At 65.7% G+C, this 57,671-nt stretch carries 51 protein-coding genes (1 of these 51 only partly in view); 5 read left to right on the plus strand and 46 right to left on the minus strand.

Annotated elements, in window-relative coordinates; all coding sequences use genetic code 11:
* Window positions 1-76, minus strand: partial view of a histidine--tRNA ligase gene (gene hisS / locus LKE06_RS23715; protein ID WP_228001579.1) — the 5' portion only. The gene continues 1,202 nt to the left of window position 1, outside the view; only the first 76 of its 1,278 coding nucleotides appear in the window; the start codon lies at window positions 74-76; its stop codon lies beyond the left edge, outside the window.
* Window positions 77-576: 500 nt separating this feature from the next.
* On the opposite strand from hisS, the gene LKE06_RS23720 reads away from it, so the two are divergent.
* Both LKE06_RS23720 and LKE06_RS23725 read left to right on the plus strand, forming a co-directional pair.
* On the plus strand, window positions 577-1,449 hold the full coding sequence (locus LKE06_RS23720; protein WP_228001580.1) for a peptidylprolyl isomerase: 873 nt from the start codon (window positions 577-579) through the stop codon (window positions 1,447-1,449).
* Window positions 1,450-1,860: 411 nt separating this feature from the next.
* A complete protein-coding gene (locus LKE06_RS23725) occupies window positions 1,861-2,415 on the plus strand; it encodes a hypothetical protein (protein WP_228001581.1) in 555 nt (184 codons plus the stop codon).
* A gap of 96 nt (window positions 2,416-2,511) precedes the next feature.
* Here LKE06_RS23725 and LKE06_RS23730 read toward each other — a convergent pair whose 3' ends face one another.
* From LKE06_RS23730 to LKE06_RS23850, 25 genes are all read right to left on the minus strand, one after another.
* The gene (locus tag LKE06_RS23730; protein ID WP_228001582.1) at window positions 2,512-2,898 is read right to left on the minus strand and encodes a DUF4913 domain-containing protein; all 387 of its coding nucleotides are present in this window, start codon (window positions 2,896-2,898) and stop codon (window positions 2,512-2,514) included.
* A complete protein-coding gene (locus LKE06_RS23735; RefSeq protein ID WP_228001583.1) occupies window positions 2,895-4,718 on the minus strand; it encodes a type IV secretory system conjugative DNA transfer family protein in 1,824 nt (607 codons plus the stop codon). The genes LKE06_RS23730 and LKE06_RS23735 overlap by 4 nt, the downstream gene beginning before the upstream one ends.
* Before the next feature lie 45 nt (window positions 4,719-4,763).
* Window positions 4,764-5,450 (minus strand): hypothetical protein, encoded by a 687-nt coding sequence (locus tag LKE06_RS23740; RefSeq protein WP_228001584.1) that lies wholly within the window; start codon window positions 5,448-5,450, stop codon window positions 4,764-4,766.
* Window positions 5,447-7,171, minus strand: coding sequence for a peptidoglycan DD-metalloendopeptidase family protein (locus tag LKE06_RS23745; protein ID WP_372477424.1), 1,725 nt, complete (start codon window positions 7,169-7,171; stop codon window positions 5,447-5,449). The genes LKE06_RS23740 and LKE06_RS23745 overlap by 4 nt, the downstream gene beginning before the upstream one ends.
* Window positions 7,172-7,259: 88 nt before the next feature.
* The gene (locus LKE06_RS23750) at window positions 7,260-7,568 is read right to left on the minus strand and encodes a transposase (RefSeq protein ID WP_228001586.1); all 309 of its coding nucleotides are present in this window, start codon (window positions 7,566-7,568) and stop codon (window positions 7,260-7,262) included.
* 61 nt (window positions 7,569-7,629) lie between these two features.
* Window positions 7,630-9,852: a putative type IV secretion/conjugal transfer ATPase gene (locus LKE06_RS23755; RefSeq protein ID WP_228001587.1), complete on the minus strand. Its 2,223-nt coding sequence runs from the start codon at window positions 9,850-9,852 to the stop codon at window positions 7,630-7,632.
* Between the two features lie 7 nt (window positions 9,853-9,859).
* Window positions 9,860-11,356, minus strand: a complete 1,497-nt coding sequence (locus LKE06_RS23760; RefSeq protein ID WP_228001588.1) for an SCO6880 family protein — start codon at window positions 11,354-11,356, stop codon at window positions 9,860-9,862.
* Window positions 11,353-12,819, minus strand: coding sequence for a hypothetical protein (locus tag LKE06_RS23765; RefSeq protein ID WP_228001589.1), 1,467 nt, complete (start codon window positions 12,817-12,819; stop codon window positions 11,353-11,355). Before LKE06_RS23765 ends, LKE06_RS23760 begins: the two co-directional genes overlap by 4 nt.
* 151 nt (window positions 12,820-12,970) lie before the next feature.
* A complete protein-coding gene (locus LKE06_RS23770; protein ID WP_228001590.1) occupies window positions 12,971-13,789 on the minus strand; it encodes a DUF8175 domain-containg protein in 819 nt (272 codons plus the stop codon).
* Entirely contained in the window at window positions 13,786-14,442 is a 657-nt protein-coding gene (locus LKE06_RS23775) for a DUF8175 domain-containg protein (RefSeq protein ID WP_228001591.1), read from the minus strand. Before LKE06_RS23775 ends, LKE06_RS23770 begins: the two co-directional genes overlap by 4 nt.
* A 44-nt stretch (window positions 14,443-14,486) precedes the next feature.
* Window positions 14,487-14,762, minus strand: a complete 276-nt coding sequence (locus LKE06_RS23780; RefSeq protein WP_228001592.1) for a hypothetical protein — start codon at window positions 14,760-14,762, stop codon at window positions 14,487-14,489.
* Between the two features lie 8 nt (window positions 14,763-14,770).
* Entirely contained in the window at window positions 14,771-15,067 is a 297-nt protein-coding gene (locus tag LKE06_RS23785; protein WP_014351788.1) for a hypothetical protein, read from the minus strand.
* A gap of 61 nt (window positions 15,068-15,128) precedes the next feature.
* On the minus strand, window positions 15,129-15,770 hold the full coding sequence (locus LKE06_RS23790; RefSeq protein WP_228001593.1) for a DUF6668 family protein: 642 nt from the start codon (window positions 15,768-15,770) through the stop codon (window positions 15,129-15,131).
* Window positions 15,767-16,651, minus strand: coding sequence for a MinD/ParA family ATP-binding protein (locus tag LKE06_RS23795; protein WP_228001594.1), 885 nt, complete (start codon window positions 16,649-16,651; stop codon window positions 15,767-15,769). Before LKE06_RS23795 ends, LKE06_RS23790 begins: the two co-directional genes overlap by 4 nt.
* A gap of 15 nt (window positions 16,652-16,666) precedes the next feature.
* On the minus strand, window positions 16,667-17,698 hold the full coding sequence (locus tag LKE06_RS23800) for a DUF8176 domain-containing protein (protein WP_228001595.1): 1,032 nt from the start codon (window positions 17,696-17,698) through the stop codon (window positions 16,667-16,669).
* 54 nt (window positions 17,699-17,752) lie between these two features.
* Window positions 17,753-19,390: a cutinase family protein gene (locus LKE06_RS23805; protein ID WP_228001596.1), complete on the minus strand. Its 1,638-nt coding sequence runs from the start codon at window positions 19,388-19,390 to the stop codon at window positions 17,753-17,755.
* 377 nt (window positions 19,391-19,767) lie between these two features.
* On the minus strand, window positions 19,768-22,275 hold the full coding sequence (locus LKE06_RS23810; RefSeq protein WP_305082813.1) for a RelA/SpoT family protein: 2,508 nt from the start codon (window positions 22,273-22,275) through the stop codon (window positions 19,768-19,770).
* Between the two features lie 228 nt (window positions 22,276-22,503).
* On the minus strand, window positions 22,504-23,130 hold the full coding sequence (locus tag LKE06_RS23815; RefSeq protein WP_228001597.1) for an NUDIX hydrolase: 627 nt from the start codon (window positions 23,128-23,130) through the stop codon (window positions 22,504-22,506).
* Window positions 23,131-23,231: 101 nt separating this feature from the next.
* Window positions 23,232-24,821: an ATP-binding cassette domain-containing protein gene (locus tag LKE06_RS23820; protein WP_228001598.1), complete on the minus strand. Its 1,590-nt coding sequence runs from the start codon at window positions 24,819-24,821 to the stop codon at window positions 23,232-23,234.
* Window positions 24,822-25,023: 202 nt separating this feature from the next.
* Entirely contained in the window at window positions 25,024-25,596 is a 573-nt protein-coding gene (locus tag LKE06_RS23825; RefSeq protein ID WP_228001599.1) for an adenine phosphoribosyltransferase, read from the minus strand.
* A 37-nt stretch (window positions 25,597-25,633) separates the two neighbouring features.
* Window positions 25,634-27,355 carry an ABC transporter substrate-binding protein gene (locus LKE06_RS23830; RefSeq protein ID WP_228001600.1) on the minus strand — a complete coding sequence of 574 codons (1,722 nt, stop codon included), beginning with the start codon at window positions 27,353-27,355 and terminating at the stop codon, window positions 25,634-25,636.
* A gap of 26 nt (window positions 27,356-27,381) precedes the next feature.
* Window positions 27,382-28,554: a protein translocase subunit SecF gene (secF, locus tag LKE06_RS23835; RefSeq protein ID WP_228001705.1), complete on the minus strand. Its 1,173-nt coding sequence runs from the start codon at window positions 28,552-28,554 to the stop codon at window positions 27,382-27,384.
* 50 nt (window positions 28,555-28,604) lie between these two features.
* Entirely contained in the window at window positions 28,605-30,290 is a 1,686-nt protein-coding gene (gene secD / locus LKE06_RS23840; RefSeq protein WP_228001601.1) for a protein translocase subunit SecD, read from the minus strand.
* Window positions 30,291-30,417: 127 nt separating this feature from the next.
* Window positions 30,418-30,780 carry a preprotein translocase subunit YajC gene (gene yajC, locus LKE06_RS23845; protein ID WP_228001602.1) on the minus strand — a complete coding sequence of 121 codons (363 nt, stop codon included), beginning with the start codon at window positions 30,778-30,780 and terminating at the stop codon, window positions 30,418-30,420.
* 153 nt (window positions 30,781-30,933) lie between these two features.
* A complete protein-coding gene (locus LKE06_RS23850) occupies window positions 30,934-32,421 on the minus strand; it encodes a flavin-containing monooxygenase (RefSeq protein WP_228001603.1) in 1,488 nt (495 codons plus the stop codon).
* 29 nt (window positions 32,422-32,450) lie between these two features.
* Here LKE06_RS23850 and LKE06_RS23855 point away from each other — a divergent pair, with 29 nt between their 5' ends.
* Complete coding sequence (locus LKE06_RS23855) at window positions 32,451-33,122, plus strand: TetR/AcrR family transcriptional regulator (RefSeq protein WP_228001604.1); 672 nt, start codon at window positions 32,451-32,453, stop codon at window positions 33,120-33,122.
* 22 nt (window positions 33,123-33,144) lie between these two features.
* Here the strand turns inward: LKE06_RS23855 and ruvB are convergent, their stop codons facing one another.
* The 4 genes from ruvB to LKE06_RS23875 all read right to left on the minus strand — a co-directional run bounded on the left by ruvB (window position 33,145) and on the right by LKE06_RS23875 (window position 36,616).
* Window positions 33,145-34,239 (minus strand): Holliday junction branch migration DNA helicase RuvB, encoded by a 1,095-nt coding sequence (gene ruvB, locus LKE06_RS23860; protein ID WP_228001605.1) that lies wholly within the window; start codon window positions 34,237-34,239, stop codon window positions 33,145-33,147.
* Window positions 34,240-34,245: 6 nt separating this feature from the next.
* Window positions 34,246-34,851 (minus strand): Holliday junction branch migration protein RuvA, encoded by a 606-nt coding sequence (ruvA, locus tag LKE06_RS23865; RefSeq protein WP_228001606.1) that lies wholly within the window; start codon window positions 34,849-34,851, stop codon window positions 34,246-34,248.
* A complete protein-coding gene (gene ruvC / locus LKE06_RS23870) occupies window positions 34,848-35,417 on the minus strand; it encodes a crossover junction endodeoxyribonuclease RuvC (protein ID WP_228001706.1) in 570 nt (189 codons plus the stop codon). Before ruvC ends, ruvA begins: the two co-directional genes overlap by 4 nt.
* Before the next feature lie 197 nt (window positions 35,418-35,614).
* A complete protein-coding gene (locus tag LKE06_RS23875; RefSeq protein ID WP_228001607.1) occupies window positions 35,615-36,616 on the minus strand; it encodes a GlxA family transcriptional regulator in 1,002 nt (333 codons plus the stop codon).
* Window positions 36,617-36,686: 70 nt separating this feature from the next.
* On the opposite strand from LKE06_RS23875, the gene LKE06_RS23880 reads away from it, so the two are divergent.
* Window positions 36,687-37,643, plus strand: a complete 957-nt coding sequence (locus LKE06_RS23880) for an NADP-dependent oxidoreductase (RefSeq protein WP_228001608.1) — start codon at window positions 36,687-36,689, stop codon at window positions 37,641-37,643.
* Window positions 37,644-37,860: 217 nt separating this feature from the next.
* Here the strand turns inward: LKE06_RS23880 and LKE06_RS23885 are convergent, their stop codons facing one another.
* The 3 genes from LKE06_RS23885 to LKE06_RS23895 form a co-directional block, all read right to left on the minus strand.
* Window positions 37,861-38,616 carry a YebC/PmpR family DNA-binding transcriptional regulator gene (locus tag LKE06_RS23885; RefSeq protein ID WP_228001609.1) on the minus strand — a complete coding sequence of 252 codons (756 nt, stop codon included), beginning with the start codon at window positions 38,614-38,616 and terminating at the stop codon, window positions 37,861-37,863.
* Between the two features lie 186 nt (window positions 38,617-38,802).
* Window positions 38,803-39,453 (minus strand): pyridoxal 5'-phosphate synthase glutaminase subunit PdxT, encoded by a 651-nt coding sequence (gene pdxT, locus LKE06_RS23890; protein ID WP_308188423.1) that lies wholly within the window; start codon window positions 39,451-39,453, stop codon window positions 38,803-38,805.
* A 253-nt stretch (window positions 39,454-39,706) separates the two neighbouring features.
* Window positions 39,707-40,528, minus strand: coding sequence for an acyl-CoA thioesterase (locus LKE06_RS23895; RefSeq protein ID WP_228001610.1), 822 nt, complete (start codon window positions 40,526-40,528; stop codon window positions 39,707-39,709).
* A 74-nt stretch (window positions 40,529-40,602) separates the two neighbouring features.
* On the opposite strand from LKE06_RS23895, the gene LKE06_RS23900 reads away from it, so the two are divergent.
* Window positions 40,603-41,223, plus strand: coding sequence for a nucleoside/nucleotide kinase family protein (locus LKE06_RS23900; protein ID WP_228001611.1), 621 nt, complete (start codon window positions 40,603-40,605; stop codon window positions 41,221-41,223).
* A 49-nt stretch (window positions 41,224-41,272) separates the two neighbouring features.
* On the opposite strand, the gene LKE06_RS23905 is transcribed toward LKE06_RS23900, so the two are convergent.
* From LKE06_RS23905 to LKE06_RS23965, 13 genes are all read right to left on the minus strand, one after another.
* Window positions 41,273-41,413, minus strand: a complete 141-nt coding sequence (locus LKE06_RS23905; protein WP_228001612.1) for an SDR family NAD(P)-dependent oxidoreductase — start codon at window positions 41,411-41,413, stop codon at window positions 41,273-41,275.
* A gap of 73 nt (window positions 41,414-41,486) precedes the next feature.
* Window positions 41,487-41,984 carry a WKL family lipoprotein gene (locus tag LKE06_RS23910; protein ID WP_228001613.1) on the minus strand — a complete coding sequence of 166 codons (498 nt, stop codon included), beginning with the start codon at window positions 41,982-41,984 and terminating at the stop codon, window positions 41,487-41,489.
* 96 nt (window positions 41,985-42,080) lie between these two features.
* Entirely contained in the window at window positions 42,081-43,025 is a 945-nt protein-coding gene (locus tag LKE06_RS23915; protein WP_228001614.1) for a LysR family transcriptional regulator, read from the minus strand.
* A gap of 109 nt (window positions 43,026-43,134) precedes the next feature.
* Window positions 43,135-44,067, minus strand: coding sequence for a pyridoxal 5'-phosphate synthase lyase subunit PdxS (pdxS, locus tag LKE06_RS23920; protein WP_228001615.1), 933 nt, complete (start codon window positions 44,065-44,067; stop codon window positions 43,135-43,137).
* A gap of 462 nt (window positions 44,068-44,529) precedes the next feature.
* Window positions 44,530-45,573, minus strand: a complete 1,044-nt coding sequence (locus tag LKE06_RS23925; RefSeq protein WP_228001708.1) for an NUDIX hydrolase — start codon at window positions 45,571-45,573, stop codon at window positions 44,530-44,532.
* Window positions 45,573-46,697 carry a glycosyltransferase family 4 protein gene (locus LKE06_RS23930; protein ID WP_228001616.1) on the minus strand — a complete coding sequence of 375 codons (1,125 nt, stop codon included), beginning with the start codon at window positions 46,695-46,697 and terminating at the stop codon, window positions 45,573-45,575. The genes LKE06_RS23925 and LKE06_RS23930 overlap by 1 nt, the downstream gene beginning before the upstream one ends.
* Complete coding sequence (locus tag LKE06_RS23935) at window positions 46,694-47,641, minus strand: phosphatidylinositol mannoside acyltransferase (protein ID WP_228001618.1); 948 nt, start codon at window positions 47,639-47,641, stop codon at window positions 46,694-46,696. The genes LKE06_RS23930 and LKE06_RS23935 overlap by 4 nt, the downstream gene beginning before the upstream one ends.
* A gap of 46 nt (window positions 47,642-47,687) precedes the next feature.
* Complete coding sequence (gene pgsA / locus LKE06_RS23940) at window positions 47,688-48,362, minus strand: phosphatidylinositol phosphate synthase (RefSeq protein ID WP_228001619.1); 675 nt, start codon at window positions 48,360-48,362, stop codon at window positions 47,688-47,690.
* An 88-nt stretch (window positions 48,363-48,450) separates the two neighbouring features.
* Window positions 48,451-49,044: an ATP adenylyltransferase gene (locus LKE06_RS23945; protein ID WP_228001620.1), complete on the minus strand. Its 594-nt coding sequence runs from the start codon at window positions 49,042-49,044 to the stop codon at window positions 48,451-48,453.
* A gap of 209 nt (window positions 49,045-49,253) precedes the next feature.
* Window positions 49,254-51,311 carry a threonine--tRNA ligase gene (thrS, locus tag LKE06_RS23950; RefSeq protein WP_228001621.1) on the minus strand — a complete coding sequence of 686 codons (2,058 nt, stop codon included), beginning with the start codon at window positions 51,309-51,311 and terminating at the stop codon, window positions 49,254-49,256.
* A 157-nt stretch (window positions 51,312-51,468) separates the two neighbouring features.
* A complete protein-coding gene (locus LKE06_RS23955; protein WP_228001622.1) occupies window positions 51,469-52,116 on the minus strand; it encodes a (2Fe-2S)-binding protein in 648 nt (215 codons plus the stop codon).
* A gap of 255 nt (window positions 52,117-52,371) precedes the next feature.
* Window positions 52,372-54,621, minus strand: coding sequence for a SulP family inorganic anion transporter (locus tag LKE06_RS23960; RefSeq protein WP_228001623.1), 2,250 nt, complete (start codon window positions 54,619-54,621; stop codon window positions 52,372-52,374).
* Window positions 54,622-54,900: 279 nt separating this feature from the next.
* A complete protein-coding gene (locus tag LKE06_RS23965) occupies window positions 54,901-57,129 on the minus strand; it encodes a SulP family inorganic anion transporter (protein WP_228001624.1) in 2,229 nt (742 codons plus the stop codon).
* Window positions 57,130-57,671: the final 542 nt, after the last annotated feature.

The following is a 57,671-nucleotide window of genomic DNA, read 5'->3' on the forward strand; positions in this document are numbered from 1 at the left end:
CGACGAACTCGGCCGAACCGGGTGGTGCGTAGTCCGGGATCCCCTTCGGGGCGGAGAAGCTGCTGGTCTTGGTCACAATGGTCCAGTTTCCACCACGACTCCCCGTCAAGTCCAACCGGTTTGCCTGTGCGGCTCGGTAAGGCCGCTGATGGGCGCGCCCCATCCACAGCAGTCAGGTCGGAACTAGGCTCTAGCGGGTCCTTTACGCGATATGAGTGAGGCGGTGTCAGCTCTCGGACACCGACATGACGAAATGGCTGGAGCTGGCGCTGAGGAACGGCGGTTCGGCTCGATTCAGTAGGCTTCATCTTCACCCTGCCGGATTCCGCGACCGGCTGGCCTTGGGCGAGAACGCCACGCACGGCTCGATCTCGCAGGCGAGCTTCGACGGCGACAACCTCACGCTCGAGTACTACGACACCGAACACCTCGGCACTTTCACCCGCCCCCGAACATCGCCCCGACGACCGTGTTCCACCGGTTCGCCCAGGCGCCCGGGCAGGAAGTGCCGGGCAGTCTCAGGAAGAGATGGCACACTCTTAGGCCGTACGTATCGGATACGGGAGGAACGTGGTAGTGCCGAGCAACGAACAGCGACGAGCAGCGGCGAAACGCAAGCTGGAGCGCCAGCTCGCCAATCGGGCCGATCGAGCACGCAGGCGCAAGCAACTCACCATCGCCGGGTCGGTACTCGGGGTTGTCGTGGTGGTCGCGGCGGTCACCGGCGTCTATTTCCTGACCCGTGGTGACGACAGCGAGAACACCGCGACGCCGGAAACCAAGGACGCCTCGCTGTCGGCCGCCGCTCCGCCCGCCGCCCAGGCCAAACCCGCCACAGTGAACTGCGAATACACCGACAGCCAGCGGCCCGCGGACAAGCCGGTGAACAAGCCGAGGACCGAAGGCATCAAGACCGACGGCGCGGATGCCTCGCTGAGCATGAGCATGGAAACCAGCCAGGGCCCCATCGGCCTGAGCCTGAACAATGCCGAGTCCCCGTGCACCGTCAACAGTTTCGCCAGCCTGGCGAGCCAGGGCTATTTCGACGACACCAGCTGCCATCGTATGACTGCAGGCGAGGGCCTGAAGGTGCTGCAGTGCGGTGACCCGACCGGCACCGGAATGGGTGGCCCCGGTTACCAATTCGGCAACGAGTACCCCACCGATCAGTACGCGCCGGGCGATCCGGCCGCCGAGTCGCAGCCGGTCGCCTACAAGCGCGGTGTACTCGCCATGGCCAACGCCGGACCCGGTACCAACGGCAGCCAATTCTTCGTCGTCTACGGCGATTCCGAGTTGCCGCCGCAGTACACCATTTTCGGCACCGTCGACAAGGACGGTCTCGAGACAGTGGACAAGATCGCCAAGGGCGGTCAGGACAATGCGAACGGCCCCGGCGACGGCAAGCCGACGCTCCCGGTGACCGTCACATCGATGCGCATCGACTAGCCGCGCTCGTGGGTCGGTGCGCACGGGCTGCGTGCGGACCCACGTCGCGCCCCGAAAGCCCCGCTCAGCCCCGTCATTAGAAGAACCTGATCATCCGGTTAGGGTGGGCTAAAACAGGAGATCCTTCGGCGCATTGCGCCGCGTGCCGAAATTGTGCGATATATGCTGTTGAGCGGCACGTTCGTACGGGTGTGCCGAGCTTTCTCAGGTAGTCTCGGAACAAGGAGTTTCCGGAGCGTAGTCAAGCCTCAACTGGGAGATCCCCCGCCCGGGGAATGCCATGCGACGAGAGCTCCGGGTGTCCACGTTTGCAGCCAGGGGCGCCGCCCTACGGATCACAATCCGCGTGACGGTGTCCGTGACGAAGCACCACAACATCCATAGTGATCACTGCAGCATCGGGGAGCAGCCATGTCCGAGGAACTGGACGACATCGGCCGGGAAACCGCGGCCATGATGAAGACTATGTTGCAGCTTGCGACGCTTGTCGCACTGCGGACCCGTGAACGTGGTCAAAAAGAGGCCGAAGCCCGCGTCAAGGTCACCGAGGCCCGGGTCAAAGAGGCCAGAGAGCTTCAGATCCGTGAGGCCAGGGACGCGAAGGCCAAAGATCCGCGCAACCTCGAGCTGGCCCGAATGGTCGAGAAATCGGTCCCGGCCAAAGGCATTTCGTTGGAGAAGGATCGATTCGCCGAGCAGGCGGGTGCTAGCCGAACGGCCGCCGATGCCTCGGCCGTGGCCAAGCCACTCATCAGATACGACTCCGCCGAACGCCGTACCGCCATCGCCGCACACCTCGCCAGGATGGGCATCTCGCCCGAATTGGCCGCGGTACGAATGCTGACCGAGGTCGGGCAGGCACAACCTCCCGAAGAAGCGGTACGCATCCGAGACGAGGCAGTCCGCGCGGTCGCCACCCGCGGCCGCGAACAAGAAGCCCGCGGCCTGGAGCGCGTCCGCCAGTAGAGACGAGAAACGCCCGCCGGCCCGGCGGGCGTTTCGTCGTTTCGCGGACTGTGTTGCCGCGCACGGCATTACTGCCGTGCTGTTCGAACAGACGGTCTACGGCTGGAAGTCGCCGACGGTCGGATCCCCGAACAGGCCACGCTCAGGAGACTTCAGCGGCAGCGGGCTCAGCATATCCTTGTGGCCGTTGCGAACACTGCAGTATTTGAATGGACCGCGCGGATCGAACAGCTTCGTCATGTGCGGGTCGGCGTGGTCGAGAAACCACACGCTCAGGCCGGTGCTCGCTTGCAGCCGATAGTGCTCCCACGCCCGCCACAACGCGTCCAGCCGCGCCACCGCCTCGGCGTGCTTCCACCACTCGGGACACCACACCGTTTCGCTGATGTCGGTCACCTGGCGGCGGTAGACGACACTCAGATAGTTTTCGACGAAGTCCACCACATCGGTGTGAATCATCGGCGGTTGCTGCTGTTCGGTCACAGCGGCCTAGCCTCCTCGGGTTCGCCGTAATCGGGTGACGGGGGTGCCTTGATCAGCGAAGGTCCGCCGATCAGGTCGGTGATCTCGGTCTTGCGTCCCGGCAGGTGATGCGAGATCGACTTCTTCACGTCGGCAGAGTACTCGCCCTCCCACCATGGGACAGTGCGGACGAGCACCGCGGGCTGGCCCGAGGTGAACACGACCGCGCGGCCCTTCGGCAGCGTCGCGAGCCCATGCACGGTGAAGGTCTTCGAAGAACCCAGCGAGCGTGAATAGCTCTTGCCGCCTTTGGATTCGGAGACCGACGAGGAAACCGAGTCGTAGTCACCGATCGCTTCGGACCGGTCCCGCAGGAAGTTCATATCGTCGACGCCGGGGCCGAGCACCTTGACGTTGGCCGCCGACCACAGCGCGAGCATGCCCGCGTCACCCCAGCAGCGGGCGCCCTGAGCCCACGATTGCAGCACCGTCATCACGACAATGCCGCGTGAACCGAAGTGGCTGTACTGCTTAGGCAGATCTTTCCAGCGCACCACATTGGCGGCCTCGTCAAGCACCGCGAGCAGCGGGATGGGCAGCCGACCCCCTGGCGATCGCGACGCCTTGCGCATGGCCACATCGACGACGGCCTCGGTAAGCGCACTCACCAGCGGTGCCGCCGAACCTCGCCCCTCCAGCGAGAGGCTGTAGAGGGTGCCGTGGCTCTCGATGAACTCCAGTTCGTCGAACTGCCTGCGGTTTTCACCGGGCAGGATCCACGGGTGCACATTCGACAACTGCAAGCATCGGATCATCTTCTTCGCGGTACCGAAAATTCCGCTCTTGGTCCGCGGATCGGCGTTGTACTGCATCGCCAGACCCGAGGCGGTGTAATCGTGGCCGGCCCGACGCAGTATCTCGATGGGCTCCGAGTTGTTCGGATCGGTCACCCATTCCCAGACCTGGACGATCGCCATACCACTTGCGGCGGCGGCGAGGAACAACCCGGCGAGTAGATCCTCGGCCTCGGGATCGAAGAACACGTCCGCCTTGGCCTCCGAGCCGCTGTCGGCGTCGGCGAAATGCCCGGCCAGCCGCGCCGCGCGCATTTCACAACCCTCATGATGGGCGTCCACCCAGGCCAGCGGATCCCAGTGCCAGGTGGGTTCCTCACCGGCCACGCCCTGCGGGTCGAACACGTAGGTGGGGCTGCCCTTGGCCGCACGAACATCTCGGGTCGCATCGACCACGTCACGCTTGTTCGAGGTGGCCAACACGGGACCGATCGCGGTGAGGATCGCCGGAATCACCCTCGAGGTGGACTTACCCTGGCGCGGACCCCAAATGTCGAGGTGCAGGTCCTCATAGGAGCCATAGAGCATGACCCCGTCGGCGACACCGATGCCGATCGGCACACCGGGTGCGTCGTTATAACCGAGATTCACGCCGAGCATCTCGGCCTTCGCCCGTACGCCTGCCTCGGTGAGCGAGGCGATGGCACTGCCGGTCCCCATCACATCGGCTTTGTCATCGATGGCGAGGCGCCCCTTGGTCTGCCGAGTCTTGAGCCGCTTGCGCACGAAAAGGTATGCGGCACATGCCAACAAGACCAGCAGCACAATCACCGTCGAGGGGCGCGGCCAATGCAGGTTGCCGCGCGCCAGATCCGCGACGATGGCGATCGGGTTTACCGGGACGTTCTGGCGGGTGACCGCCAGGGCGTTGCCCAGATGCAGTGCGATCCACAGAGTCCCGAGAATGGCGAAGGCGGCGTAGATCATGATCAGGCTGAGATCGGGTCCGACCGCGGCCGGATCCTGCACCTTCTTCTTTTTCGCCATATCTGCCTCCTGTATGGACCGTGCTCTGCGATGAGTCTGCGCTGCTCAGCGGAATGCGTCGAGCCGCCAGCCGTCGGACGTATTGACGACGGTCGCGATGACCGTCGCGGGCGGTAACGGTTCCTTGCGCCCGTTCGGATAGACGACTGTCTGCTCGACGCCGATCTTGAACTGCTGAATATTCGGGTCTGCGCCGGCCGGCGGCCTGTCCCCGGAGGCGAAGGTGAACGCTTCGACATGTGCGTTCGCCTTCGCCCAATCCGCCCACTGCAGTGATGGTTTGGGCGTCTCCAGTCCGCTCGGTGAGGTATCCAGCATGCGAATCATACTGGGGCCCAGCCACTTACGCGCACGGGTGAGCGAGGCTCCCGGACTCTCGGTGACGGGCTGCCAGGTGTAGATCTCCTTCAGCGCGGCCACCGCGACGCCGTCCGGCGTCACCGGATCGGGGGCGGGTACCTCCTCCAGCAACCGGGTTGTCGGCGTCACCGGATGCGCGGCACCGGAATCCGAGTCCGCGCCGTCACCACTGCTACAGGCCGCACTGAGCATTGACACACCCAGCATCGCAACGCTCACCACCAGCATCACCACCAGTTTCGCGCGTGCTTTCGCATTGTCATTGCACGCCGATCGATCCTTCAAGGCTAACCGCCACGACCCGTGCACGGACGCCGCACGCGTCACCTGCGCCGCGGCGTGTTCACTCCCCTGCCCGGCCGAGGCGCTCACAGTACCCTCCGCAACCGAGCGTCGCCGGGAACGAGGACCTCCGTCACGCCGCTGCGCGAACGGGTATCCACACCGGGCACCGACTGGATCATTTGCCCACTGCCGGAATAGATTCCGACCTGCGCGGGTCCACGCGGACCGAACGAGCTGAACACCAGATCGCCCGGCGCCGCCTTGCTCATCGGCACCTCGGCACCCGCCTCCCACTGTTGTTCGGCGGTGCGCGGCAGGGTGACGGTGCCCGATGACGCCGCGAACACCGCGGCCGAGGTCAATCCGGGACCGTCCAGACCTCCGCTACTCGGCCCCTGCGGGCCACCGCCGCCCCAGACATACGGCTGACCGAGCCATTGATGTGCAGCCGCCACGATATTCGCCCCGCCCGAGCTGTCCTGAGGGGTGAACCTGCCGAGGGAACCCGGCGCCCGGTACTGCGGTTCCATCGCGAGGATGTTCGCGACGTAGGGCCGGGTCTCGGAGTAGTGCGCGGCGAATTGATTCGGCATACCGCCCGACGCCAGCACAGCGCCCTCACCGGCGTTGTAAGCGGCCAGCGTCAGCGCGACAAGATCGCCCTGCACCCTCCCCTCGGATTCCCAGGACACGACCTTGTGCGCGATCGCGCACATATAGCGGCCCTGACCGACGATCGCATCACCGTCATCCCAGACGCTGGCGACGCCATTGCCGTCGGCATCGATGACATACGGTTTGCCATCGTCGGGATTGATACTCGACGCGGTGCCCGGTAGGAACTGCGCCAAACCCTGCGCGCCCGCAGGCGAATTCGCCCCGCGCTGAAACCCGGACTCCTGCCTGCCCTGAGCGGCCAGTAGTGACGGTGTTATCTGCGGGCAGATGGAACCGGCGCGGCGATACCAGACTTCCAGTTCCGGCGGCACCTTCCCCGCGGCCAACGCGCCACCGGCGCTGCCGAACCCGAGATTGCAACGTGGGTCGCTCGAATAGGCAAGCGCGCCACCGACATCCGGAGTCGGCGCGCCGTCCAGCCACGGCTGTGGGTCGATCTGGCGACCGCCGGTGAATCGCCCGCCGGGCACGATCTCGAAATGCAGGTGCGGACCGCTGGATTCGCCCGCCGAACCGACCTGCGCGATCGGCTGGCCCGCGGCCACCGTGTCGCCGACGCGCACATGTACACCGCTGTCCCACATGTGGCCGTATACAGCCGAATACGAGCGTCCGTTGGTGTCGACCGAGTCGACGACGATCCAGTTGCCGAAACCCGAAGCGGGACCGGCCGCGACAACGTGCCCGTCGGAGACCGAATAGATGGTGGTGCCATCAGTGGCGGCAAGGTCGACGCCGAGGTGAGTACCCCCACGGGCGCCGAAGACGTCCGAGACCGTGAAAGTGCCTGCCGCCAGCGGCAGCGTCCGGCGGATCGGGCCGCTGCCGGCCGCCAGCGAAGGTGCGCCCGTAGCGGTCGGATTAGCCTGCGACACTGTCGGTTCGGCGGGTGTCGCGGTCGGCAGCGCCGAGGTACGGGTATCGCTGCGGTTGTCTGTCGCACCACCTGGAGCCGCGGCGGCGGAACCACCTGGCGCGAAACCACCTATCGGGGGCAACGCGGTCGACGAACCGAGAACCGACACGCCCTCGCAGGGATCCTCCACCGAGGGCAGCACAATCACCACGACCAAGGTCATCAACCCCAGCGTGGCACCGAGCGCCATCCACAGGATGCTGCGTCCGGTCATCGAAATACTGCCCGCGGCGGTGGGATCGGCACCGCACGCCCGGGCACCGCCGGCTCGGGCCGCATGTCGGCCCGCGCCCAGAGCCAGGTCACGTTCGGCGCCGCGATCGATTGAGGGAGTCGGCAAGCGTGCGGTTCATTTCGGCGGCGGCTGCCAATTGCTGTTGCAGCAGTGCCACTTTGCGACGCAGCGCCGTCGCGTCCATACGTTCCAGGCCCGGTCCCTCGGCGGCGCGCACCCAATTGCGCACCGAATTCGTGTGCACGCCGATCTGTTCGGCGACCACCCGGCATGCCTCCGATTCGCTGCGCAACTTACCGGTCAGCGCGATGACCTGCTCCACCGCGGCATTGCGCACCTCGGGCGACACACGCCGATAGGACCGATGCGGCATCATGCGCCCCACCTCCAGCACGAGAAGACCGGTCTGTGCCGTCGGGCGGTCACCGAACCCACTCTCATGCGGCGCTCCCGCTGGGCGAATCCGAGCCACGCGCAGTGGATTCGGTGAACTCACTGAAACGCTGGTTGGTGTCATGGATTCCACTTTCCTTCTCCGAGAGGGTGAACTCCATATGGAACGGGATGCCTGGGCGACGATCCTCACCGATCTTCAAAAGGAACTTGCCGGTACCCGGCGGGGACGGACGCTGCTGGCCGGGCTTGAGCGCTTCGCCGGTCAATGCCTGCGGCGCGGACCAGCCGGTCACCATGTCCTCCTCCGCGGATGTGAACGGAATGGTGCTGTCGAGTCGCTTGATCTCCTCACCAGGCAGCGCGCCGAAAATCTTGGCGCGCGCCCGCTCGAGAAAACCGAGCGCCTTGGCGATAGCGGCTTCCGATCCGAGCGCCTGCAGGTCCTTGATGGTGTGGCTGATCATGATCAGCGCGGTACCGATGCCACGCTGCAGACGGGTCAGCTCGTCCACCCGGTCGATCATGAAGTCGCCGAGGCCGAGCACCTGCCACAACTCGTCCATCACCACCTGGAAATACCGCTGCGGGCCGAGTTCGGCATCGGCGAGCACGTGCGCCGCCTCCACCGAGGCGAATCCGTCGGCCCAGCAGGCCAGCATCACGGCGGCCTTCAGCTTCTTGTCGCCGGTCGGGATATGTGAGACGTCGATGGCGACCGCGACGGCACCGGTATCGATCGGCACCGTCGTCTGGCCGTTGAATATCGCACCGAACGGCCCCTGGGTCAGGGCGCGCAGCGAACGGCGCAGGCCCTTGATCGCCACCTGATACTCGGCGAGATCATCGGCACCCGCGTCGAGCATCATCTCCTCGCCACCGTCGACGATCACCTCGAGCAGGTTCTCCATAATGGGCGGCTTATCGGGGGTGTAACCACTGCCGGGCCGGTACAGAATGCGCAACGCGGTGGAGATCAGCGTTTCCTCGTAATCACGCACTCGCGCGCCGCGCACCAACTCGATAAGTCCCGCGACGAGAGTCACCTGCCTGGCCCGCAAATCCTGCAGAACCTGCGTTTGCAAGGCGGGCAGATCATCCAGCCGCGGCACCACGGAGCCGAGCACACCTGCCGCGAGTGGATTGAGCTTGCCGTGCCCGTAGCCGAGGTCGATCACCTGGCCGCCTACCAACTCCACCAGCTTGCGGTAGTCGGGCTTCACATCGGCCAGGATCAGCGGCGTGATGCCCTGCGCGATGCCGCCGAGCACGATCCGCCGCACCAGCGACGACTTACCGAAGCCGTTGAGCCCCAAGACGAAAAGGCTCGGCGCCGTGATGAAACTGCCACGCATGAACCAATTCATCGGGTCGAAGCAGACCGGCGCACCGGTATGCAGATGGGAACCGAGGGGTGTGCCGATCAGCGGGGCGCCCGCGCCAACCGACCATGGCCACAGTCCGGCCACCTGGGCGGTGGTGGCCCGGTATTCGACCGGCCTGCCGACGACGTTCATCCGTCCGCCACCCGCCCCGGAGTAGCCACGATCGGTGAGTTGCGCAGTGCTGCGGTCGAATCCGTCCTCGAAGGTCTGCTCCGCGCGGGCGGCGTAATTGCGGCGACGGATGTCGTCGGTGCGCAGCCGGAAGGTCGCCCACGCCGCGCGCAGACCGGTCTGCTCGCGGCTGATCCCCTCCAGCCTGGTCCGGGTGACATCGTCGAGCAGCGGCGGGCCCTGGTTCTTCTTGTCCGCCCTTGCCTTCGCACGTCGGGCGGACTTGTCCATTTCGGGCGTGCCCATGGCTCGGTCGGCAGTTCGATCGGGCCGCGCCGATCGCTGCTGGCCGCGACCGGCCAGGGCGCCGTTGCGTTCCGACCGTGCACCATTGCGGTCCGTCGGCAGCGGACGACCGCCGCGCGTCGGACGATCGGTCATGGCGTCGCGCGACCGAGCAGGCCTGGCGCCGTCAACTCGCGGCCGCTCGGCACTCGAGCGCTCACCGCCCGGCCGCTCGACGTGCGCCCGCTCCGCGCGGACCCTATCGGCCCGCCCGGATCCGGCCCGCGCCCGGCGCTCGGCCGCGTCACGAGCGGATCGCCGATCGCGCTCGGCTTCCTCCAGACTCGACCGATCCTCGCCGGTCACCCGCGCCGCGTCCCGCGCGGGGCGCCGCCCCAGGTCCTCGGGCTCGACCGCCGGACGCCGGGTGCGGCGGACGGGCGTACCGTCCCGCTCCCGCACGGGTGGCTCGTAGTCACGTGCCATGAATCGCTCACCCCGCCAGTGCTTTCGGAATTGTCGCGTGCTCCGGCAGGATCACACCACAGCCGAGCGAGGCCGCGAAGGCCGCCGACTGATAGCGATAGCACCGCCGGATCTTCAGCCGCGCCTGCGTGGACAGGTCGCGTGTGATGGCTTCGATACGCGGCAGATCACCGCGCAGGGGTTCGGTGATGGTCACCAGCGCCCCGAAGCGGGTCACACCGTGACCCCTGGCTTGTTCCTCGCGGGCCTGCTGGGTGGCACCCACCCTCAGGGTCGCGGCCGCCGAGACGACCCCTCGCTCGCTCTGCTGAGCAACCAACGCGTTCTTGAAATCGTCGTCGACAATCTCGGCCGCGTCCGCGGCCGAGTGCGGGCGATAGACGATCGCGATGCGCTTACGCGGCACTTCGGGATTCGGCGCGAGCAATCGTTGCAGCACCCGTTCGTCCACCGCGCCCTCGGGCGCGGCATCCATCTCCCAGGTCACCGAGCGACCACCATCGTGCACCAGGTGATCCCACTTCTCGTCGTGGGACACCGGCCCGGCGTCGGCCCAGTCCAGTCCGTGCCCTTCGGGTTCGCCCGCCGCGACCTCGAGATCGGCTTGCGAGGCAGGGTCGTAACTACGGCGGATGAACGAGATCACGTCGTCGGCGGACATCGGCTGCGCGCGTACGCCCGCCTCGGCCAGCGCGGCACAGATACCGGGCAATCTACGGCCGATCTCGACCGCCTCTTCGGCGGGATTCTTGCGACGCTCGGCGGTGGTGGCCTTGAAGGTGATCGCCACTCGCGGCAGCAACTGCACCCGCTCCTGCGGCAATTCGGTGGCCAGTTCGTACATCACCTGCTGCGCGAGTTCCGGTGCTTCGGGCCGGGTGATCGTGGAAACCTCGGTGAGCAAACGGTTTCCGGTCTCCGGCACGGTATCGATCACCGGGACGACCGCGACGATGTCACTGGTCTGGCCAACCGACGCGAGGAAGGTGCCCCAGGCCGACACCCAACGATCGATCACCGGCTGGTCGACCGCCTCGTGTCCCTGCGGCCACGCCCGCAGCACGACTGTGTACTGCGCGAACTGCGGCAGATGGATCATGCCGAAGCTGTAGCCGCCAGCGTCGATACCCTCATAAAGCTTGGAGGGCGCCAACAATCCTGGCAGGCGGGTGACGCCGCCGGGAATCCGGGAGAACCGGCCACCGCGGTACACGTGCTCGCCTTGTTTACGCGAGCGCATCCAGTTGAACATCATTATTCCGTTCTCGTAGCCGGAGCGGCCCCCAGTCCGCCACACCAGTGGAACCATCACGGCAACGCCGGTGCCGCCCACGATCACACCCCATTTGAACCCGCCGACCATAGCGCAGATCAGGGCCGTGATCACGACCACGAAACCGAGCACGGTTTCTTCCCAGCGCAAGCCGAAAAGACCTGCGCTGCGGGGTTTCTGCCATAGTCCGTACGAGCGGCGCTCGTAGGTATCGCTCGAGGTCATCGTCATCGCGGAATGGTGCTCCTCCCGAGGTCGGGTGAACGGTTGGCCCAACGATCGCCCGCCATGTCACCCATTGCTTCATCGGCCCGAGTCAGCCCGCCGGTCGCGGCGCGCGCGGCGCCGATCCGACTGGCGGCGCTGGACGCACCGGACGGTACTCCCGACGCGCCCGAGGGCCCGGAGGCGCGCGGTGGACTGCCTGCGGCGCCACCTCCGCCACCGCCGCCGCGTGGCGGTGCCGGGCGCGGGCTGCCACCGCCACGCCCGCCTGACGGCGGCGGGCTACCCGAACCGCCTACGTAGCCCGCCGAACCCGGCGCCGCCGCGTTCTTGACTCCAACGGCCTTGGTGCCCATCGCACCGAGCGCGCCGGCCGCGAGCAAGGTGCCACCGGTCGCGGTCAGACCGGAACCACCGCTACCGACAATCGCGACCGCGGGGGTGACCAAACGCATCAGCGCGGGCAGCACGAACGCCACACTGCACAGCAGCACAATGGCGACCAGCATACGTTGCGCCTGTTCACCTTCCGGCAGTCCACCGGTGTCGGTGAGCGAGTCCACATGGCCCGCGGTGCTGAAGGCGATCATGTAGACAATGGCCGCTACCGGCTTCCACAGCATGAACGCGATGATCCAGCCGACCAGTTTCTGATAGGACTGTTTACCCGTATTCATGCCCGAAGCCGCCGCCGCCAAGGGCAATACGCCCGCCGCCACGATCAGCAAACCCTGGCGGACGATCGCGAGCACGATCTGCGCCAGCGCCCCGAGCAATCCGACGATCGCGATGATCAGTACCAAACCCGGCGAAAATGCCTGCAGCTTACTGGTTTTCACCATCAGCTCGGCCAGGTCCTTGGCGTTGCCATTAGTCGAGTCGTTGATGATCCACTCGGAGAACTTGTCCGACGCCTGGGTGCCCGCGACGATGACCGCGCCGAGCATCCACGAACTGAACACCACCCGGGCGAACATGCGGAACGATTCGGCCGCCTCGTTCATGGCGGCACCGCGTCTGGCCTCGGCAAGTCTTGCGCCCGAAAGGATTACCGACGCAATCAGCAAGAGTATCTGCGCCTGATAGGTGTAGTCGTTGATCTTGGTGAACAGCGACCCCCCATCACTGGCCACCTCGTTGGGCACTTTCATCCAGAACGTCAGTGCCAGGATGATCGCCTCGCCGAGACCGTTCATCAGCGAATCGACGACCTTGCCGAAGGTCGAATCCCACGCCTTGTCCTTCACCGCGTTCGCCAACTGGCCCGGATGTGAGGCGGCATTGCCCGCCTTACACGCGGCGGAGGCGGCGTCACCGAGCGAAACCCCGGGTAGGCCGACATTGTCAAGCGTGTCGTGAACCTCGTTGCACGTATCGTCGAAACCGTAGGTCTGGCCATAGGCCACCGTCGGCGTCGCGATCATCACCGTGAAGATGACCGCGAAAATTGTGACTACACGCCTCACCATTGTGTCCACCCCTCGATGCGTCGCAGGGACTCGATCGGTACTTGCTTGCGGTCGTTCACGTGCGTGCCCACCCGTACTGGTTGGCCATCAACTGTCTCTCGAGCCTTTCTCGCACACTGGATGTTCGCGGAACTCGGTCTATCGGCCGTGGTCACCACATCGACCACCCCGACAGCGATTCGATGTATTCGGTCTGACTGCTGTTGGAAGTGGCGGGCTTGAGTCGCCAGTCCCCCGCATCCCACACCATGACCAATCGCAGCGCCGCCCACAGCTGTCTGCCGTCGACCACCGGCCCACGGGTGGCGAGCCGGATGATAGCGAGGTCGTCTGCGTAGTTCTCCACCTTGAACGCGTCCGATGCGACGAAATAGCGGGTCACCTTCTCCGGCTGCTGCTCGGGCAGGCGATCCTGCGACAGCGCCTTGTCATACGCGGCGATCTGCTGTGCCGACACCCTTACCTGGCGGACATAGAGATCGCGATCGGCGGGACGGGCGTTGAGCCGGTAGGTGATCTGAGCCGCCGCCAACACCGCGCCCTGCGGGGTGTGCGCATAGCCGACAGCCAGATCGTCCTCGACGCGGGTCGGGCCGTCGGAGGTCGAGAACGGCACCGAGGCGCCGTACACCCGTTGCCAACCGCCCGCCGAGGTGGTGCCTGCGGGCGCGGCGGTCAGCCAGTCCGCATCCGACGACTTGCGCTGCTGTGCCGGGTCCTGCGGAAGTGGTTGCCCCGCAGGGTTATTCGGAACATCTACCCGCCTGCCGAGCAGATCGACCTCAGGACTACCGAACCCGCTCGTGCCGGAACCCGCCGGCGCCGCCGACCCGCTACCGGACGAATCGGAGCTGTCGCGGCCGAGGTACACGACCAGACCCACGATCACGATGAGTGCCAGTACCGCCGCTGACGCGATGACACCGAAGGAGACGCGATCGCGCGCGTACGGCTCCTTCTCGCCACTCATGATGGTGCCTCCAGTTTCACTATGTCAGCGGGTAATACGTCGACCGCCTCAACGGGGCGTGCGGTCGATTCCGGGTCGGGCAGCCGTAACCTCCAGTCGTTGCCGAACCACTCCACGACGGTGTGGTTCACCGCTCTCGATTTGTCCGAGTATTCGGTGTAGACATCGACCGAGGACCTCTGCTCGGCGTAATCAGTGATCCGGTAGCCGAGCAGCCGTGGCGCATATTCCGGCGAAGCGGGACCGGTGATCGACAGCTGCACCCGATTCACCGACCACTCGTCACTGCTGCGGCCCGGAACCAATTCTAGGACAACCACTTTCGACCACTGTGTGTCCGATGCCACCGACAATCGCACCGTGTGGACGATCGCGGCGAGCGCGGCACCCGGCGGCGAATGCTCGAAACCCGTTGCGGCGCCGCCGGCTTCCTTCTTCGGCCCCTGATCCGCGTGCGGCAGTTGCACTCCCTGAAAAGGCAGCCAGCGCACATGAGTCGGCGTCGCGGTCAATCGCGGACCCAGGCCGTCGCCACCGCCACCACAGCCGGCCGCTGCCATCAGCAGCGCGAAACCTAACGCACCGGCCGCGGGTCCGCGCAGCGCGCACCGCACCGCACCGCGTGTTCCGGTCGCCGGATGCGACTGCGTCACTGTGGATTTCATTCCAGGGCCTGCCCCATCCCGGTCACCGTGGCTCACGTCGGTAGGAACGCCAGGGCGATTCCGGACGCGGAGCTCGCCACGGTCGCGCCGAGCAGGCTCATCAACACGCCGTGCGAGGCGTCGTTCATCGCGAGATCGCTGCGGAACGCGATCCACAATCGGCCCGCGGACACGATCATCCAGGCCAAGCACACCAGCAGCACAAACCAGAGCAGCCAATTCAACAGGTGCATCAGTGGGTCCAGCACCTCGGAGGGCATCTGCTTGTACGCGAGCAGCTCGCCTGCCGACATTCGCACGGTGGACATCGCCGACATCAGGTTCCGATAACGGCGTTCATGATGGTGCCCGCGCTGGTCGCGACCACGCCGCCGATCATGGCTCCCGCCACCATCTTCGGCGACTCGAGCCCACCGCCGGTCCACTTCTCCCAAGCGAACTTGCCGCCCGCGTAGGTGATGCCGCAGATACCCGACAGCAGGACGAACCAGGTGAGGTATCGAACCAGCTGGAGGATCTTCTCCGAGCCAGGAGGCGCCTCAGGTGTCGGATTGCCGACCTGAGCCAGGACAGTGCCGTACGTGTCCTGCACGGCGAGGAGGATCGTGCTCATCGGGTGCCTTTCTCGAGAAGTGTGCTCATCAGCGGTCCGCCTGCGGCAGCGAAAATCACCTTCATGATGCGCCTTCGTCGAAAGATGAAGCGGTATCCAGGTTTTCGCGCACCGCACTCACAATATCGGTGCCGATCGCCCGGACTTCCAGCGGAACTTCATCGAGCGGGTCGAGCTTTCTTTTCTTCGGTGGCAGCATGTCGCCCGGCGCCCATACCGGAAGGTTCTCCGGTTCGACGAGCGTCCACTCCTCATACCACGGCACCTGCCACACCTGCCCCGCCAGCGAGCCGACCACATCGCGGTAGCGGCGGATCTCCGCGGGCAGCCTGCCGGGCCGCGCTGCCACCGTGACGAGACCGAGCACCTCGGCCGAGCCCGCAAATCCGGAAAGATGCTGGCGCAGCAGATCGTGGGCACGTGTCAGACCGGCAATCGTCTCCCTGGCGACAAGCACGACAAAGGGCGATTCACGATCGAAAACACCGGGCCAGCGGCGGCCCGAATCCGCCGCAGGCGCAAGAACATGCGCGAGGGTACTGGCTCCGGCACCACCGTGCACTCCCAGCAACCACACCAACGGCGCACGTCCGACGCCCGGCACCGGACGGTCCCAAATCAGCGCGCGACGCGATTCCGGCGGCGCGACCACGCCCGCGGGCGTGGGTTCCGGTTGACGACCAAGTTTCATAGCGGCGGTCATGATGCCACCCCAGCGAGCAGCCGTGCGTAGGCACGGCGTGTCTCGGGCGCAAGCGACGCGTGCCGGACGAGTTCACCGCGAGCCAGGTGCGGATCGTAGGGAATCTCCCTGATATCGCGGACCCAACCCGACAGGTGTTCACGCAAATGATCGGCAACCCGCGAGTCGGCACCCGGTTGCTGGTGTGAGACAACGATCGTGGTGTCGCCGACGATGCCGGCCCCCTGCCCCTCGGCCGAATCGCCGAACTGGTCATCGAGCCATTCCAGCGCCACACGCAGCCGATTGGCCGCATCGGCGCGCGCCGGAATGGCAAGCACCAGAGCAACATCCGAATCATCGAGCAGCGGTCGCAGCTGACGCCCGGCAATCGGATTGCCACCGTCGTAGACACCGGTGAACCCGGCGTCGTAGATCGCCCTGGCGACCGTCAGATAGGTGGCACGACGACGCAGCGGCGCCCCGTCACGCCACAGCAGGCCGATTCCCGAACTCGCCTGGGACATACACTCCTTCAACGGCGCGGGCTCGTCGTTGCCGCGCCCGTAGAGCCACGACTGCAGGCTGATCGGGTACAGGTGCTCGTCGGCGCCGCGCAAGGCCAGATCACTGCCCGCCGCCGTCGCATCGACCGCTACCGTCGGGTTACCGGCCGTCGCCAGCTCACCGGCGATACCGAGCACCGTCGTCGTGGTCCCGGCACCGCCACAACCACCGACGACCAGGATCGGGCGCTGCGCAGGCTCTGGCGCCTCGACATCGAATCCCTCGCGCTTGCCGCGCCGTAACCGCACCACCGGAGCCCTTGTGCGCACGGGCCGACCCGACGGCTCCCCCTCCTCGGGTGCCTCGTCGAGCCACCGACTCCAGTCGTCTCCCATCGCCTCAGCTCTCCTTTATCCGGCCGCGATACCCGTGATGAGGGTGCGACCGCCGACCACCGCAGTGGTGACCGTCTGCTTGTTGTACGTGGCGGGTACACCGCCGGGCCGGTACTCGGTGATCTCCACCGAATAGCTGTTATCGACGATGGTGACGATCCGCACGCAATGGGTGGTGCCGACCGGAATGGAGTCGATGCCGCGCTGGATCGCCGCGGCCGTCGAGATCAGTGCGTCCGGCGCGACCATATGCCTGGCCTCTTCGCCGGAACGATCCACGTAGTAGGCGTATTGGAAGGCCAGCACCGCATCGGGTCCCGAGGTATCGCCGCCGGGAGCGGCGCTGCGCATGACTCGCTCGCCACGTTCGGTAGGGCACGCCGTCGATGTAGCACCACCGGTACCGGGTTGTGGTTTGGTGGCGTAATTGAGCTTGGCGCCCGCATTGTCGAATTGGGCCTCGTCGGCGAGTCGAGAGCCGGACCCGGATCGTGCGCTGCCGACAGCGAATTGCATCGAGGACTGTTCGGTTCCTTCGACCCGATCGCTCGACGAACTCAACAGGAACAACACGCCCGCCGCGGCCACACCCAGCAGTAGCACGGCCGCGACCAGCACCGCGATTACCCTGCCGCGACGCGAGGCCGGATTGTCGCGCGCCACCTGACGCAGTCCGCGAGGTGCGCCGAAGCGCGCCGATCGCTCGCCGGGGTCGTCGTCGAATTCGTCGTCGGGCCACGGGAATCGCACCACATCGCTGCCGCGGGGCGCGGCGTAGTGGTCGTCCGGACCGGGCGCGTGTCCGGCCACCCAATCCGACCAGCCACCGGTGAACTCGCTACGACTGGAGGACAGGTCGGCCGGCACGTCCACCCGTGCGCGTTCCTCGTCCAGATCCTCGTCGTGAATGTAGTACGGATACCGTGGCGGGCCATCGTCGTCAGCGGCCTCGGCGCTCGCATCGTCCGGGTGAGCGGGGGCAATCGAACCGTTGTCCGGCTCCAGCGCGACGTACCAACGTGAAAGCTGTTTGTACGACTTCAACATTTCCCCCTTCCCGCAGAGCGAGGCACGTGGCGCATCGTGAGACCCTCTCGGCGATCAGTTCGTGGAGAACGGGTAGGCGTCTGCGGTACCGGGTCGATCGGTATGCGGGACCGAAGATGTCACACCGCTGGATGAGGCGCCATCGGCTCCCGTCCCAAACGGAAATTGTCCCGTACCGGACGAATTCGGCGTAGTCGACGCGCCGGAGCTCTCGCCGAAGAATCCGGCGGGCGGCTTGTCGCTGCCACCCTGTGGCGTCGTGCCGCTACCGAACGTTCCGGCAGCGTCGCGGGCCACCCTGGCGAACCAGTCGGCGACGAGTTGGGTCGGTGCGGCACCATTGCCGGACACCGTCGCATTGCCGTAGGCGCCGTGACGCGCGATCGTATCCCAATACCGCGTCCACGTGGTGATATTCAGGAGCTCGCTGTTGTCGGTGATGTTCTGGACCACCGCGTCGAATGCCTGTGAGACCAGACGGATCCCGGTCGTCGGCGCGATGAGTTGCGGTATGGCGCCGAGCAGCTTGGTCCCGAGCAACATCAGCCCGGCGACCGGATTCGCCAGTCCAGCGGCGGCCAACTCCGAGATGGCCGCCGGAGTGATTACCGTCTTCACTACCGTGCCGACCGCGTTCATCCCGATCATGCCGACCTTGAGCAACGCCTGGATCGCGCCGGGAATATTCAGCGACGCCCGTGGATCGGCAGCGTCGGCCAAGCGCTGCGAGATCGACTTCTGCGGCGCGAGTGACACATTCGCCAGAGAATTACCCTGGAGGTCGTTGTTGACGACCTCGGTCGCGGTCTTGATCGAGGTGAACGCCAGCGCCTGCGCGATCGACCGCAGCGACGCGATCGGGTCGCCGCCGCTGAGTGTTGACTGCCCCACGACCTCGGCGACCGCCTTCAGGATGGGCGCACCCTGCGGGGCGTCGCAGGCCAGATCGGCCGACGCGCAGAAGCTTGCCACACGACCGGTCAGCGCACCGAAATTCACGGCGGTATCACGTTCGGGTCCGATGCCACCGCCACTCGGGGTCAGCTGTGGGAATGCCGCGATCGATGCCAGCTCCGCACCGGAGGTACCGGGCGCCGCATCGGGGACGAGCTTGCCGGGCGAGCCGGGAAACAGCGGGGCAGCGGCGTTGCGAGTGGGGTCGGCGAACAGTGCGACGGCCGCGATCTTGTCGGCGGGGACCACTCCCCGGCCACGGCCGACCTCCTGCGCGAACATCGAGGCTACATGCGCGCCTTGGGAATACCCGACGATTCCGAACCTGGTGTCGGCGCACCGGGCCGCGACCGTCGCGGCCATCGCCCGCAACCTCGTCAGACCGCCCGCGACCGACTCCGAATACGGCACCACGCCACCGCCGGTAGCCCCGCCGAATCCGGATTCGTATGGCACATAGGCCCGATCCACCAGCCCGGGCGTGGACGCCTTGGCCATCATCGGCATGAAGACCGTCGACAACATGCCGGTATCGGTGGTCGGCGCCGCGTCGGGCGAGGACTCCCCCGTGCCCTGAATTCCCAACGCGTACAGCGCCGGACAGCTCGCGATCGGAACATTGGTCGACGGACCTGCCGGGCTCGACGGCGCCGCCGCCGCACTACTCGCAGTAACGGTCGCCACAGCGACGGTGAATGCGACCAGCATTCCCGAGATACGTGCCGTGCAATCCGTCATAGCGATCCGCAATCATCCGAGTTACCGCAGCTACCTTCAACGCCATGAAACGCAATAGACCGTAACAGATTTCGACTAATGCCGCTGAGGCGACGAAAGGATTACGCGACCCGCCGAGAAGGCAATGACACTTCCCGGCGTGCCACGATGGATCACCCGGTAATTTTCCGATCGCACCGTTGACCGACCCACTAGGAGGCGCACCTTGCGACCCGAATCATCAACCCGCACTTGACATTCCAGCGAACACCGGAACGAGCGCAACGTCAGCAGCCGACGTCTTGGACCAAGGCGACCAACCGGGCACGGCCGTACGGCGAGCATGATCGGTGAATCATCGGACCGCCACGCACCTAGCGCAAGACCCCTCGATACGGTCAGGTAGCCGAGGTGACGCGGTAGACGTCGTACACGCCTTCCACGTTGCGCACCACATTCAGTAGGTGCCCAAGATGCTTCGGATCGCCCATCTCGAAGGTGAACTTGCTGATCGCGACCCGGTCACCGTGCGTAGCCACCGACGCCGACAGGATATTCACCTTCTCGTCGGCCAGCACCTTCGTCACATCCGACAGCAAGCGGGTGCGATCGAGCGCCTCGATCTGAATGGCGACCAGGAACACCGAGGACGGCGAGGGCGCCCATTCCACCTCGATGATGCGCTCGGCCTGCTCACGCAGCGATCCCGCATTGGTGCAGTCGGTACGGTGCACGCTCACCGCACCACCGCGGGTCACGAAGCCCATGATCTCGTCGCCCGGGACCGGCGTGCAGCACTTGGCCAGCTTAGCGACCGTGCCGAGGGCCCCAGGGATGAGTACGCCGGCATCACCGGTGACGCGCTGCCGGTTCGGAGTTGTCGACGGAGTGGACCGCTCAGCGAGCTCGTTCTCCACATCGCCGATACCGCCGAGTTGCGCCATCAGCCGCTGCACGACGTGATGCGCTGACACCTGATGCTCACCGACGGCGGTATAGAGCATGGAGATGTCCGTGTAGTGCAGCTCGTGCGAGACCGCGGTCATCGCATCGACGCTCATCAAACGCTGCAACGGCAGCCCGACGCGGCGGACCTCCTTGCCGATCTGCTCCTTACCGCTTTCGAGCGCCTCCTCGCGACGTTCCTTGGCGAACCACTGGCGGATCTTGGCCTTGGCGCGCGGCGAAACCACGAAGTTCTGCCAATCGCGGCTGGGTCCCGCGTTCTGCGCCTTCGAGGTGAACACCTCGACGACCTCACCGTTCTCCAACTGCCGCTCCAAAGCGACCAGCCTGCCGTTCACCCGCGCCCCGATACACTTGTGCCCGACCTCGGTGTGCACGGCATAGGCGAAATCGACCGGCGTGGACTTCTGCGGCAGCGTGATCACATCACCCTTCGGGGTGAAGACGAAGATCTCCGGCGACTTCAGGTCGAAACGCAGCGACTCCAGGAACTCGGCCGGGTCGGCCGCCTCCCGCTGCCAGTCGAGCAGTTGGCGCATCCACGCCATATCGTCGACTTCGGTGGAATCGTTGGAGTGCTTGCCCCGGGTCTCTTTGTAACGCCAATGCGCGGCGATGCCGAACTCGGCGGTGCGGTGCATGTCCTGGGTGCGAATCTGCACCTCGAGTGGCTTGCCGTCCGGGCCGACAACTGTCGTGTGCAGCGACTGGTAGACGCCATAGCGAGGCTGGGCGATGTAGTCCTTGAATCTGCCCGCCATCGGCTGCCACAGCGAATGCACGACACCGACGGCGGCGTAGCAATCGCGCACCTCGTCACACAGAATGCGAATGCCGACCAGGTCGTGGATGTCGTCGAAGTCTTTACCTTTGACGATCATCTTCTGGTAGATCGACCAGTAATGCTTAGGCCTGCCCTCCACGATCGCGTTGATCCGGGACGCGGCCAGGGTATTGACGATCTCCGCGCGCACTCGCGCCAGGTAAGTGTCGCGTGAAGGTGCGCGATCGGCGACCAGGCGCACGATCTCGTCGTACTTCTTCGGGTGCAGGATCGCGAAGGCGAGGTCCTCCAGCTCCCATTTGACCGTGGCCATTCCCAGGCGATGCGCCAGCGGCGCGATCACCTCCAGCGTTTCCTTCGCCTTCTTCGCCTGCTTCTCCGGCGGCAGGAAACGCATGGTGCGCATGTTGTGCAGCCGGTCGGCGACCTTGATCACCAGCACGCGGGGGTCGCGCGCCATCGCGATGATCATCTTGCGGATCGTCTCGGCCTCGGCGGCGGCACCGAGATTGACCTTGTCCAGCTTGGTGACACCGTCGACCAGATGCGCGACCTCGGCACCGAAGTCGGCGGTCAGCTGTTCGAGCGAGTACCCGGTGTCCTCCACTGTGTCGTGCAACAGCGCGGCCACCAGCGTGGTGGTGTCCATTCCGAGCTCGGCCAGAATATTCGCGACCGCAAGCGGATGGGTTATGTAGGGGTCACCGGATTTGCGGAACTGATGCGCGTGCCGCTCATCGGCGACGTCGAATGCCCGCTGCAGCAGTGTGAGATTCGCCTTCGGGTACAGCTCGCGATGCACGCTCGCCAACGGCTCCAGCACCGGCTTGACCGCCGCGATCCCGCGCTGACCGGTCATCCGTCGCGCCAACCGCGCCCGCACCCGGCGCGACGCGGACGTGGGCACCGCCGCAGACGTACCCGGCTGCCGCACCGGCGAGGCGACGGCGTCCTCTTTCGCCACCGACTTTTTCGAGGGGGCGACATTCCTGTTCGACGGGGCGATAGTGCCGTTGGATGGGACACGCTTCGCGCTGGGCGCGCTGGTCTTCGAGGCGGACGGGCGCGACGGGTCAGCCGGAGTGGCCGCCGCACCATTCGATTGCGGGGCAGATGCCGATTGCTCGACATTCGCCTCGCCCAGATGCTGAGTCATGCCACCACCTCTCCACGCCGCGGTCCGAACACCCTATCCGACCGCTGCAACCGCCCAGACCACCAACTTTAGCCCCAGAACAGTCGCGGGGCGGATCGCTGTGAATACCGCCCTCGTCACGGGCTGTTCACCACGGCATATCTACCCGTTCAAATCCGGCATTACCGCCGGTCCGCACGGACGGCTATTATGCATTGATGCGCATAGCAACGTATCGGGATGGACCGACTACTGGCTGGTTGTGAATGCCCACACGGCCGCGGGGCGCCCGGTGGCTCTGACCCGGCGACGTTCGGCAGTGCGCTCGAGGCCGGAAATAGCGGCCAGGGTGCGGTTCAGGTTCGCGGGATCCGGGCGGGCACCATGTAGGGCCGTACTCAATTCCACCGCGGTCGTCGCAGGGAACTCATCGCCGGTCAAGGCTCGGGTGAAGGCCAGGTCCTTCCAGAGCAGGCGAGCCAAGCCACCGCGCGCCGCGTCGACGATCCGATTGTGATCGAACGCCAGCGGCGGCACCGCGTCGAACGGAATCCACCGCGCCGGCCCATGATGCGGTCCGACGACTGCCCACATCGCTATGGACAGCGTCGGGCCGCGCGGATCGCGATTCGGCTCGTCGAAGGTTTCCAGTTGGCCGACTGCGCCGATCGCCACGTCCGGTACGCCCAGTTTCGCGTGCACCGCGCGCCGCGCCGCCGAAACCAGCCGCTCCCCTCGCCCCAACAGCACCCCGGGCAAGGCCAATTCCCCGGTGAACGGCTCGAATTCCCGGGGTGCGACACCAAGGGTGACCGTGACGTCGGCCTCCCAGAACCGCAGCGCCACCACATCGACCGAAACAACAGACTGCTCCACGCCACCCAATCCTGCCAGTCCGGGCGCCCGGGCTTACCCGACCGCCCGAACTGCGCGAATCGGGGTGCGGTGGGCACGGTCAGGACCGTGGGCCGTCAGCACTATCCGAGCAGGGTTTCGGTCAGACCTTCGGTCGTGAGCTCCACGCGACGGGTCAAGCCGAGGTCATCGAGGAAGCAGGGGTCGTGACTCACCACGATCAACGCCCCTTCGAAACCGGCCAGGGCCTGGGTCAGATGTGCCAGGCTCGGCAGATCGAGATTGTTGGTCGGCTCGTCGAGCAACAGCAGCTTCGGTGCCGGATCGGCCAGCAGTAGCATGGCCAGCGCGGCCCTGAGCCGCTCACCACCCGACAACGCCGACGCCGCCACATCGGCGTCCACGCCACGAAACAGGAACCGCGCCAGCTGGGCCCGGATCTGCTCGACCGAGGCGTGCGGAGCGGTCGACGCCACGTTTTCGAAAACCGATAGTCGCTCATCGAAAATGTCGAGCCGCTGCGGCAGCATGCGCCACGACACCTTCGGCTCGGCCGCGGCGATCCGGTGCAGCAGTGTGGTCTTCCCGATGCCATTGAGGCCGGTCAGCGCGATCCGTTCCGGACCGCTTACCCGCAGCGTTACTGTCGGCCCGCCAGCGAGCTCGATCGCTTCCAGATCCATAACGTCCTGCCCCGGATACAGCCGAGTATCGGGCAGTTCGACACGGATCTCGCGATCGTCGCGCAACAATTCCTGCGCTTGCTCCAGCTGCTCCTTGGCGGTATCCACCTTCTCGATGTGGTTGTTGCGCAACTTACCCGCCGACACCTGAGCCTGCCGTTTGCGCAGGCCCATCACGATCTTCGGCTCACGCTTGCTCTCGAACATCTTCTGCCCGTAGCGCTGTCGGCGATCCAGTTTGATCCGCGCCTCGACGAGTTCGCGCGCCTGCTTACGGACATCCGAGCGAGCGTCACGAAGCGCCGCTCGAGCGACCTCCTGCTCGCCCTCGACAATTCGCTCATACGCACTGAAATTGCCGCCGAACAAGCGCAGTTCGCCCTGGCGTAATTCCGCGATCGTGGTCATTCGCTCCAGCAGCTCACGATCATGACCGACGGTGAGCACGGTTCCGGAGAACTGTGCCACCACCTCGTAAAGCCGTTGCCTGGCAACGTGATCCAGATTGTTGGTCGGCTCGTCCAAGGGCAACACGTCGGGATCGCGCAGCAGCTGAGCCACCAGCCCGAGCAACACCGTCTCGCCTCCGGAAATCGTTTCCACGGTGCAATCCAACTGCTCGGCGGAATCCGCGAGATAGTGCAGGCCGAGGCGGCCGAGCAGTGCGACGGCGCTTTCTTCGACGTCCCATTGGTTGCCAACGGTCTCGAAGTCCTCCTCCGTACCCGAGCCGGATTCGATGTGGTGCAACGCCTTTCGCACCTCGGCGATACCGAGCACAGCATCCACGCGTTGACCGTCGCCGAGGCCGAGATCCTGACGTAGATAACCGAGACGACCGATGACCGTCACCGAACCACGCGCCGGGATCAACTCCCCCGCGATCAGCCGAAGCAGCGTCGATTTGCCCGCACCGTTACTGCCGACCACCCCGATATGACCGGGGCCGAGTACAGCGCCGAGACCATCGAAAACGGGCGTCCCGTCGGGCCAGGAAAAGGTCAGATCGGATAGAGAAATATTGGACATGCGTACCCCAGAGGTTGCAACGGAACGCGACGCGCGAATGCGGGCCGCCCGAATGGCTACCTCATGAGAGCAACGGCATGACTCCGATCAACGGGAATACGACCTGAACAGGCTAACCACAATTGTGCGACCATGCCAATGAGTTTTACCGCCCTCGGCACACCGAGTTCGTGAATCACCTAGCAACCGGCGCGAGCGGAACTCAGACGCACACTACCGAGGTCAGCGGGTAGTCACCCTGACGCTCCCGGCCACCGAAGCCGTCGAGTTCCAGAACCACTGCAGCGGCGACGACCTCCGCACCCACGCTGGCGAACAGATCGGCAGCGGCGGCGAGGGTGCCCCCGGTGGCGAGGACGTCGTCGAGCAGCAGGACGCGGCGGCCCTTCAGATCAACACTGTCGGCCGGAACTTCCAGGGCCGCGGTGCCGTATTCGAGTTCGTACTCACGAGAGATGACGGGCGGGGGCAGCTTGCCCGCCTTGCGCACCGCGAGCACGCCGGTGCCGAGCGCCGCGGCGACGCCGGCACCGATGATGAAGCCGCGGGCATCGACGCCGGCGACGAGGTCGGCGTCGGGCGCGCACTCGGCGAGGCAATCGACGACAGCGCGGAAACCGTCCGGATCGGCGAAGACGGGCGTCAGATCGGCGAAACGGACTCCGGGAGTGGGGAAGTCATCACACCAGCGGGTCAGGCGCTCGACCAACTCGCCAGCTTTCGCGGTCCGCTCACTGACTGCATCATCCGATTCGACCGCTGCGTGCTTGCTCATCGACACCTCTCCATGGTTACTCACCCACCAACACCTGTTACCGCTTCAACACCCAGCGGTCCATGTTCCAGCCGGTCCCACCCTGGGTAGGCCCGGCGATGCCGTTCTGCAAACCGTTGCCGAAGGCGATGGTGCGGGGATCGGCGAACAACGGGACGCTCGGCATCTCCGACCACAGCAGGTTCTCGGCTTCAGTTAGCAGATTCAGCGTTGTGGTCGAGTTATCATCGGCCGCAAGCTGATCGGCGATCGCATCGTAACGTCCATTACCGAAGCTACCGAAATTGAGCCCGCTACCTGTGCGCAACGAACCGATGGCCGCGACGCCGGTCGAGGATCCCGCCGGACCGGGTACCGATGCGGTGCTCGCCAGGACGGCATCTACTTTGCCCTGGGTGAGCTGGGAGGGTGTGAAATCGTCTGTACCGGCGTCGATGACGGTGATACCAGCGGGTTTGCATGCCTCGGCGATCATTGCCACGGTTTGCGCGCGGCGCTCGTCGGGGCGGAGATAGCCGATACGGATGGTTGGATTGGCCGCACCGGACGCCGCGAGTCTCGCGGTGGCCGCCGGAACATCGGCGCCCCGGTATTTGCCGGCTCCGTCGGCCGCCGGTCCGTAGAACAACGAATCCTGTTGCACGATGCGAGAATCGAGCGGCCCCGCGCCCAGGCCGGACTTGGGCGCCTCCGGTACCTTGCCGAGCTTGTCGAACAGTGCCTGCCGTGGCACGCAGAGCCCGAACGCGCGGCGGGCGTCAACTGAACCGAACACTCCCCCGGTCGCCAGCACCAGTTGTTCGGCACCGCGGCCGGGCACGGTCTGCACCGAAAAGCCGTCGAGATTCAGATCCTGCACCGAACCGGCGCCGATGTCCACGACACTGACGGCATTGTCGGAGAGCTTGGCCTTCAAATCAACGGTCTTCGGCCACACCACAATCCGGCCGGTCTCGGGCTTGATACCCCACCAGCGCTCATTGGCTACCAGAACCAAACCATCTTTGTCGGAATAGGATTCGATCCGGTAGGGCCCCGAGGACGGGAACCTCGAGGTATCCAGATCGTCGGAGCTGATCGTCCAGCCGGTGTTCCAGAAGTCGGCCAACCGTTGGATCGCACCAGGATCACTGGATTCCAATGCGGAGACCACATTCGCCACATTCGCCACCCGCGCCGCAACGTGCGCGGGCATCAACTCACCGGCGCTGAACAGCGTGCGCCAGGGCAGAAAATGGGCATCCGGACGGAAAACCACCGTCGCGTCCTTGGAGCCGGGCTGGCATTCCACCCGCTCGATATCGGCGTATCCGTCGGTGCTCGCCGCGTCGAACAGCGGAACCGGGCCGTGGTCACCGGGTTTGGTGAACCGGCCGCTGCGCGCGGCCCAGGCGAGCACCAGATCGTCACACGAAGTGGGCACGCCATCGGAGTACACGCCGTCCGGATTCAGCCGGTACTGGACCGTCTGCGCCTCGCCGGGCACCTCCTTCGCGGTACCCGCATCGGTGTCGGCGACCTGCTGACCATCGGGCCCGGTGTAGAAGAATCCGGTCAGCACCCGGTCGAACACGGCCGCCGAGCCGCTGCTCGCGCCCAGCGTGCTGCCACCGTTGTAGCTGGCGATCACGGCATCGACGGCGTAGCCGATGGCGGGCACCTGGTTCTGACTGGAGCACCCGGCAACCAGCGCGGCTGCCAGGGTGCCCGCGGCCACCGCTCCGATCAGACGACTCGCAACGCCGCGTGGCTGTCGCATGGAAGGAAACCCCTGCCTCTAGGTCACTACCGCTTCTTGTGCCGTTTCCCGCTCGGACGCGCGCCGGGCCGGGGCGCCTGTCCGACGTCCCTGGACCGCCGTGGCTCGGCGTCGGGGTACGACCGGCCGGTCGCGGCCACCACACGACGCTCGGCCTCGACTCCAGCGCGCGCCGCCGCGACGCCGGACCGCTTGGCAAGCACCTTCTTCGTATGCGCCGCCACCGGGCCCCAGCGCTCCTTGAGCGATACCAACAACGGGGTGGCGAAGAAGATCGACGAGTAGGTGCCTACCAACAGACCGACCAACTGCACCAGCGCCAGATCCTTGAGAGTGCCGACACCGAGCATCCACACCGCGATCACCATCAGGCCGACGATCGGCAGCACGCCGATCAGCGCGGTGTTGATGGAACGCATCAGCGTCTGGTTCACCGCGAGGTTGGCCTGTTCGCCATAGGTCCGGCGACTCAAATGCAGGATGCCGCTGGTGTTTTCCTCGACCTTGTCGAAGACGACAACGGAGTCGTAGAGCGAAAAGCCGAGGATGGTCAGGATGCCGATGACCGTCGCCGGGGTGACCTCGAGTCCGATGATGGAATAGACGCCCGCAGTCACCGACAGGTCGAAGCCTAGCGAGGCAAGCGCCGCGAGCGCCATATCGCGCTCGTACCGGATGGTGATGTAGACGGCGACCAGGACCAGGAACACCCCCAGCGCGATGAGCGCCTTTCGGGTGATCTGGCTGCCCCAGGTCTCACTCACGTCCGAGGTACTGATCGCGGCGCGGCTCGGGTTGCCGTTCTTGTCCTTGGGTTCGAACTTGCTGAACAACGCGTCGTTCAGCGTATCGACCTGCTTGGAATCGAGCGCCTCGGAGCGGATCAGCATGGTCGCCGACGAACCGGTACCCACCGTCTGCACCGACACCGGGTCGGTGCCGATGGCGGTGTGGTACACGTCCTCCACCTGCCCAGTGGTCGCGCTGCCCGCAGGGAACTGGATGCGTGATCCGCCCTCGAAATCGATGCCGAGGGTGAAGCCGCGGAACACGATACTGCCCAACGAGATCAGCACGATGGCGGCCGTGATCAGATACCACCTGCGGCGATTGCCGATGACATCGATCGCACCGGTGCCGGTGTAGAGCCGGTTGAAGAAGCCGTGCTTGGGCAGCTCGCCGTGCGGCGCGTCATCCATATCGGGGTTCGTCCCGTTCTTGCGGAGTGCGGGCGTGGTCTGGCTGTTGGTCATCGCGTCTTCACGCCTTCGACGAGTGCGGCGTCGGCCGCCTTCCGCTCCCGGGCAACCTGTTGGATCGCACCGAGACCGTTCACTGATGGTTTCGCCCAGTAGGCCGTCCGTGAGGCCAGCAGCACGAGTGGAGCGGTGACCAGGAATACCACCACCACGTCGAGGATGGTGGTGAGGCCGAGAGTGAAGGCGAAGCCACGCACCTCCCCAACCGCGAGCGCGTAGAGCACCGCCGCCGCGATGAAGCTCACCGCGTTACCGGACAGGATAGTTCGACGCGCGCGCTGCCAGCCGCGCGGCGTCGCGGAGCGGAAGCTGCGCCCCTCACGCATTTCGTCCTTGATGCGTTCGAAGAACACGACAAACGAGTCGGCGGTCATGCCGATGCCGATGATCAGACCGGCGATACCGGCCAGGTCGAGGGTGAAGCCGATCCACCGCCCGAGCAACACCATGATCCCGTACACCGCGAACCCGGAGGCGACCAGCGACAACCCGGTGAGGAATCCGAGCATTCGGTAGTAGGCCAGGCAGTAGAGCAACACCACCGCCAGTCCGACCGCACCCGCGAGCAGACCAGCCTTCATCGAGGACAGGCCAAGCGTCGCGGAAACGGTTTCGGCCTCCGAGGTCTGGAACGACAGCGGCAGCGAACCGTATTTGAGGGTGTTGGCGAGTTCCTTCGCGCTATCGGCGGTGAAATTGCCACTGATCGTGGTCTGGCCACCCTGCTGCGGTCCCGCCTGCACGGTCGGCGCGCTGACCACCTCGGAGTCGAGCACGAAAGCGACTCGCTTGTAAAGGTATTCGCCGGTGAGCGCGGCCCACGCGTCGCTGCCGCCGGACTTGAATTCGAGGTTGACCTCGTGACGCGCCTGCTGCTGATTCAGCCCCGCACTGGCGTTCTTGATCTCCTGGCCGTCGATGCGGCTCTTGTCGAGCAGGAACACCTCGGTGCCGTCAGTGGAGCAGGTGACCAGCGGCAGGGCCGGGTCGTCATTGCCCGCGAGCGGGTCGGTCTTGCTGCAGTCCATGGCCGCCATGGCGGCTTTCTGGATCGTGGGGTCCTGGCTCTGCCGGATCTGCTTGGCCGCGTCGATTTCCTGCTTCGCCTGCTCCTGGGAGGAACCCGGGGTAGGCGGCTCGGTCGGCGCCTGTGCGGGGAAGACCCGCTCCTGCGGGGCGGGCGCCTCCGCGCCAGGTGGCGTCGACTCCGGCGCGGTTTCGGGCGGAGCCGGGCTCGGCGCGGGCTCGGTCGGGGCGGGCGCTTGGGTCGGCTGCTGCGGTGTGCCCTGGCCGCCGACCGGGACGGCCTCCAGTACCGGACGGATGTAGAGCTTGGCGGTGGTCGCCAGCGTGCGCGCCTGTTGTCCGTCGTCGCCGGGCACGGTGATCACGATGTTGTCGCCGTCGATGATGACCTCGGAGCCACCGACACCAAGGCCGTTGACCCGATTCTCGATGATCTGCTGTGCTTTGCGCAGGCTGTCCTGGTTGGGCTTACCGCCATCGGGAGTCCGGGCGGTCAGCGTAACCCGGGTGCCACCCTGCAAGTCGATGCCGAGCTTCGGCGTCGGGTCTTTATCACCGGTGAAGAACACCAGCGCATAGATCACGGCCAGCAGTGCGGCGTAGACACCGAGCAGCCGTAGCGGATGCGCCGATCCCTGGGAAGGTGGCACAGTACGTCATCTCCTAGGCGGGAAGTCGAGGTGGAACGGGCGGGTACGCACCAGCGGCGCCGAGTACCCGGAAGGCGTCCCGCGGCGCGTGGACGCGCGGGACTCGCCGATAACCGGTTGAGGCCGGTCAGTCTTTGGTCAGCCGGGTTTCGGTCTGCTGCGTGGACTCTTCGACGGGGGCGTCGGCTGCCTCGTCGATCGCTGCCTCGTCGGTCACGGTCTCGTCCGTGGTCTCGTTCTCGGCGCGCACCTCGCGGATCGCCTGACGCAGCCACGTGGTGACGACCTCTTCGGCAATCTCGAGGTCGACGGTGGTGTCGTCGAGATCGACCACGGTGCCATACAGCCCCGACGTGGTGACGACCTGATCACCGACCTTGATGCTGTCCTGCATGTCGGCGGTCTTCTGTGCCTCACGCTTCTGACGGCGGACACCGAGGAACATCGGCACGAACAGGGCTACCAGCAGCAGCGGAAACAGGATTTCCATCGTCGAAGTCAGTCCCTAGTCTGTGGGTGGGATGGACAAGTACCTACACAGTCTGCCAGTTCCCATCACCACCGCCACACCGGCACACCATTGACGTCCCCGGAGCGACCGCCGAACGGCGCTCCATCGGCGGCCGGGCTGACGTGCGGAGTCTCAGGCGGACGTGCCGTAACTGTAGTCGTCGAGCGGGAAGCTCACCGCTTCCCGGTGCGCGTTGATGGTACTGGTCGGCCGCAGCAACGCGGCCTCACCGTGCTGGTTGAAGTAGTAGCTGCGCGCGGTGGCGCAGTCGCCGCCGTAGAACACCGACGAGCCGAGCTTGTCGGTGACCCGGTCGAGGAACTGGGCGTTGGCCCGCTCGGTCACCTCGAAGGTGGTCTCGCCGCGACGGAAGGTTTCCTTCAACAGCCTGCCCATGTGCTTCATCTGCGCCTCGATGGTGGTGAAGTACGACAGACCGCTGTAGGAGTACGGGCTGTTGAGGCAGATGAAGTTCGGGAACTTCGGCACAGTGACGCCCTCGTAGGCCTGGAAACGCTTGTCCCGCCAGAACTTTCCTAGATCGATGCCGTCGCGGCCGATTATTTCGATGGCCGGGAAGTTCACGTCCCACAGATTGAAGCCGGTGGCCAGGATCAGGGTGTCGATCTCGGTCTTGTGCCCATCGGTAGTCACGATGCCGTCGGCTTCGATGTGATCGATCGAGTTTGTCTCCAGACGTACGTTCGGCAGGTTGAACGTCTTGAAGTACTGGTTGGAGAAGGTTGGGCGTTTGCAGCCGAAATCGTAGTGCGGGGTCAGCTGCTCGCGCGTTTCCTTGTCGTGCACCTGCGCACGCAGATGCGCCTTGGCCAGCACGCTCGCGACCTTGTTCACAGGCTTGGCCTGTTTGAAGTGCAGTACGCCGACCACCATCAACGCCTCGAGCATGCTGGTGTTCACCAACCGCGCGGCCTTCTGTGTGATCGGCACCCGGGCGAACAGCTTCTGCACCGGGGCGGGAATAGCGGTGTCGATCTTGGGCACAACCCAGATCGGGGTCCGCTGGAAGACGGTGAGCTCGCGCACCTTCTTGGCCGCCTCGGGCACCAGCTGCACAGCGGTCGCGCCGGTCCCGATGATCGCGGCTTTTCGATCGTTGAGGTCGAAGTCGTCCTCCCACGCGGTGGTGTGAATGGTCTTGCCCGCGAAGGAATCTATACCGGGGAAGGGCGGGGTGTAGGGCTGCGAAAGGAACCCTGTCGCGGTGAGAAGGTAATGGCCGGTGAGGGTTTCACCACCCAGCGATACCACCCAGTGCTGGTTCTCCTCGTCCCAGCGGGCACCATCGACCACCGTTCCGAAGCGCATCCGGCGACGCAGGTCGTACTTCCCGGCGACGAACTCGGCGTATTTCTTGAGCTCCGCGCCCGGCGCGAACAGCCGCGTCCAGTACGGGTTGGGCTCGAAGGAATAGGAGTAGGTCACCGAGGCGATGTCGACGGCGAGCCCCGGGTAGTGATTGACATGCCAGGTGCCGCCGAGGTCGTTCTCGCGCTCCAGGATGACGAAATTGCTCAAACCGAGCCGGTCGAGCTCGATGCCCGCCCCCATTCCGCCGAAACCCGCACCAACAACGACCGCGTCGAACTGAGGCGCCACGTCGAACCTCCTGTCGAGTGCTGCGCAGAATGACACATCATTCCGTTTGTGAACACAGTATCATTGCGGGGGTGACGAAGCCATCGACTCGTGCCGAGCGACGCAAAGCCGAACTGCGCCAGGAAATCATCGATACCGCCTTCGCCTGCTTCGCCGAAAAGGGCTATCACAACACCGGAATCGCCGATATCGCCGCCGTGCTCGGCATCGGCCATGGCACCTTCTACCGGTACTTCACCAATAAGCGCGACATCATCGATCACGTCATCGACGACCTCGCCGGACGGATCGTCGAGGCCCTCGGTACCGAGAACGCCCCGGATGCGGCCACCTCGCTGGCGGAATACCGCGCCCAGCTCGATCGCATCGGCACGGCGCTGGACCGTATCCTGGTGCAGGATCGTCGGGTCGCCCAGCTACTGCTGTTTCATGCGACGGGCATCGACGACGAACTCACCACCCGCCTCTACGGCCTGCTCGACATGGCCGACGCGCTGACCGCCGGATACCTCTCACACGGCGTCGAGCTCGGCTACCTTCGCGCCGACCTGGACACCACCAACACCGCCAAGGCCGTGACCGGAATGCTTCTCGCAGGAGTCGTGCACGGGCTGCGCAGTCCCGACCCCGACCCGGCCGCCGTCACCGCACTGAGCGAGGCGATCCGGCGGCTACTCATCGACGGCGCCCGCAAGGTTTAGCGAACACCACTACGACGCGGGATTATTCGAACAGATCGAGAGTTGGATACGGTTCGCGGCCACGGACTTCGATCGCGCCGAAAACCAGATCGGGCGGCGGAACCAGCCCCAGGTGCTCCCAGGCGGCGGCGGTGGCGACTCGGCCGCGTGGCGTGCGCGCGACCATACCGGCACGGACAAGAAAGGGCTCGCACACTTCCTCGACGGTGGCGGCCTCCTCCCCCACCGCGACGGCCAGTGTCGAGACGCCGACCGGACCGCCACCGAAACTTCGGACCAGGGCGGCGAGCACGGCACGGTCCAGACGGTCGAGGCCGAGGGCATCGACGTCATAGACCTCCAGTGCGGCGTTCGCGATGGCCCGGGTGATCCGGCCGTCGGCACGTACCTCCGCATAATCGCGAACCCGGCGTAGGAGACGATTCGCGATACGCGGCGTGCCACGCGACCGGCCCGCGACCTCGGCGGCGGCATCGGCATCGATGCTCACCCCGAGAATGTGCGCAGAGCGCTGCAGAATGCGCAGCAACTCATCGGGTTCGTAGAAATCCATATGGCCGGTGAAGCCGAAGCGATCGCGTAGCGGACCGGTGAGCGCGCCGGACCGGGTGGTGGCGCCGACCAGGGTGAACGGGGCGATATCGAGCGGAATCGAGGTCGCACCGGGGCCTTTGCCGACGACCACGTCGACGCGGAAGTCTTCCATGGCGAGGTAGAGCATTTCCTCGGCGGGCCGGGCGATGCGGTGGATCTCATCGATGAACAGCACGTCGCCCTCGACCAGATTGCTCAGCATGGCGGCCAGATCACCGGCCCGCTCCAACGCCGGGCCCGAGGTGATGCGCAGCGCGGTACCGAGTTCACCGGCGATGATCATCGCCATACTGGTTTTGCCGAGACCGGGCGGTCCGGACAGCAGGACATGATCGGGGGTGCCGCCGCGCTGTTTCGCGCCACGCAGTACCAGGGCGAGTTGCTCGCGGACCCGTGGCTGGCCGATGAAGTCGTCGAGGGACTTCGGGCGCAGACTTGCCTCGATATCACCGTCGGATTTCAGGTAGCCAGCGCTTACCTGGGACTCTTCGTCCACCTCTGGCTCGGTGTCGTCGTAATCCATTGTCCGCTACCGGTTCTTGCCGAGGGAACCCAGTGCGGTCCGCAACGTGGTCGATGTGTCGGCGGCGGGTTGTTCGGCCAGCACGCCGTCAACCACCTGCTCGGCCTGTTTGAGTGGGAAACCGAGTCCGGTGAGCGCCTCGACGACCTGGTCACGCACCGGAGTGACGACCGGTTCCGGGGTGGACCCAGGCGGACCGGCTTGCACCGGAACGAGATTCACCTTGTCGCGCAGTTCCACGACCATGCGTTCGGCGCCGCGTTTGCCGATGCCGGGAACTCGGGTCAGCGCGGCGACATTGCTTTCGGCGAGCGCTTTACGCAACGCCTCGGGTTCGAGGACCGCGAGCACCGCCATGGCCAGCCGCGGGCCGACGCCGGAGACGGTCTGCAGCAGACCGAACAGGTCACGGGACTCGGTGTCGGCGAATCCGAACAGCGTCATCGAGTCCTCGCGGACGATCATCGCCGTGTAAAGCCGGGATTCCTCGCCCCGGGTCAGCGTGGACAGCGTCGCCGGGGTGACATTGAGGCGATAGCCGATGCCGGCGGCCTCGATCACCACATGGTCGAGCGCGATCTCCAGCACCTCACCGCGTACCGACGCGATCACCCGCGTACCGCCTTCCGTTGTTCAGCAAGCCTTTCCGCATACTTCCGCTTCGCCTGAGCCGCCTGAGCCTCAGCTCTGGCCATCCGCTCCAGCAGTGGCGCCCGCCAACAATGACAGATCGCCAGGGCCAGCGCGTCGGCGGCATCCGCCGGTTTCGGCGCGATTTGGAGGCCGAGAATACGTGTCACCATCGTCGTCACCTGAGCCTTGTCCGCTGTGCCGTTGCCGGTGACGGCGGCCTTCACCTCACTCGGTGTATGAAACGCCACCGATATCCCCCGCCGCGCCGCCGCCAGCGCGATAACGCCACCGGCCTGCGCAGTACCCATCGCGGTACGCACGTTGTGCTGGGCGAACACCCGCTCGATGGCGACGGCATCGGGTTTATGGGTGTCCATCCAGTGTTCGGCGGCGTCGGCCACCCCGAGCAGGCGGTGCGCCAGGTCCATATCCGCAGGGGTGCGCACCACGTCGACATCGATGGCGGTGACCTTCCGGCCGATCCCGCCGTCCACAATGCTGAGGCCGCACCGGGTGAGCCCCGGATCGACACCCATCACCCGCACGAAGCCCCCTCTCACAGACACGAACAACTGTTCGAGAGTCTAACCGAGGCAGGTTCCTTCGAGCCCCAGCGACACGGCACCCACGATCGCAAGGGGATACGCGACGACACCTTCCGCGCAACATCCCCTTAGCGACCGCGAAGACGCCAGCGCCCGAACCGCTGCCGCCAACACGGCACTCTCGTCCGCACCGCACGCTACCGCGAGGCGGGTGCGGGTTCCGGTGGCGCTGCGACGCGGAAGGTATGGCGGTAGCTCCGGGGTGATACGCCTATTGCCTGGTGGAGGTGCTGGCGTAGGGACGCGGCAGTTGTGAAGCCGACCGCTCCGGCAATGCGGTCCACCGAGAGGTCGGTCGATTCCAACAGGTCGCGGGCGCGACAGACGCGCTGTTGGATGAGCCAGCGGCCGGGACTCATGCCGACCTCGTCGCGGAAGCGGCGGGCGAAGGTGCGCTTGCTCATGCGCGCCTCGGCGGCGAGATCGGCCATGGTCAACGGCAATTGGAGATTGTCCAGGGCCCACTGGCGGGCGGCCGCGGTCCCCGCCGACGTCGAGGGCGGCACCGGTCGTTCGATGTACTGGGCTTGTCCGCCATCACGCCACGGCGGGATGACGCAACGGCGAGCCACCATATTCGCGACCTCGGTGCCGTGATCGCGGCGCACCAGGTGCAGACACAGGTCGATACCCGCTGCCGCCCCAGCCGAGGTGAGCAGGTCACCGTCGTCGACGTACAGCACGTCGGGGTCCAGCCGCACCTGCGGGAAGCTGCGGCGAAAGAGATCGGCCTGGTTCCAGTGCGTCGTCGCGGGACGACCGTCGAGGAGTCCGGCGGCCGCGGCGACGAAGGCCCCGGTGCAGATGGAGACGATCCGGGTCCCCGGGCGGATGCGGGCCAGTGCGTCCGATACCGCGCGCGGCAGCGTGCCATCGAGGGTCATCTCGATATCGCAGGCCGGAATGACCACCGTGTCCGCGGTGTCGAGCGCACGACTGTCGAGTTCGACGGCGATCGCGAAATCCGCGCGGCTGGCGACCGGCGCACCGTCGACCGAGCAGGTCCGAACCTCGTATTTGTCGGGCGCGGTGCCGAATACCCGGCTCGGAATGCCGAGTTCGAACGGATACACACCAGGCAACGCCAACACCACCACGCGATGCGCCGACACCGCGCTCACCGAAGCTACCGCCATCATGGCGCGATCATATCGAATAATGGCAATCGTGCCATTTCTTCCGCCGCCGGTCACGGGCATGCTTTAGGCCATGAACGACAATGACGCCACCATGCGAGCACTCAGCCAGGACATTCTCGGCGGACCCGAAGTGCTCACCGAAGTGACGCTGCCGAGGCCGCAGCCCGGCCCCGGCGAGATCCTGGTCCGGGTGCGCGCCGCCGGTCTCAATCCCACCGACTGGAGTCATCGCGCCCAGCCCGGACCGTTCCTCGACGAACCACCCTTCGTGCTCGGCTGGGATGTGTCCGGCGAGGTCGCCGCCGTCGGTATCGGAGTCACCCTGTTCGCTCCGGGTGATGAAGTCTTCGGCATGCTCCCCTATCCGTTCGGTCACGGCGCGCACGCCGAGTACGCGGTCGGACCCACACGCGCCTTCGCGCGCAAACCCGCTGCGCTGGACCACATTCAGGCCGCCGCCATTCCGCTCGCCGGTTTGACCGCATGGCAAGCGCTGGTCGATACCGCAGGGGTGCGCGCCGGGCAGCGGGTATTGATTCACGCGGCAGCGGGCGGCGTCGGCCATCTCGCCGTACAAATCGCCACCGCGCGCGGCGCGTACGTGGTCGGCACGGCGGGTGCCGCCAACCACGACTTCCTGCGCGATCTTGGCGTGGACGAGGTGATCGATTATCGGACAACGGATTTCGCCGAACATGTTCGCGACATCGATGTGGTATTGGATTCGATCGACGATAAGAACAGTGTCCGCTCGCTGCGCACACTGCGACCGGGCGGCCTGCTTATCTCACTGCGCGCCCGCGGGCGCATCGATCTGGCCGCCGAGGCCGAGAAGCTGGGTGTTCGCGCGGTTCGCATGCTGGTCGAGGACGATTACGCGGGCATGAACGCCCTCGCGCACCTCGTCGATACCGGCCGCCTGCGCCCGACCATCGCGGACTCCTTCCCGCTCGCCGAGGCGGCGAAGGCGCACGCACTCGGCGAAACCGGCCGCACCGTCGGCAAACTGGTCCTCGCGGTGCCTTGAGCACGCCATCCGACCACCTCGCTGCCGCGTTGTTCGACGACCGCGTCTCACGTGCACCGCACCGGTGGTGCGGCACGCCGGATCACGTCTCCAGCACGTCGTTGCCCAGCCGCACTCCGCGACGACTCCATAGCACTCGCAGAGTGCAGTCGGGGCGGCCCGCACCGCGGACCGCCCCGACTCGACAGCTACTGCGCACCGCGCCGCATTGCCTCGACTACTCCTCGCCCAGCTCGGCGAGGACCTCGTCGGACAGGTCGACATTGGTGTAGACGTTCTGCACGTCGTCGCTGTCCTCGAGCGCGTCCACCAGCTTGAGCACCTTGCGAGCGCCTTCCGCGTCGACCGCGACCGACACCGACGGCTGGAACCCGGACTCGGCGGAGTCGTAATCGATTCCGGCGGACTGCAATGCGGAGCGCACGGCGATCAGATCGGACGGGTCGCTGATGACCTCGAAGCTGTCGCCGAGATCGCTGACCTCTTCGGCGCCCGCTTCGAGCACGGCCATCAGAACGTCGTCCTCGGACAGGCCGTTCTTCTCCAGCATGACGACGCCCTTGCGATGGAACAGGTACGACACCGAACCCGGGTCCGCCATATTGCCACCGTTGCGGGTCATCGCGACCCGCACCTCGCCTGCGGCGCGGTTGCGATTGTCGGTGAGGCACTCGATGAGCACAGCGACACCGTTGGGGCCGTAGCCCTCGTAGGTGATCGTCTGCCAGTCGGCGCCGCCGGCTTCTTCGCCGCCACCACGTTTGCGGGCGCGCTCGATGTTGTCATTGGGCACCGAGGACTTCTTCGCCTTCTGGATGGCGTCATACAGCGTCGGGTTGCCCGCAGGGTCTCCGCCACCAGTGCGGGCCGCCACCTCGATGTTCTTGATCAACTTAGCGAAGAGCTTGCCACGCTTGGCGTCGATCCCCGCCTTCTTGTGCTTGGTGGTGGCCCATTTGGAGTGGCCGCTCATTCCCTACTTCCTCCACAGGTCGACTGCACTTCTGATGGTGCGCTCGGTACCCGTACCGGTCGGGTAGACGACTTCTCCAGCTTAATGTACGCAGCCGGAGAAACTCCTACCGCCGCCCGCGCCAGACCGAACGCAGGCAGCCCAGCCGCACCAGCACCGGGCGTCGTGGCCCGAATCGCGTATCTGCTACGCCGCACGCACCAGGTCGACGAACAGGTGGTGTACCCGCAAATCTCCGGTGACCTCGGGATGGAAGGATGTCGCGACCACATTGCCCTGCCGCACCGCCACGATCCGTCCGGCGAACGGACCGTCCGGCACCGTAGCAAGCACCTCGACGCCATCGCCGACTCGCTCGACCCATGGCGCCCGGATGAACACTGCGCGCATCGGGCCGTCATCGAGGCCGGCGAAATCCAGATCGGTTTCGAACGAGTCGACCTGGCGACCGAAAGCGTTGCGGCGCACCGTCATATCGATGCCGGACAGATGCTGCGCATCGGGGCGGGTGTCGAGCACCTCGGAGGCGAGCAGGATCATTCCGGCGCAGGAACCGAAGGCCGGCATGCCCGCGCGCAGCCTCGCACGCAACGGTTCGAGCAGTTCGAACACCCCGAGCAGCTTGCTGATGGCGGTCGATTCACCACCGGGCAGGACCAGCGCGTCGACCGCCGCGAGCTCCGATTCGCGACGCACCAGCACCGGGTCGGCACCACACAGTGCGAGCGCGGCGATGTGTTCGCGCACGTCACCCTGTAGCGCCAGCACTCCGATGGTTGGGCGGGCAGCAGCCTGCTGCACTGCGGTGGCGGGCGCGACGACCGGGGATGCGTTCACCCGGCAAAGCTTACGAGCCACCGCGCTGTGGTCCCGCTCACGGTGGGCGTCAACGTTGCGTCAAGGCCGGGTTCATTCGGACGAAACAGGTCGGCACTCACAGAGTGATCGCTGTGTTGCCGCGGGCGCCGGAGGCGGCCCCGACCTCGGCAGCGCCCGCCCTGCACTCGAGCGCAAACTACGTCATATGAGCGACACGGTGGTCTGCCACTTGCGTATCCAGATGGTCTGATCAACGCGCGAGGGCGCGGCCTCAGCGCTCGCGCCGTGCGCGGATCAGCCCCTCCTGCACGACCGCGGCAACCAGCTCACCCTCACGATTGAAAATCTTGCCGCCGGTCAGTGCCCGTCCGAAGCTCGCCGACGGCGAGGACTGGTCATAGAGCAGCCAATCGTCGGCGCGGAACGGGCGCAAAAACCACATCGCGTGGTCCAGCGACGCGTCCTGCGTCCGCTCATCGGGATGGGTGACCTTCGACGAACCGAGCAGCGTCATATCGCTCATGTAGGCGAGCGTGCAGACGTGGAACAGCGGATCGTCGGGCAGCGGATGCCGGTAGCGGAACCACACCTGCTGCTGGGAGGCCACGCCGTCGCGGCGGGTCACCTCCTCCTGCGGGACCATCCGAATGTCCCAGTGCTCCCATTCGCGCATCAGCCACAGCCGCTCGGGGCTCGTCGATGTGCTCGCGTCCGGCAGCACATCGGGGACCTGTACCTGCGGCATCTGGTCCTGATGTTCGGGACCTTCGTCGCCGGCATGGAACGATGCCGACATCGTGAATATCGCGGCACCGTCCTGAACCCCGGTGACCCGCCGGGTGCAGAAGGAGCGCCCGTCACGAATGCGCTCGACCAGATACACCGTCCGCTGATCGGGATTGCCCGGCCGCAGGAAGTATCCGTGCAGCGAGTGCACCTGAAAATTGGGCTCCACCGTCCGCACAGCCGATACCAGCGCCTGACCGGCAACCTGTCCGCCGAACGTGCGCGGGAGCTGGGTCTCCGTGGAAGCGCCACGGAAGATATCCCGCTCGAGTCGCTCTATCTCCAGCGCCTCTTCGATTGTCGCCATGGGCTGAGATTATCCCGCCGATCCGCACTGCTACCGATCGGATACCGCGGCAGCGGGTTTGCTGTGATGGACGGGTGCCACACTTCAGGTCGATTACCCGGGATGGACTCGTCGAGATCGTCGTCCACCGCATTCGCGAACTCGGCGGTCGGCTGGTTATAGCGGTCGACGGGGCCGACGCCGCCGAACCGGTCGCGCTAGCGGATGACATCGCCTCGGCACTGCGCGCGACCGGACGTCCCGCCGAGGTGGTCTCGCTGCATGACTACATCCGGCCCGCGTCGCTGCGCATGGAGTTCGGCCGTGACGACGAATTGTCCTATCGCACCGCATGGTTCGACTACGCGGCCGTCCGCCGCGAGGTCGTCGACACACTTCGCGAGCGCGGCCGCTGGCTGCCCGCGCTCTGGAACGAGAGCACCGACCGATCAGCCCGTGCCACCGTCCGCGATGCCCCAGCGAATCTCGTCGTGGCCCTGGCGGGCCCCATGCTGCTTGGCCGTGCTCCGAAATTCGATCTCACTATCCGCCTCGATATGTCCGAATCCGCGCTGCGTCGCCACACCCCACCCGACGCGCGATGGACCATCCCCGCTCTGCTGTGCCACAACATCGAAAACCCGGACACCCCGACTCTCTTCGTCCGCTGGGACCACCCGGACCGTCCGGCGCTGCGCGACGCCGGTCCGTCTTGAACGAGACATGGCGCGCCGCAGTCGCCGCGCCATGTCTCGTCTGGACGGGCTAGACGAGCCGTTGGGCCGATCGGCCCGCAATGGTGACCCGCGCGCCCATGGCGACCAACGTGGCCGCCAGCGCCAGTCCCATACCCGAGCTGCCACCGATAATGACGACGCGTTCGGGATTTGTTGTCGTTGCTGTCATGGCTGCACTCGACCAGCGGGCGGGTCGAGTGTCCATGTCGCACTAACGAATTCGCGTTAGCTCAGCGCCAACATCACAGCTGGTCGCAGGCGACCGACTGCTGGCCGAGGTTGGAGAGCATGGTGCACGACCACTGCTTCTGAACCTTCCACTTGCCGTCCTCGGCGACGAACGGCACGTCGACGATATTCTCCTGGCCATTGACGATGAACTTGGCCTTGGCGTTGACGCTGTCACCGAACGACGTCACATCGGTCACCTCGATCTGTACGTTCGCACCAGCGGCAGCCTCGGCCAGCCGGTTCGGCAGCTCGGGATCGGCCTCGGCGCCCTGCACCCCGTCCAGCTTCTCCGCCGCCGGGACCGCCGGATCCAGCGCCCGCTGCAATTGCTGGTTCAGCTCGGCGGCCGTCGGCACCGGCGGCAGGTTCGTGCTCGCCGATGGCTTCGCGCTGGTGGTGTGCGTGGTCTTCGGCGGATCCGTCGAGTCTTCGCTACAAGCCGTCAAGCTCAGTGCCACGGCGATAGCCACGGCGCCGATCATGATCTGTCCGGTCTTACGAAGCTTCAACTGCTCGTCCTTTGCGTCCGAATTCGACTGTGTCGCCCGACGGCACGGCAGCACGAACTCCCGTGCGCATCCGCCGACGGGCACCGAATCCCCAAGCTAGCCAACAACTCTGTGACCGGAATAAGGCAACAGTGTGGGAGGCGACAGCTTTCTGTTCGATTCGCGCAGCGGCCTGCGAACAAGCGTCTGCACCAGCGTTCGCACGGCCGGATTCCGGCTGACCGAACGCCATGCGGCCGCGTAAGTGACTACCAGCGGCCCACCGTGCAGCGGGCGCCAGACCAGACCGGGCAGATCGGCGGGACGAGACGAGCTGAGGCCGATCAAATCCGGACGCGACGGCAGCACCGCCAGCATTTGGGCATGCCCCATGGCACTGTCGCTGAGGCGCACCCGCGCGCCGCGCTCCCCCAATTCGCGCAGCAGGGCATCGTGCAGACCGGCGGCGGACTCCCGCGCGAACAGGATGAGTTCATGATCGGCGAGCGCGGCAGGCTCGATATCGCCGACCGCCGCCAATGCGTGCGTCGCGGACATCAGGACGCCGAGTTCCTCACGCGCGACCGGTATTTGGGTGAAGCGGTCGGGCAAGCTCACCGGCGCGCGTACCAGTGCGAGGTCGACCTCGTCATCGTCGAGGAGTCGGATCTGATCGGCGGTGGTGCCGCCGGTGAGTACAATTCGAGCGCCGGGCACCTGTGCGCTCAGTAACTCCTCGATCCGTGCGGGCAGCCACGGCGGGGTTCCGTTCAGCAGGCCGAAACGCAGCACCGACGCACCAGAATTCGCCGTTCGCCTGGTTTCCGTGATCGCCTCGTCGACCGAGCCGAGCACGTCTTTACCGGTCCGCAACAGCACCGCGCCCGCGGCCGTCAGCTGTACGCGCGGTTCCCGGAACAGCAGCGGCCCGCCCATCTCCCGCTCCAGCACCTTGATCTGCTGGCTCAAGGTAGGCGTCGAGATGAACAGTCGCTCTGCCGCCCTGCGGAAGTGCAATTCCTCCGCCAGGACCACGAAATACCGCAGCTGCCGCAGTTCCACGTCGGTCACGCTACACAGGCAGCAGCACAGACGAGCAGGGCGCGCGCAGTCCCTGCTCGTCTCGGCTCACCCGTGGCGGGCCCTCGGTTGGATCACCAACGGCGCCGAATCACCAGCCGCGTTCGGCCAGCCGGTGATCGACCGGAAGTTCCTCGACATTGATGCCGACCATGGCCTCGCCCAGACCACGCGAGACCTTGGCCAGCACATCGGGGTCGTCATAGAAGGTGGTGGCCTTGACGATGGCGGCGGCACGCTCGGCGGGGTTGCCGGACTTGAAGATGCCGGAGCCGACAAATACACCCTCGGCACCGAGCTGCATCATCATCGCAGCGTCCGCGGGGGTGGCGATGCCGCCCGCGGTGAACAGCACGACTGGCAGCTTGCCGGTCCTGGCGACCTCACGGACCAGCTCGTAGGGCGCCTGCAGCTCCTTGGCCGCGACGAACAGCTCGTCCTCGGGCAGTGACGACAGCTTGCGGATCTCGCCGCGGATCTTGCGCATATGAGTGGTGGCGTTGGAGACATCACCGGTGCCCGCCTCACCCTTGGAGCGGATCATGGCCGCGCCCTCGGTGATCCGGCGCAGGGCCTCGCCCAGGTTGGTGGCGCCGCAGACGAAAGGCACGGTGAAATTCCACTTGTCGATGTGGTTGGCGTAGTCGGCGGGGGTCAGCACCTCGGACTCGTCGATGTAGTCGACACCGAGGCTCTGCAGGATCTGCGCCTCTACGAAATGGCCGATGCGAGCCTTAGCCATCACGGGGATCGAGACGGCGGCGATGATGCCGTCGATCATGTCCGGGTCGCTCATCCGGGAGACGCCGCCCTGGGCCCGGATATCGGCCGGGACGCGCTCGAGCGCCATAACCGCGACCGCGCCGGCGTCTTCGGCGATCTTGGCCTGCTCGGGGGTGACGACATCCATGATCACCCCGCCCTTGAGCATTTCGGCCATGCCTCGCTTCACACGGGCGGTGCCGGTGCCATTTTCGCGGGTGTCGGTGGTCTCGGGCGTGGTCACGGCAAACTCCTGTGTCATGTGCGCCAATCGGGTCGCTTGAATCGAACGACACTGATTCTAGGCGTGCCCATCAGGCCACTTGATAGCCAGTTGAACACCACTGGCCTTGCTCCGACCAGCGGGTCTTTCCTGGCCTCGAATCACTGGACCGGTCCACGGCTCGGAAAAGCGAATTCGCCGGGGCGAGCGGGACTTCCCCCGCGCCCTGGCGAATACTCCGGCTCCGACTCAGATCGGGGCGACTACCAGCAACTGCGCCCAATACTGCGCGGCGGACTCGCCGATCAACGGGCTGAGGAAATCGAACAACAGGTAGGACATGTACTGCTTACCTCCACGCACAAACGATTTTCATCCCACCTCGATGGGACCGCGACACCGGGTCTCCGCATGCCTCCCTGCAAGCACTACCCAGGCCGCGTCAATCCAGTCGCGACGCTATCACGATCGTGAAACACATCACAGGTAAGCGAACGGGCCTCAGCGGATCGACCGCACCTCCGGATCGGGCCCGCCCGAGGCGACCTCGACAGCCTCAGCAAGCAACTCCTCCAGGTGATAGGGGTAAACGGTCTCCCCCAACTGATCCAGCGCCACGATATCGGCGGGGGTACACCATTTGTTGCCGCTGATGCTGCGGCGTTCCCACGCCGTCATACTGCCCGCGTGCGGTTCGTAGCCACGCACGCGCAGCGCGAAGAACAGTTCCTCCGCGCGGATCAACTCACCGTTGAACGGGAACACCGCGACCCGCCGCCAGATCGGCCCGCGCAGGGTCGCCGGGTCCGCGATATGCCCGGTCTCCTCGAAGACCTCCCGCACGGCGGCGGCACGCAGGCTCTCCCCCGGTTCGACACCACCGCCGACGGTAAACCAGAACGAGATGTCCGGGGTCTGGGGATCGTTGCCGCGCATCAGCAGCACCCGCTCCTGTTCGTCGAGCAGTACCACCCGGGCCGAGGTGCGGGTGGTGTCCACCACGAGTCCGGTCGAGGCGGCAGGCGTGGCCCGCTCGGTGATTTCGAAGTACGTCGGCAACGGCGCGGTGCCGCCGAGATGCAGGATGCGCACCGGCCGCCGGGTACGCAGCGCAAGCGTGTCGCGCACCGCGTCATTGTGAAAGCGGCGCGCGATCAGCACTCGCGCCTCGGCGTCGGCGAGCTCGGCCACTTGCTGCGGGCGCAGCTTGGCTATGTCGATACCGGACAGCGCCGCTGAGAGCTGATTCTCGACGGTCTCACGGTCGGCGCGGCTGACCCGCTCGGCGCGGTCCGCGAGTGCGGTGAGCAGAGCTGCCTGTTCGGTCAGCGCCGGATCGGACATCGGCCCGGCCATCGCCACCCCGACCGATCTGGCCACCACCGCCCGCCGGGCCAGCGCAGCGTCGAGCGCGGCCCAGGATTGGTCGGAGCGCACGTGGAGCCGGTCGAGCCGGTTGGCGGTCGAATAAGCCCAGATGCCGATGGCGAAGATGACCGCCGCGATCAGCGCGAGTACGAGAACCGTCGTCGCGGAGAAGGTGATCATCCGGCGGCCCGCACCCTGGTATCGCCGACGGTGACCGTCTCGTACACCCGCAGGATCTGTTCGGCCACCACCGGCCAGTCGTACTCGCCGACAACCTGGGTCGCGTTCTGCACCAGCGCGTCCCGGCGCCGGTCGTCGGTGAGCAGCGAATCGATCGCGGCGGCAAGGCGGGCCGAGTCACCCACCGGCACCAGCGCACCGGCCGCGCCGTCGCGCAGCACCCGCCGGAACGCGTCCAATTCACTGGCCACGACCGCGGTTCCGGCGGCCATCGCCTCGATCAGGATGATGCCGAAACTCTCCCCGCCGAGATTGGGCGCGCAATACACGTCCGCACTGCGCATGGCCGATGCTTTTTCCTCGTCGGATACCTGGCCGAGGAAACGCAGGTGCTCGGCGAGCGATCCCGCCTCCCGCCGCAATCGCTCCTCGTCACCGCGGCCGACGATCAGGATCTGCAGATCTGGATGGGATCGCACCAGCTCGGGTAGGGCGCCGAGCAGCACATCCATCCCCTTGCGCGGCTCGTCGTAGCGTCCGAGGAACAACACCGTCCCACCCGAGCGGGGATAGTCGGCCAGCATCGGCGCGCGCGCGAACGCGGGCACGTCGACGCCGTTGGGGATCTCCACCGCATCCGAACCCAGCGCCTCCACCTGCCAGCGCCGTGCCAGCTCGGATACCGCGATCCGACCGCTGATCTTCTCGTGGTAGGGCCGTAGCACGCCCTGAAAAGTGCTGAGCACCAACGATTTCGTGGTCGAGGTGTGGAAGGTCGCCACAATCGGCCCCTCGGCGATCTTCAACGCCAGCATCGACAGACTAGGCGCATTGGGCTCGTGAATATGCAGCACGTCGAAGTCATTGCCATCGATCCAGCGGCGAATCCTGGTGTAGGCCATCGGACCGAACGACAGCCGGGCCACCGATCCGTTGTACGGAATGGCGACAGCCCGTCCGGCCGAGACCACGAAATCCGGGAGCGATGTTTCTTCGGAAGCGGGCGCCAGCACACTCACCTTGTGCCCGCGCTCGATGAACACCCGTGCCAGCTCCACGACATGCGCCTGCACCCCGCCGGGGACATCGAACGAATAGGGGCAGACCATGCCGATTTTCATGGTGCGCGGTCCCCTTCCGCGCTTGCCGGCCTCGCCTGAGCCGCGGCGATTCTGGCCAGCCGTTCGGGCGAGAGGTCGTTCTCCCACAGCGGTTGCAACATATGCCAATCGGCCGGATGTTCGGCGATATTCGCCGCGAAACGGTCGGCCAACGCCTGCGTTGTCGACGCTACCCCGCCCGAAATATCCAATGGCGCTTCGGTTTTCATACCCCAGCCTTCGCGGCCGTCGGCGTCGACGGTGTACCAGACGTGCACCGGGATGAGCGCGGCGCCGGTTTCCATGGCCAATTTGGCCGCGCCAGCGGGCATCCAGGTCCGCTCGCCGAAGAATTTCACCGGTACACCGCGGCCGGTGAGGTCGCGCTCCCCCATCAGGCAGACAACCTTGTTCTGCCGCACCCGTGCCGCCAGCTCGACAAACGGCGGCTGCTCACCGCCGGTCAGCGGAAATACCTCGAAACCAAGGCTCTCCCGGTATGCGACAAAGCGTTCGAACAACGATTCCGGTTTCAGCCGTTCCGCGACTGTCGCGAGGAATCCGTGGTTCTGCATCAACCACACCCCCGCCACATCCCAGTTTCCGGAGTGCGGCAACACTAGAACCGCGCCGCGGCCTTGCTCGAGGGCCGATTCCAGATTCTCCACCCCGTCCACGGTCAGCGCACCGATCGCCGCATGATCCATCGACGGCAGCCGGAATGCCTCGCGCCAATACCTGGCGTAGGAGCGCATACTCGCGCGAAGCAGTTCGGCGGGGACCTGCTCGGGCGAAACACCGATCACCCGAGCGAGGTTGCGCCGCAATTGTTGCGGACCGCCCTTGCGGGCCACTCGATCGGCACCCCAGTCGAACAGCCGACGCGCGGTCGACTCCGGCAGCGCCCGCACCAACCGCCACCCGGTCGCGTAACCCGCGTCGCTGAGCCGCTCGCCAATACTCACAACCACCCCTGTACGTCTCGGACAACCACCATCGTGCACCCGAATCTCATGCGGGTTCCTGGGGTTCGGCGGCCCGGCGCGTCGGCGCGATAACGTCCCGCGCACCCGGCGAACTGCGCACCGCGAGCACCCGCTGGAATACCGTCACAATGCTCAGCACCGCGAGAATCCACATGGCGACATACACGGCCCAGGTCAGCCACTCGATCCCCCAGTAACCGCCGATCCCGGTGAGCCCGGCACCGACCAGCACGATGATCAGCCGGTCCGGCCGCTCGATCAACCCGCCGTCGGCCGACAACCCACTCGCCTCAGCGCGTGCCTTCGCGTACGAGATAACCTGTGAGGTCACCAAAACCACCAGCGTCGCGGCCAGCAGCTGCTTGCTATTCTCGTGATACACCGCCCACCAGGCCAGACCCGCGAAAATAGCGCCGTCCGCGACCCGATCACAGGTCGCGTCGAGTACCGCACCGTATTTCGTGCCACCACCACGGGCCCGCGCCATGGCACCATCGAGCATGTCGAACATGACGAACAGCCAGATCACTATGGTCCCCCAGAACAGGTGTCCGGTCGGGAACAGCGTGACCGCGGCCGCGATCGAGGCAACCGTACCGATCACGGTCACCGCGTCGGGGGTGAGTCCGGTCTTGACAAGCGCCTTACCCAGCGGCGCAGTCGCTTTGGAGAACGTCTCGCGGCCGAAGAAGCTCAGCACCCTACGACTCTTTCCCGCTCATCTACGCCTCCTGTGTCTTGCGGGACACCCGGGCTCCGATAAGCACAGCTGCGCTAAAGTAGCTCATCTACGCCTCTTTCCATGCCTCGGATAGCAGCGCCCTGGTCTCCCGCAACAGCTGCGGCATTACCTTCACCCCGCCGACGACAGTGATGAAGTTCGCGTCACCACCCCAGCGCGGCACGATGTGCTGATGCAGGTGGTCGGCCAGCGAACCACCCGCCACACCACCGAGATTCAGGCCGACGTTGAAACCGGCGGGCTGCGAGACCCGCTTCATCACCCGAATCGCCTGCTGGGTGAAGGCCATCAACTCGGCGCTCTCCGCCGGCGTGAGATCTTCGAGGTTGGCCACCTTGCGGTAGGGCACCACCATCATGTGACCGGGGTTGTACGGATACAGATTCAGCACCGCGTAGACAACCTCGCCCCGCGCGATCACCAGGCCGTCCTCGTCCGACATCTTCGGGATATCGGTAAACGGATGTCCGGTCGCGTCTTTCGGGGTCGCGGTGGCCGCCTCGGCGATATAGGACATCCGATACGGCGTCCACAACCGCTGTAACCGGTCCGGCTCACCGGCCCCGGTATCCACGATGCTCCCCTGCTCGTCCGGCCCCGCGGAATCCGCGAGCCCATCCGGCACCGTGCGGTCACTCATCCCAAGCCCTTCTGTGTCACCCAGTCGGCTCCAATGAGCGCTGCGCGAAGATAGCTCATCTACGCCTCCCGTGTCTTGCGGGACACCCGCACCCGATCGGCTCCGATAAGCACAGCTGCGCGAAAGTAGCTCATCTACGCCTCCCGTGTCTTGCGGGACACCCGCACCCGACCGGCTCCGATAAGCACAGCTGCGCGAAGATAGCTCATCTACGCCTCACTCGCAGCACGCACCTCGAAACCCTCCGCGGTCGGGGAGGCATTCTCCCGCTCGACAATCCACGCCTCGATGGTGGCGATCGCGTCGGCGACCGGGACCCCGTTGACCTGGGTGCCGTCGCGGAAACGGAAGCTCACCGCGCCCGCATTCACATCACGCTCACCCGCGAGCAGCATGAAGGGGATCTTCTGCGCTGTGTTATTGAAGATCTTCTTCTGCATCCGGTCGTCGCTGCGGTCCACCTGCGCGCGCACACCCGTGTCGCGCAGTAGCTCGATCACCCGATCCAAGTGCGACACAAAGGCTTCCGCGACCGGAATGCCGACCACCTGCACCGGGGACAACCAGGCGGGGAAGGCACCCGCGTAGTGCTCGGTGAGCACACCGAAGAACCGTTCGATCGAGCCGAACAACGCACGGTGAATCATCACCGGACGTTGTTTGGTGCCGTCGGAGGCGGTGTATTCGAGACCGAAGCGTTCGGGCAGGTTGAAGTCGAGCTGAATGGTCGACATCTGCCAGGTACGCCCGAGCGCATCCTTGGCCTGAACGGAGATCTTCGGGCCATAGAACGCGGCGCCGCCCGGATCGGGCACCAGATCCAACCCGGAGGCCGACGCCACCTTCGACAGCGTCTCGGTGGCCTCCTCCCAGATCTCGTCGGAGCCGACGAACTTCTCCGGGTCCTTGGTGGACAGCTCGAGGTAGAAGTCGTCGAGGCCGTAGTCCTTCAACAGATCGAGCACGAACCGCAGGGTGCTGGTCAGCTCGGCGTGCATCTGCTCTTTGGTGCAGTAGATGTGCGCGTCGTCCTGGGTCATGCCGCGCACCCGGGTCAGGCCGTGTACCACGCCGGACTTCTCATAGCGGTAGACCGAGCCGAATTCGAACAGCCGCAACGGCAGTTCCCGGTACGACCGGCCGCGGGCCCGGAAGATCAGGTTGTGCATCGGGCAGTTCATCGGCTTGACGTAATAGTCCTGGCCGGGCTTGCGAACGGTGCCGTCCTCGTTGAGTTCGGCATCCAGGTGCATGGCGGGGAACATGCCGTCCCGGTACCAATCCAGGTGGCCCGAGACCTCGAACAGGTGGCCCTTGGTGATGTGCGGGGTGTTGACGAACTCGTAGCCCGCGGCCACGTGACGACGCCGCGAATACTCCTCGAGCTCCTTACGGATGATGCCGCCCTTGGGGTGGAACACCGGCAGGCCGGACCCGAGCTCATCGGGGAAGCTGAACAGGTCCAACTCCAGGCCGAGCTTGCGGTGGTCGCGGCGCTCGGCTTCGGCGAGCAGGTGCAGGTGCTCCTCCAGCGCCTCGCCGGATTCCCAGGCGGTGCCGTAGATGCGCTGCAGGTCCTCGCGGTTCTGGTCGCCACGCCAGTAGGCGGCGGAACTGCGGGTCAACTTGAACGCTGGAATGAACTTGGTGGTCGGGATATGCGGGCCGCGGCAAAGATCGCCCCACACCTTTTCACCGGTGCGCGGGTCGAGATTGTCGTAGATGGTCAGCTCTTTGCCGCCGACCTCCATGACCTCCGGGTCATCGATACCCGATTTGTCGCTGATCAGCTCGAGCTTGAACGGCTCCTTCGCCAGCTCGGTCTGCGCCTCATCGATCGCGACGACGCGGCGCGAAAAGCGCTGCGCGCCTTTGACGATCTTCTTCATCCTGGATTCCAGCTTGGCCAGATCCTCGGGCGTGAAGGGCTTGTCGACCTGGAAGTCGTAGTAGAAGCCGTCCTTGATCGGCGGGCCGATGCCGAGTTTGGCGTCCGGGAACTCCTGCTGCACGGCCTGTGCGAGTACGTGCGCGGCCGAATGCCGGATCACGCTGCGGCCGTCCTCGCTGTTGGCGGGGACCGCCTCCACCTCGATGTCAGCTTCCGGGATCCACGACAGATCTTTGAGCCCCTCGGCGTCGCGCACGACGACAATGGTGTCGGGTCCCTTCGTCGGCAGACCCGCCTCGCGCACCGCGGCACCCACCGTCGTCCCGGCCGGCACCCGGACGAGGGCGGCTGGGTTGAATGGTGCTGAGGTGGTCACGGCGAGGGACTCCTTGGATTCTCGTGGCGGGTGTGTTCCCGCGCGCGACCATGCTATCGGCATCCCCGCCCCGGCCTGTGATCACCATGCGCTGATGGGCGCCGAACGCCCGCGCGCGATCCAGACGGCAAGCGCCGATCCGGTGATCTGCGCCGAGTCAGCTTTCGCCGGCGAGGTTCGCGAGCATGGCTTTCCGTTCGGCGGCAGGACGCTTGGGGCAGCTGGTGCACATCTGGCAGGACGGGACCTCGAACACCAGGCAGCATGAGATGCGCCGAACGAATGTTCGTCCGCCGATCTGGACGAATCTCGGAACCGGCAGTTTGCCGCCGATCTCCTGAGCCAGTCGCGCACCCGCCTCCGGCGCGCCCGCATCGAGGGCCCGATTCCCGATGGCGTCGGCGGCGATCGCCCACAGCGCGGGCACCCCCGCCCCGGAAACTGCCGCGACCGGCGCAATCACGGCAGCCAGGGTCTCCCGCAGCGCTGTAGCGCTCGTCGAGCCCGTCGGGGTCGAGTCGGCGGCCGCCGCCGGTGTCCGCACGGGCGGCATGATGTGGACACGTTCGATACCACCGTCGCCTCGGATCTCGCAATCGAGTCGATCCAATGTTGGCTCCGGCACCGGTTCCCTATGGGCGTAGGCGCGCGCGATCTGCTCTACCAGCGCCGATGCCACCATGCACCACCACAGCGTGCCCGCGATGCGCGGTTGCGTGGTGCCCCATGCCCGACCCATCTCCGCGATCCGCGCGGCCAGCCAGTCCGGTTCGGTGAGCGTCGCGCCCGAAACGGTGCTCGGCACCCCAGGAGACTGTGTATCCGCTGCCATTCGACTCCGATCCAGCCACCCAACATTACAAATGCTCCCGATACCTCATAGTGTCGCAGCAACCGCTGCGAAGGTAGCCGGCACGCTGCGGGATGGATCGCGCGCCGAACTTCGGCTTGCTCGCGCTGGCCTGCGGCGAGACCGAATGAGCCGAATTCGACTGTGCCCCTGCGAAGACAACGCACCCGCCCGAGCGATGCGACGTTCGGGCGGGTGCGTGTCAGCGACTCAGACGAGTTCCGGTGCGGGGCGCCGGACGGTGTCGTCGATGTGGGCGATTCCGTCCACGGTGATCTCGATGACCCGCGCGCCGGCGATATCGAAGAACAGGCCCGACACCGTCGCGCCGCGTTCCGCGACAGCAGCCCGCACTGCCGGGTGCGCCAGCAGGGTTTCCAGCTGCACGGCGACATTCACCATGCTCAACTGGTCCACCGCACTGAATCCGGCGGCCTGCGCGGCAGCGGCGACCGGATGCCCCGCATGGAAGCGCTCGAGGCTCGGGTTGGCGTGCGCGAGCCAGGGGTCGATCCCAGGCCCCGCGGAGTCTCCGGAATTCAGCGAGTGCATCGCACCGCACGAGGAGTGCCCGCAGACCACGATCGAGCCTACGTTCAGCACTTGCAGAGCGAATACCAGCGCGGCCTCCACCGATGCATCACCTGAGGCAGGCACCAGGTTGCCCACATTGCGCACCGTGAACATGTCGCCCGGGCCGCTGTTGGTGATGACGTTCGGCATCACCCGTGAGTCCGCGCAGGTCAGGAAGAAGGTATCCGGATCCTGACGATCGCGCAGATCATCGAGGTGCGGACCAACCACCTGTGCGGGCCGACGGTGGTGAGCCGCGATGCCCGAGGTCATCGAGTCGGCTGCGTTGTCACCCCCGCGCCACGGGCCGAAGATCTCCTCGGCCACCGCTCGGCCGAAGCCGCGCGCGGGCGGGCCCGCTGTGGCGTGGGCCATGCGCGCGCTGCCTATCTCCACGAAATCGACAGTGCCACCGCCACTTTCCTGATGTCGCGCCCACTCGTCGATGGCCTCGAAGGCGGCATGGTCGAGGAAGTCCACCGTCATTTCGACGGTGACGTCGAGACCAGCCGGCACCTTCACGAACTCCGCCGACAGCTTGGGCAGCGCGAGGAATGTGCAGGATCCGTCGATTGTGATCACCCACCGGTCGAGGCCCGGAATCGGCTCGGCCACGACGGCAACCCTGACCACCCGCCACAGCAGCAGCCCGAAGGCCAGGGCGAGGCCGATGATCACGCCTTCCAGCAGGTTCCCGAAGACCACTCCGACCACGGTCACGGCGTAGATCAGCAGGTCGCCGGTGCGCCGCGCCATCTTGATGTGCGCAAGTTTCACCAGCTGTATACCGATGACGATCAGCAGCCCGGCCAGCGCCGACTTGGGTATCTGCTGTATCAGCCCGACCAAAGCGACCGAGAAGACCAGAATCCAGAATCCGTGCAGCACCGTCGAAGCACGGGTACGCGCGCCGGCTTGGACGTTGGTGGCGCTACGAACGATCACGCCGGTGATCGGCAGACCGCCGATCAGGCCGGAGATGACGTTGGCCGAACCCTGACCGATGAGCTCCCTGTCGAAGTTGGTCCGCGACCCGCTATGCATCTTGTCCACCGCCACCGCCGAGAGCAGGCTCTCGACGCTCGCGATGAGTGCCACGGTGAGGACCATCATCGCCACGGCCGACCAGTTGCCGCTCGGCATCTGTGGCAGGCCGATCGCGTCGAACATCGAGCCGTTCAACACGATTCGCTCCGCACCGGTCGGCAAAACCAGCGACAGCACCGTGCCGGTGAACACCGCGACCAGCGGTCCGGGGACCGCGCGCAGCTTGGCGGGCACATAGCGCCAGCCGAGCATGATCGCGATGACCACGGCGCCGATGAATGCGTCACCGCCGTGTACCGACATCAGCTGCGAAGGCAGCTCGGAAATGTTGTTCCACGCCGAGCTGTGCGAGGACCCGCCGAGCAGCACGTGAATCTGTTGCAAGGCGATGGTGATGCCGATGCCGGCGAGCATCGCGTGCACGACCACCGGCGCGACGGCAAGCGCGGCCCGCGCGATGCGACTGAGCCCGAACAGAATCTGCAGCACTCCGGCCGCGACAACAATGAAAGTAGTGATACGCCAACCGAATTGGTTGATCGATTCGGCGACGACTACGGTGAGGCCCGCTGCGGGCCCGCTCACCTGCAGCGGCGAGCCGCCGAGGGTGCCCGCGACGACACCGCCGATAACGGCAGCGATGAGCCCCGCAGCGACGGGTGCCCCGGAGGCGACCGCGATACCGAGCGACAGCGGCAGCGCGACCAGAAAGACCACGATCGATGCGGGTAGGTCATACCGGAATATCGAGGCCAAACGGTTCGACAGCGGTCCAGAATTGCGTTGGCCCGTGTCAGTGGGCGTTATTGGTGGTGCGGCTACAGCACTATCGATAGCCATTGTCTTCTCCTTCGCCGACTCGGCGAGAGCGCCGAGGTCGGTTGAGCGATCAGCATGTCCAGCAGAGGGCAAGGACCGCGAACCGGCATCTCGCGGTGGAGCAGTTCCCGACACGGCGGTGGATCGAGATGTAAACCGAAATAATCCTATTAGTAAAGACTTAGCAAAGACTGAGAAATCGCTGTCAGAATGCGCCAGGATCGTTTCCACATTCACCTAAAACCTGCGCTATATCGCACCGTTTGCCGTATTTGCGCACGTCGAAACGACTTCGACGAGCTAGACCGGCTCCGCCGTCCGCTTGCCCACATCGTCGAACTCGGCGATCCCATCGACCGTCACCTCGATCACCCGCGCCGTCGCGAGATCGAAGAACAGCCCCGATACCGCGACACCGCGCTCCTCGATCCCACGCCGGATCACGGGATGTTCGTACAGCCGTTCCAACTGCAGCGCGACATTCACCATGCCGAGCTGGTCGACCGGCCCGAATCCGGCGAATACCGCGGCATCGGCGACCGGATGACCGAGCCGGAACCGGTCCAGGCTGGGCCGCGCGTGAGCCAGCCAATCACCGAGTCCTGGCCCGGTACGCACCTCCCGGTGCAGCGCCTCCATCGCTCCGCATGAGGAGTGCCCGCACACCACTACCGCGCGCACGTCCAGCTTTTCCAGCGCATAGATCAGCGCGGCCTCCACCGATACATCGCTACCACCCGCCGGGACGAGATTGCCGACATTGCGAACGGTGAACAGATCACCCGGCCCACTGTTGGTGATGACATTCGGAACAATGCGGGCATCGGCACAGGTCAAAAAGAACGTGTCCGCGTCAGGCCGGTTGCGCAGGCCGTCCAGATGCGGCCGCATGAGGTGCGCGTGACCGCGATGGTAGGCGGCGATGCCTGCCGCGATCGGATCCTCGCGGTTACCCGTGCGCCGCCACGGCCCGATCGCCTCGTCGATGACCTGTCGTGACCGCCCACGCTCCGGTGGACCCGCCTCGGCGGTGGCCATTCGCGCACTGCCGATCTCGACGAAATCGACTATCCCGCCGTCGGATTCGCGCTGCCGCGCCCAGCCGGTGATCAGCTCATAGGAGGCGTGGTCGATGAAGTCGACCATCATTTCGACGGTGACCTCGGCACCGGCGGGTACCTTTGCCAGTTCCGCGGTCAGCTTCGGCAGCGCGAGGAAGGTGCAGGTGCCGTCGATCGTCACCACCCAGCGCCCTATGCCGGTCACCGGGTGCGCGGTAATCGTCACCCGGACAACACGCCACAGCAACAGCGCGAAGGACAGCACCAGGCCGATCACCATGCCCTCCAACAGATTCAGGAACACCACCCCCAGCACGGTCGCCACGTACACATACAGATCACCGGTGCGCCGAGCCAGCCTGATGTGCGCGAGCTTCACCAGCTGGACACCAACCAGAATGAGCAATCCGGCCAGCGCGGCCTTGGGAATCTGCTGCACCAGCCCGGCCAGTACGACCGCGAACACCAGAACCCAGAGCCCGTGCAGCACCGTCGCGGCCCTGGTTTGCGCACCGGCATGAGCATTGGTGATGCTACGGACGATCACCGCCGCCACCGGAAGACCGCCGAGCAGGCCGGACGCCACGTTTGCCGCCCCCTGTCCGACGAGTTCACGGTCGAAGTTCGTCGTCTTGCCCGGCCGCGATTTGTCGACCGCGACCGCCGAAAGCAGGCTCTCCACGCTGGCGATCAACGCGATCGTGATCATGGTGACCATGATGGTGACCCAGCTACCGGACGGCACGGCGGGCAATCCGATCGAATCGAACAGCGACTCGTTCAGCACGAGCCGCTCGACGTGCGTCGGCAGTACCAGCGACAAGAAGGTGGCGACGACAACGGCAACCAATGGCCCCGGCACCACCCGGACACGGCGCGGCATGAACTTCCAGGCGATCAGGATGACAATGACGACGATGCCGATGGTCAGATCGCCGCGGTGCACCGACATCAGCTGATGCGGCAGCTGGGTGAGGCTGGCCAATGGCGAGCTCAGCGAGTTGCCGCCGAGCAGCACGTGCACTTGCTGTAGCGCGATGATGACGCCGATTCCGGCAAGTAACGCGTGCACGACCACCGGGGCGATCGCCAAGGCGCCACGCGCGACCCGGGTCAGCCCTAAGAGGATCTGCAGCAATCCCGCACCCGCGGTAATCAAACAGGTGGCGGCCCAACCGAATTGGTGCACACTCTCGGCGACGACGATGGTCAGACTGGCCGTCGGACCACTCACCTGAACCGATGAGCCGCCGAGTAGCCCGGCGACCACACCTCCGATGACGGCGGCGATGAGACCCGCGACCACCGGGGCACCGGAGGCGACCGCGACACCCAATGAAAGCGGTAGTGCGACAAGGAAAACCACGACCGACGCAGGTAGGTCGTGACGGCCCAGAACGGCCAGGCGTTCGGATAGAGTTGCATGCGGCGACGACGTCCGTGATGCGGGATCGGTGTCGGTGGACATATTTCTCCTTCGCCGGAGCGGCGCGAGCCGATCCGGTTCATCGGTCAAACATGTACTGGCATCGAAAGAGAGCGACAGGAAGCGCGTCGAACGTACTTCGTGGAGCGAAAGCCCGGTGACGCGAAGACCGGGATCAATAGTAAAGACTTCGCAAAGCATACGAAAAGCTTTTGAACGCGATCCGGCGAACCGCTACCAAACCGTGACCCAAGTCATAGTTTGAAGCAAGGGAAGTTGGACTGGTGACTGGTTCGAGGGCGATCGCGCCCAGACGAACAATGACCCCGAACCAGCTGATCGCAGTCAGGAACCAATGGCCGGCACGGGATCGCCCCGAACGCCCGCATAAGGTGCGTCCGGGACCGCGGTTGCCGTGGCCCGCCCCGCTTATGCCGTTAACCGGCAAAGTCAGCCCGGCGGATCGCTTGCAGCGGGTAACGAATCGCCCTACGCAAGAGCCGAACCGCCCTCCGTAACAATAGTTTTCGCGTCGCGACGGGTGTGCCTGTCGATGTTCCGTCCATTCGGTGTGCCCGCCTCTA

Source organism: Nocardia australiensis (assembly GCF_020733705.1).
Lineage (GTDB): Bacteria > Actinomycetota > Actinomycetes > Mycobacteriales > Mycobacteriaceae > Nocardia > Nocardia australiensis.

Excerpts from the sequence above, each read along its gene's own strand:
- LKE06_RS23725 (WP_228001581.1), top strand. The coding sequence starts at position 1,861 with ATGTCCGAGGAACTGGACGACATCGGCCGGGAAACCGCGGCCATGATG.
- LKE06_RS23735 (WP_228001583.1), bottom strand. The coding sequence starts at position 4,718 with ATGGCGAAAAAGAAGAAGGTGCAGGATCCGGCCGCGGTCGGACCCGAT.
- LKE06_RS23745 (WP_372477424.1), bottom strand. The coding sequence starts at position 7,171 with ATGACCGGACGCAGCATCCTGTGGATGGCGCTCGGTGCCACGCTGGGG.
- LKE06_RS23750 (WP_228001586.1), bottom strand. The coding sequence starts at position 7,568 with ATGATGCCGCATCGGTCCTATCGGCGTGTGTCGCCCGAGGTGCGCAAT.
- LKE06_RS23755 (WP_228001587.1), bottom strand. The coding sequence starts at position 9,852 with ATGGCACGTGACTACGAGCCACCCGTGCGGGAGCGGGACGGTACGCCC.
- LKE06_RS23760 (WP_228001588.1), bottom strand. The coding sequence starts at position 11,356 with ATGACGATGACCTCGAGCGATACCTACGAGCGCCGCTCGTACGGACTA.
- LKE06_RS23765 (WP_228001589.1), bottom strand. The coding sequence starts at position 12,819 with ATGGTGAGGCGTGTAGTCACAATTTTCGCGGTCATCTTCACGGTGATG.
- LKE06_RS23770 (WP_228001590.1), bottom strand. The coding sequence starts at position 13,789 with ATGAGTGGCGAGAAGGAGCCGTACGCGCGCGATCGCGTCTCCTTCGGT.
- LKE06_RS23780 (WP_228001592.1), bottom strand. The coding sequence starts at position 14,762 with ATGTCCACCGTGCGAATGTCGGCAGGCGAGCTGCTCGCGTACAAGCAG.
- LKE06_RS23785 (WP_014351788.1), bottom strand. The coding sequence starts at position 15,067 with ATGAGCACGATCCTCCTCGCCGTGCAGGACACGTACGGCACTGTCCTG.
- LKE06_RS23790 (WP_228001593.1), bottom strand. The coding sequence starts at position 15,770 with ATGACCGCCGCTATGAAACTTGGTCGTCAACCGGAACCCACGCCCGCG.
- LKE06_RS23795 (WP_228001594.1), bottom strand. The coding sequence starts at position 16,651 with ATGGGAGACGACTGGAGTCGGTGGCTCGACGAGGCACCCGAGGAGGGG.
- LKE06_RS23800 (WP_228001595.1), bottom strand. The coding sequence starts at position 17,698 with ATGTTGAAGTCGTACAAACAGCTTTCACGTTGGTACGTCGCGCTGGAG.
- LKE06_RS23805 (WP_228001596.1), bottom strand. The coding sequence starts at position 19,390 with ATGACGGATTGCACGGCACGTATCTCGGGAATGCTGGTCGCATTCACC.
- LKE06_RS23810 (WP_305082813.1), bottom strand. The coding sequence starts at position 22,275 with ATGACTCAGCATCTGGGCGAGGCGAATGTCGAGCAATCGGCATCTGCC.
- LKE06_RS23820 (WP_228001598.1), bottom strand. The coding sequence starts at position 24,821 with ATGTCCAATATTTCTCTATCCGATCTGACCTTTTCCTGGCCCGACGGG.
- LKE06_RS23825 (WP_228001599.1), bottom strand. The coding sequence starts at position 25,596 with ATGAGCAAGCACGCAGCGGTCGAATCGGATGATGCAGTCAGTGAGCGG.
- LKE06_RS23830 (WP_228001600.1), bottom strand. The coding sequence starts at position 27,355 with ATGCGACAGCCACGCGGCGTTGCGAGTCGTCTGATCGGAGCGGTGGCC.
- secF (WP_228001705.1), bottom strand. The coding sequence starts at position 28,554 with ATGGATGACGCGCCGCACGGCGAGCTGCCCAAGCACGGCTTCTTCAAC.
- yajC (WP_228001602.1), bottom strand. The coding sequence starts at position 30,780 with ATGGAAATCCTGTTTCCGCTGCTGCTGGTAGCCCTGTTCGTGCCGATG.
- LKE06_RS23855 (WP_228001604.1), top strand. The coding sequence starts at position 32,451 with ATGACACATCATTCCGTTTGTGAACACAGTATCATTGCGGGGGTGACG.
- ruvB (WP_228001605.1), bottom strand. The coding sequence starts at position 34,239 with ATGGATTACGACGACACCGAGCCAGAGGTGGACGAAGAGTCCCAGGTA.
- LKE06_RS23875 (WP_228001607.1), bottom strand. The coding sequence starts at position 36,616 with ATGATGGCGGTAGCTTCGGTGAGCGCGGTGTCGGCGCATCGCGTGGTG.
- LKE06_RS23880 (WP_228001608.1), top strand. The coding sequence starts at position 36,687 with ATGAACGACAATGACGCCACCATGCGAGCACTCAGCCAGGACATTCTC.
- LKE06_RS23885 (WP_228001609.1), bottom strand. The coding sequence starts at position 38,616 with ATGAGCGGCCACTCCAAATGGGCCACCACCAAGCACAAGAAGGCGGGG.
- LKE06_RS23895 (WP_228001610.1), bottom strand. The coding sequence starts at position 40,528 with ATGGCGACAATCGAAGAGGCGCTGGAGATAGAGCGACTCGAGCGGGAT.
- LKE06_RS23905 (WP_228001612.1), bottom strand. The coding sequence starts at position 41,413 with ATGACAGCAACGACAACAAATCCCGAACGCGTCGTCATTATCGGTGGC.
- pdxS (WP_228001615.1), bottom strand. The coding sequence starts at position 44,067 with ATGACACAGGAGTTTGCCGTGACCACGCCCGAGACCACCGACACCCGC.
- LKE06_RS23930 (WP_228001616.1), bottom strand. The coding sequence starts at position 46,697 with ATGAAAATCGGCATGGTCTGCCCCTATTCGTTCGATGTCCCCGGCGGG.
- LKE06_RS23945 (WP_228001620.1), bottom strand. The coding sequence starts at position 49,044 with ATGAGTGACCGCACGGTGCCGGATGGGCTCGCGGATTCCGCGGGGCCG.
- LKE06_RS23960 (WP_228001623.1), bottom strand. The coding sequence starts at position 54,621 with ATGGCTATCGATAGTGCTGTAGCCGCACCACCAATAACGCCCACTGAC.
- LKE06_RS23965 (WP_228001624.1), bottom strand. The coding sequence starts at position 57,129 with ATGTCCACCGACACCGATCCCGCATCACGGACGTCGTCGCCGCATGCA.